The sequence below is a fragment of the Pseudoalteromonas sp. S2893 genome (assembly GCF_005887105.1).
In the GTDB taxonomy this organism is placed as follows: Bacteria; Pseudomonadota; Gammaproteobacteria; order Enterobacterales; family Alteromonadaceae; genus Pseudoalteromonas; species Pseudoalteromonas atlantica.
Genome location: NZ_PNCY01000005.1, coordinates 115343 through 172343, shown reverse-complemented (window position 1 = coordinate 172343; position 57001 = coordinate 115343). Strand labels below are relative to the sequence as shown.

Below are 57001 nucleotides of genomic sequence, written 5' to 3'. Positions count from 1 at the left end.
GCGATTACAGATCAGTCAGCTTTTGCGCTTGTGCTTTACACTGATTATAGCTCTCTACACATTTGGCAGAGCACACTTGCTGTTTTAACCCTTTGTCAATCGATTGCTGATCGCAACTATTTTCGCACTGATAGTTTTGTTGTGCGCATTGGTTTAACTCAGGGTTTTTCACTTGATTTTGGCAAGCTGCTAACAATGAAAATGAAAGGGCGAGGGCACTCGTTTTAATAAATGTTTGCATGCTTATCCTTAACGTTGAACTGCGCTTTTGTTAAATCTCAACTTGTAAGTTGTCGATTAATCTAACATTGCCTAAAAAGGCGGCAGCTAAAATAACAAGTTGTGTATCATCAAGTGTAGCAGCTTTTAATGTATCTCGTTGAGCTATCTCAAAATAATCAGGCTTTAAGCCGGCTTGCTCTAAACTAAGCTGTGCGCTTTGCTCAAGTGCTTTGTAATCGGTATTGCCTGCTTTGAGCTGCTCAGCGCAACTGTTTAGTGTTTTAAATAATGCGGTAGCCGTGGCTTTTTGCTCTGCAGATAAATAGCCATTTCGCGAGCTCATAGCTAAGCCTGAAACTTCACGCATGGTCGGTACACCAACAATTTCAACCGGAATTGATAAATCGCGTACCATGGTTTTAATCACTTGCAGCTGCTGAAAGTCTTTTTCGCCAAAGCATGCATAATCTGGTTGTACTAAATTAAATAACTTAGTCACTACCGTGGCTACGCCTCTAAAGTGTCCTGGGCGCGTGCCGCCACAATACCCCATAGATACGCCTGGTACATCTACAAAGCTTTGCTCACCAAGCCCATTTGGGTAAATGGTGTCTACGCTTGGGGTAAACACAATATCGGTGTTTAAGTCGGCTAAGCCTTGTTTGTCTTCGTTTAATGTACGCGGGTAGCTATCTAAGTCTTCGTTGGCACCAAATTGCATTGGGTTGACAAAAATACTCACAACCACCTTATCGGCCATTGTTTTTGCCTTTTCAACCAATGAAAAGTGGCCGCGGTGTAAGTTGCCCATGGTTGGCACTAAAGCCACGCTTAAACCTGCTTGGCGCCAAGCTTTAATTTGACTACGTAATGATTTAATTTCAGTAATTGACTGCATTATTTAAACTCATGTTCGGCGCTTGGAAATGCGCCACTTTTAACGTCTGTACAATATTTTTTAACTGCATCTGGCATGTTGCCAGTTTCCAGTAAAAAGTTTTTAGAAAATTTAGGAATGTATCCTGCCGAAATACCGACTAAGTCGTGCATTACCAGTATTTGGCCATCCGTTACATTACCTGCGCCAATACCTATGGTAGGAATGGTGACGGCATCGGTAATGCGTTTAGCGAGCGCACTTGGGATACACTCAAGCACTAATAATTGAGCACCTGCGGCTTCTAGGGCTTTTGCATCATCAATCATTTTTTGCGCTTTGTCGTCTTCGCGGCCTTGAATTTTAAAGCCACCAAATACGTGTACTGATTGCGGCGTTAATCCTAAATGGCCACAAACAGGAATCCCTTGCTGCGTTAAACTTTTAATGCTGTCGTAAAGCCATTCACCGCCTTCAAGTTTTACCATATTAGCGCCTGCACGCATTAACTCTGCTGCATTTTTACAGGTGTCGCTAACGTTTGAATAGCTCATAAAGGGCATATCGGCTATTACAAAAAGCTCACGGCTGCCACCGCGTACACAGCGGGTATGATAGGCTATATCTTGATTGGTTACGCCTAGGGTATCGTCGCCACCTTGCAGCACCATGCCCAAAGAGTCGCCAACTAAAATAACGTCCACACCGTTATCATGAAATAACTTAGCAAAACTGGCATCGTAAGCGGTTAATGCGGTGATTTTGTTATTTTCTGCTTTCATTTTATTTAAAGTAGAAACGGTTATTTTAGACATAATATCCTCGCAGGCATAAGCCTTGGTTAATTACAGAGGTAATTGTTGTAAGTCGTTGAGCGGTAAGTCTTGCGCAATGGTTTTTAATGCAATGCCGCTTGGTAAAATCAGTTCTGGGGCAAGCTCAAGTAAAGGGTAAACTACAAACTCACGTTCGCACAGGCCATAATGTGGCACAGTTAAGCGCTGGGTATTAATCACTTGCTGACCAAACAGTAAGGTATCTATATCGAGCGTACGCGGCCCCCAACGTTCGGCTTTTCTTACCCGTCCATGTTCAAGCTCTATGGCTTGAGTTAAATCAAGTAATTGCTCAGGTTCAAGCGCGGTTTTAATACACGCTACGGCATTTACATAGTCGGGTTGATCTTGTGGGCCCATTGGTTTGCTTGCATAGTAATGCGATACACTTATAAATTCACAATGAGGCAGCTTTTTAAGCGCACAAACGGCGTTATTAAGCTGCTCTTTGGGTGAGTTTAGGTTGGCACCTAAACCCAAATATACACACTGCATGCAATTACTCAGCTGGCTTTTTAGTGGTGCGACGGCGCGGACGTTTACGTGGTTTTGGTCCACCTTGGTGGCCTAGGTTTTTTACCATTTCTTTTTGGCCATTAATATCTAGGCTCAAGTATTGTGTCCACCACTGGGCAAGCTCACTATGTTGGTGCTCACCGGCATCCACTCGTAATAATAAAAAGTCATAAGCGGCTTTAAATCGTGGCTGCTGGGTAAGTCTGTAAGCGCGTTGGCCGGCACGTTTATCTAAACGTTGCTGTATATGCCAAATGTCGCGTGCGCCTAAGGTAAAGCGTTTAGGTACTGCTATATGCTGGGCATTTTCGCTCAGTACTTTATTCATGGCTTGAGCAAAGGCATCAAAGTAAGACAGCTGTTCTTGTTGTTTAATTTTAGTTGTGCGCTCAAGCAGCGGAAACCACATTAAAGCAGCAAATATAAACGCAGGCGTTACTTTTTTATCTGCATTAATGCGTTTATCGGTGTTTTGAAACATTTGCTGAATAAACGCAGCTTCTAAGCCGTCAGGGTTTTTATCTAAAATTTTATCAAGCACCGGAAATAACGACTTAAATAAGCCGTATTGGCGTAGCATTAAATAGTTAGCTTCGGCTTTACCGTTTAAAAACAGCTTTAGAACTTCTTCAAATAAACGCGCTGGCGGAATGTTATCAAGTAGGCTGGCAAGCGCAGTAATTGGCTTTTCGCTTTTTGGCGCTATGCTCATATCAAGCTTAGTTGCAAAGCGTACCGCACGTAGCATACGTACAGGGTCTTCGCGGTAGCGTGTTTCTGGGTCGCCAATTAACTCAATTTGTTTTGCTTGTATAGCCGCTAAGCCATTGGCGTAATCGTATATACAAAAATCGTTAATAGAGTAATACAGCGCGTTGATAGAAAAATCACGGCGCTCGGCGTCTTCTTCAATGCTACCAAACACGTTATCGCGCAGTAACTGCCCGTGCTCGCTTGATTGGCTAATTTGGTTTTTGTCTTCTTGCGCTTCGTGGTGCCCGCGCATGGTGGCTACTTCTATAATTTCGCGACCAAAAACAATATGTGCTAAGCGAAAACGACGACCAATTAGGCGGCAATTTCTAAATAGTTTTTTAACTTGCTCTGGGGTGGCATTGGTAACAACGTCAAAGTCTTTTGGTTGTTGACCTAACAATATATCGCGAATACAACCACCTACAAGGTAAGCGTCGTAACCACCGTCTTTTAAACGGTAAAGTACTTTGATTGCATTTGGGCTAAATTGTTTACGTGAAATACCATGTTCGCCGCGTGTTACAACAACCGGTTCATCACTTGTGTGAGTGCTTTGCACATCGGCATTTGGGCCGATTATTTGCCTGCAAAATTGAAAAAGCTTGGAAATAATAATCTGTCTCCTACAGAAATGATGATTGGCTGGTCATCGCAATCAAAAAGCACATAAATTAGGTATTATAGTGCGGTGCTTTGTATTTATTGTAAATAGCCTCTATTTAGGCGGCTATCATATACCAGCGCGGTATAAAAATTAAGTTGATGGACTGAAATTAAGCCGTTTTTAAGTTTTTTATTTGCTTAAATGCGTAAATTTAGTGCTGTTTGGATGCTGACCTTGCGAAATTTGAATTTCGGGTATGTTTGGCACCGCTGTTAAGCTAAATTCGTTAATAGCCCACGCCATTAATTGCTCCACAGACAAATCATTCAATTGGCTATGCACAGGTAAGTTTAAAAATTCAAACGCATCAATAAGCGCAGGTTTTGGGTTGTCTGTGCTAATAGCGGGCGCATAATTTTGTTTAGAGAGTTTAAAACCAGGCTCGGCCACCGCAAGGGGTAAATGTGCGTATTGGGGAATGGGCGCATTAAGCTGTTTAAATAAGCTGATTTGCCGTGCTGTAGGCTCGATTAAATCGGCGCCACGTACCACACGATTAATACCTTGCTCAATGTCATCAATAACCACCACTAGTTGGTAGGCAAATAATCCGTCACTGCGCTTTATTATGTAATCTTCATGGGCTAATGCACTATTTACAGTAATATCGCCTTGAATCAAATCGTTAAAATGGCATGTTGGGTGCTGTTGGCTAAGACGAAGTGCGCCTTGCTCTGTTGATAAGTTAAGCGTTTTGCAGTGACCTTGGTAAATGCCACCCATGGCTTTTATTTGTTTGCGAGAACAGCGACAACCATATACACATTGTTGGTGGATCAGCTTATTTGTTACCTCTTGATAAAGAGGTAGGCGCTGAGTTTGATAAACAACGGATTCGTCCCAGTAAAGGCCGTAGGCTTGTAAGGTATTTAGAATATGGGTGTCGGCATTTTTAACCACGCGGGTGGTGTCTATATCTTCAATGCGCACTAACCATTTACCCTGATTTACTTTAGCATCAAGGTAGCTGCCCACAGCCGCCACAAGTGAGCCAAAGTGAAGTGGCCCAGAAGGAGACGGTGCAAATCGACCGCGATAGTCACGCTTTGGCGTGGTAACGGCTGTAGGAGGCATAGTTAACTAATTTTAATTAACCGCGCCCAGCTTGTTTTTCTTTAATTTCTGCAAGGGTTTTACAGTCTACGCATAAATCTGCAGTTGGACGCGCCTCTAAACGACGAATACCAATTTCGATTCCGCATGACTCACAAAAGCCAAAATCATCTTCTTTAATTAAGATAATTGTTTTTTCAATTTTTTTGATCAGTTTACGTTCGCGGTCGCGAGTACGAAGTTCTAAAGAGAACTCTTCTTCTTGCGCAGCGCGGTCAACTGGATCAGGAAAGTTGGCAGCTTCGTCTTGCATATGCGATTTCGTGCGGTCAACTTCATTACGTAAGTCGTTACGCCACGCTTCTAAAATCGCTTTAAAATGAGCACGTTGTGCTTCATTCATATACTCTTCGCCCGGCTTTTCTTGGTATGGTTCTAAACCGGCTTGAGCCAATAAACCATGTCTTTGTTGGTCTGGCATAACTCTCTCCTAAATCCTTAATTTAATGCCTCAGCATTAGCCGGCGGTATAAATAGCAGAATCTTATACCCTAGGCAAATTTATTTTTTAATTAATCGAATTAGCTTCAACCAGTGTGTTGACTAAAAAGGCTCATATTTTAATTTTGATGCTTTATTAATCGTTATTTCGGTATTTAAACTTGCCTAGTTATATGGGCATAAAGTTTAAAAGCAAGTTAAATTTTTTATTTAAAGGCCACTTTCTCACTAAGCGTTACTTCATTTGGTGAAATAGATGCCTTATAAGCGTATACCTCCACGCCTTTTTTAATCGCGTGGTTTAATAAGTCGCTGTATTTTTTATCTATGTGGCTTGCTGCACTCACCGTATTAATACCTTGGTGCAAAACAGCGAACAGTAATACTGCGCGGTGGCCTTGTTCGATCATTTCTATTAATTCGCGAATGTGTTTTTGCCCACGCACGGTTTGCGCATCCGGAAAGTAGCCTTGCCCACTTTGTGGTGCGGTTTCGCTTAACAAGGTGACTGACTTTACCTCTACATAGCAAGCGGGTTTATTGTCACTGGTGAGTAAAAAGTCGATACGGCTGTTTTCGCTGCCGTATTTTACTTCACTTTGAAGCTGCTCGTAGCCGTTAAGCTCTGTAATAACCTGGTTGTTGATAGCCTCTTCGACCACTTTATTTGCCACGGCGGTATTAACGCATATTAATTGCGAGAGGGAGTTTTGAGTGAGCTCTAACGACTGAGGATATTTTCGTTTACTGTTATCGCTGGTTGAATAAAAAGCGCTAAAACCTGGCTCTGCGCAACCTGTCATTTTACCGGTGTTGGCGCAGTGGGCGGTAAATTCAGTTCCATCGTTAAGTTGGAGATCGGCTAAAAAGCGTTTATAGCGTTTTAATAACGAGGCGGGCTGTAAAACTGGGGTGTATTTCATTTAAATTCCAATGCTAAACGCTGCAGATGCGTTGGTTTATGTTATTTATCTCAAGCTGTTGGGAACTTGTACTCACTATAGTAAACTCGGTGACACATTTAAGTGTAAGGGTATTCTAACATGAGTGAAAAATTTGTTGTTCAACTAAGCGAGCAAGCAGCACCAAGCCATTGGGGCGAAAACGCGGCGTTGTCTTTTAACGAGCAAGGCGCAACGGTTCATTTATCTGAGCAAGAAACATTAAAAAATGTTCAAAAAGCGGCGCGAACAATTGCAAGCCAAGGAGTTAAACAGGTTGAGCTTGCGGGCGATACATGGTGCACAGAAAGCCAATGGGCTTTTTACCAAGGGTTTGTAACACCTAAATCATTACATGGTGTTGAATTTGTTGATAACGCACAATCAGATCTAAACGAGCTTGCGCATTTAAAAGCCTCAGCTACGTGGGCACGAGAAATGGTAAACGGCACAGCCGATGACATTTACCCTGAGAGCCTTGCTGAAAAAGCCGCCGAATTTATTCAATCGTTAGCGCCTGAACATGTAAGCTACCAAATTATTAAAGGCGATGCGTTATTAGAGCAACAGTGGATTGGTATTCATGCTGTAGGCCGTGGCTCTGAGCGCCCACCTGTTTTACTTGAGCTTGATTACAACCCAACAGGCGATGAAAACGCGCCGGTAAGCGCAGCACTTGTAGGTAAAGGTATTACGTTTGACTCTGGCGGTTACTCAATTAAATCTAGCGAAGGTATGCTAGGAATGAAGTGCGACATGGGGGGCGCGGCAACGGTAACAGCGGGTTTAGCACTGGCTATTAATCGCGGTATAGAAAAACGCATTAAGCTATTTTTATGCTGTGCAGAGAACTTAATTTCGGGCCACGCTTACAAACTAGGTGATATTTTAACCTACAAAAATGGCACAACCGTTGAAATTGTAAACACCGATGCTGAAGGGCGTTTAGTGCTTGCCGATGGCCTAATGGCTGCAGGCGAAACTGGCGCAGAGCTAATTATCGATGCGGCAACACTAACCGGTGCTGCACTCGTTGCTGTAGGGCAAGAGTACAACGCATTATTTGCCCTGGATAAAGAGCTGGTACGCGAAGTAGAAGACTTTGCATCGCAAGAAATGGAAGCTGCATGGCCTCTTCCGCTTGAAAAATGGCACCAGCAAAACTGCCCATCTCCATATGCTGATACGGCAAATAGCCGCGCTCAAAAAGGTGGTGGTTACGGCGGCGCATCAAATGCAGCAGGCTTTTTATCTCGCTTTGTACCAAATGGTGGTAAAGGTTGGATACACATTGATTTAGCTGCAGCATTTAATATGGGTAGCACTAGCCAATGGGCTGCAGGTGCAACTACGCAAGGTATGCGAACAGTGGCACGTACATTGTTAGAAAAAGCTTAATAGTACGTAACTAGGCGTTTAATACATAAAATAGGCACCAATTGGTGCCTATTTTGCTATTTGCAGGCAAGCAATTTATTTTTATTTACGGTAAAATCCTTCGCCAATACCTGTTTGGGTGTTTAATTATTGGCTAAAGTGCCTACACTCAAATGTTATACTCACCACTGGGGTTCTAAACTATGTCAGATAAGTGCTACATCACAGCTCAACAGCTACTTGAAGATTCATTCCGCGTAGCGGCACAAGTTTATAAAGATGGCTTTCGTCCAGACTTTATAATTGGTATTTGGCGAGGTGGTGCACCTATTGGTATTGCTGTGCAAGAATACTACGATTACAAAGGCATTGAGACTGATCACATTGCGGTGCGTACGTCGTCTTATTACGGTATTGGCAAGCAATCTAAAGAAATAAAAGTACACGGCCTACACTACATTGTAGAAAACGCTAATGCAGGTGACTCACTGCTTATTGTTGATGATGTGTTTGATTCGGGCCGCAGTATATTTGCACTAAAAGAAAAGCTTTCTGAGCTTATGCGCTTAAACTTACCACGCGATATTCGTGTGGCATGTCCGTACTATAAGCCTAAAAACTCAAAAGTAGAGATGGTGCCAGATTACTTTATTCATGAGTCAGAAGAGTGGTTAGTGTTCCCGCATGAGTTATCGGGTTTAACGCCAGATGAAATAATTGAAGGTAAATCTGATTTAGTAAATATCCAAGATATTTTATTAGATAAGTAATTGCCTAAGCGTTAAGTAGGAGTTTATTTGCGCGGGGGCATGTTTGTGTACTCGTTTTAAATAAATGATTGCTATAGCACAGTGCTAATAAATACCACAAAAACTAAAAAAGGCCATTACGGCCTTTTTTTTGTGTCTCTGATTTTTTTACAGCTGCGCAAAACTGTCTACATAATCACTTAAACTTTGCGTATCGACCGCTTTTAGCCCATGGGAGCTGCGCTGCACTAAGCCTTTTTCAACAAGTTCGGTAACTACGCGGCGATAAGCTCGCTCAGTGGTTGCAAAGCGCTCTGCTTCGGCGTTAACGGTTGGGTATGCGCGCAGTAGCGTTGGGTTATTGTTCTCGGCTCGTAGTAAGCAGTCTTTAGCTATGTTGTAGCTTAAAGGCAGCAGTAACTTATCTAAATTAATTTTTTGGTTTTCTTGAAACTTAGCCGCAATGGTTTGCGCGGTATATAAGCTCAGCTCTGGCTTTTCGAGTAGTAATGCTCGCCAGTGGCGAAGCTCTATTAAATTATAGGTTACATCGCTAAAACAGGTGACCGTATAAATACATGGGTTATTGTTTAATGCTTCTATTTCACCAATTAGGGTGTTGTTGCAATCTAATTGGCCCAATAATAGGCGGCGTCCGTTACCTACATCATAACTAAATGAAATAGTACCGCTGCGCACCAGCACAAGTTTACTAAGTGGTTGATCTTGGTGGATCAGCACTTCTTTTTTTGATTGTTGATAGCTACTCCCTGCAAAAGTGAGTAATTGTTCAACAAGGTAACTAGAAAAATGGTATTGAAACATCAATATGCTCTTCGGACAATTGTCCTATTTATTACACCTTAATGACGATATTATTAAGGCTCTAAGAATTTACGCTAACTTGCTAGTGTATTTAGCCTTGCTAAGTACGTAATACCTTCATTTCCCGTGTAATGATTTAGGAAGCTATTGGCTACAACCAATATACTTTTTAAGGTTTTTTAAGCAAGTTAGTTTTTTTATTTTATACCAATCGCCTAATTAAGTGATCAATTTTAAGGCTAGGAAAACGTGTTGATAGCTAGGCAAAAAATCGCTATTTAGTCGTTCTCGGCAATTGCTTCTGCATCCATGCAGTCGTAAATGAGCATTTTTTAACGCAGGTAGCGACACGTTTAGCCCCACAAAATGATTGAGTATTATTGCGCATTGGTATTAAACGTTGTAACACTGACAAGTGCCACACGTTAGCATTAGCGTAATGCTAACCTAAAGGGTAGGAGAGAACAATTGAGTTGGGAATATTTAGGTTATATTGCATCAGCTTTCTTGGTTGCATCGTTAACAATGACCGATGTAGTAAAACTGCGTTGGTATAATATGTTTGGTTGTATTGTATTTACTATTTACGGTGTGGCTATTGGTGCAGTGCCTGTTGCGTTTACTAATGGCTTATTAGCGCTGGTAAATATGTACCATATTATAAAGCTCTACCGACAGCCTAAAGTTAATATTGAAAAAGGGAATGCATAAGCATTCCCTTTTTTAGGCTTAATCTATTTTCTCTTCTTCGATTTCTTTTTCATAGCGTAATTCTCCAGCTACCCAAGTTTGTAAAACCTGTGTTTTATAAATCTCATCGACAGGGGCTTTAAAATAGTCTTTGTCTATTAAAATAAAGTCTGCCCATTTTCCGTTTTCTAAGCTGCCTATTTTAAACTCTTGATGCGCTGCATACGCTCCGCCGAGGGTAAACGCTCTTAGGGCTTGTTCGCGGCTTAGCACTTCGCTTGCGCGCCAGCCGTTCTCAGGCAGCATATTATGATCCATACGGGTAATGGCTGAATACAAGCCATCAAAAGGGTTTGCCAGCTCTACTGGGTAATCAGAGCCTGCTGCAATCACAGAGCCTTGCTTTAAAAATGTTTGCCATGCATATGCGCCTTGTAATTGGTTATCGGTTAAGCGCTGCTGAGCCATATGCATATCTGAGGTGGCATGCACAGGCTGCATAGATGGAATGATTTTAAGAGCTTTAAAACGTGGAATATCATCAGGGGTGACTATTTGCGCGTGTTCAATACGGTTACGCAGTAACATACCACCCGTTTGCTTAAACACGTTTTGATACGCATCAAGTACCACTTTATTTGCCTTATCACCAATTGCATGGGTGTTAGCGCTAAAGCCATTTTTAAAGCTTAAAGTAAATAATTCTTCAAGCTTAGCTTGGGTTTCTAGCATTAGGCCGTGGTGATTTTTTCTATCTGCGTAGTCATCAATTAGCGCAGCCCCGCGCGAGCCTAATGCGCCATCGGCATATACTTTTACACTGCGGATAGACATAAACGATGCTGCATCTTGATAGCGCCCTGCCTTAAGCATGTGCTTTAAATCGGGGCTAGCAGCACTTAGCATGGCGACTATTCTTAGTGGCAAATTACCTTGCTCGCTGCGCTCTTTGTAAACTTCCCAGGTGGTTTTATCAATACCAGCATCGTGAGTAGAGGTAATGCCTAAGCTTAATAAGTGCGCGCCTGCGGCATCTAACGAGTCGCTTATAGCTTGTTTAGAAGGAGCGCTCATATGCTGGGTAATTAACGACTCGGCCTTATCAACAAAAATACCGGTTGGATTCCCAAATTCATCTTTAATAATCTCACCGCCGTCAGGGGCTTGAGTGGCTGCGGTAATACCGGCCAGCTCTAAGGCTTTGCTGTTAACCCAAATTGCATGGCTGTCAACGCGCGAAAGTACCACTGGACGGTCATTGACTACTTTGTCTAAGTCTTTGGCGGTAGGAAAGCGCGTGTCGCTCCACAGCTCTTGGTTCCAGCCTCGCCCTAATATCCAGCCTTGTTTATTTTTCGCAAATTGTTCTAGCTTTGTGGTTATTTCAGCGACCGATTTAGCGCCGCGTACATCAAGTTGCGATAAGTTATCACCAAGGCCAATTACATGCCCGTGAGCGTCAATCAACCCTGGCAGTAACGTATTACCTTTGGCATCAATAAGTGTGGCATCAGGAAAAGTGTTTTTAAGCGTATCATCTCCAGTTTTAACAACTTTACCGTTTTTAATCACTAAAGTAGAAAACGTTTGTATACCACCTTGGTATAAGGGTGTGTAACCATTAGCGTTGTAAATGACCTGCGTTTGCGCAATCGCAGTGCTGCTTACAAATAAGCCGGCAAGCAGTAGTGGGTTAAATAGTTTTTTGAGTTGCATAAGTTGGTTATTTTTTATTGTTAGTAAAATAACACTAGCAAACTCACTTTTAGAATACCAATATGTTGAGGTAGATAGCTTAAAAGCGTAAGGGCTGTTAAAAATTTAGCGCTTACGCTTATAAAAAAGAGTTACTTACTGGCGTATATGCCATATTCCGAAAGGGTAAGTCTGCCGTCTTTATCTTTATCATAACTTGAAAAACGCGACCAAAGGGCGGGGTCAATGGCGGTTTCTGAACGGGTTAAAAAGCCATCGTGGTTACGGTCAAACTTTTCAAATTTATCGGCAACTTCTGTACTTTGGCCAAGGCTTACATTGCTAAAAAGGCCCAGCGCAACAAGCGCTAAATAGCTTACAGTCTTCATACTTATACTCAGTAAAGGTTATTGGTTAAATAGTCTTTAAACTCAAGAAGCGAGATTTGTTTGTCTTGGTTTTTATCCCAACGAGTAAAGGTGCTGAGTAGCTGAGGCTGTGGCTCTAATTCGTCTTCTGTTAAGAAGCCGCTTTTATTGGCATCAAGGTGATCAAAACGTTGTTTAACATCTAACGCAACAGCATTAAAGCTGATCATGGTAATAGCGATAACACTAAAAAAAACACACTTCATGGTTTTCCTTCCAACATACAGTGTTTGTAGATTAATAAAAAAAGCACTTGCCATAATTTAACTTCCCAACATTAAATCCGTTTACACATTCCCTCAGGGATTATGGCAAATGCTTTTGAAACCTACCTTACTAGGTAAAAGCTTAAGTAAAACTTAATTAACTTCAGCTGTGGATAATAAATCTATTTTAAGCAGCTCGTTTTAGCGCTAACGGCTTAAAATTTCTAGCCAGAGAAAAAGATTTAAACATCGTTACTATTGAGTTTGTAATTAAAGCGCTTAATCAAAATTAAGGTTTAAAATTTTGAAACTCTTCTTTAGAAATTTTCTTGTCTTGGTTTTCGTCTAAATCGGCAAATTGTCTCATTACTTCTTTATCTTGTTTGGCTTCTGCAAGCGATACTGCCCCATCCATATCTTTGTCTAAATGAGCAAAGCGAATGTTGACAGAAGAGGCTAAAGCCGTGGCGCTAATGGCTAAAAACATTAATGCAAATGCTGCGATAAGTTGTTTCATAATCATGTTCCCTAATTAAATGAATTTACTGAATAAACTTTTTGAATTCACTTAGCGACAACTGGCCATCTTGGTTAGTGTCTATTTGTGAAAAGTTTTCGTGTAGTACGGCATCTTCACCCGCTTCTGATTCGCTAAGTGTGCCGTTACTGTCTTTATCTAGCTCATTAAATGTAGCTTGAACGTCCATAGCTATTGCATCTGTGCCCATAAACCCAAAAGCCAGCATGGGTAAAATTACTAAAAAGCGGTTGTTCATTTAATTTCCTTATTGATTAAAGTTGCACTCACTATTACAAAAATGGTGCCAATTTAAATAAATTTTTAAAATCAATGGTTTATATTGTTTGAGGGGCGCTAGTCGGAATTTTTTACTTAAATGTGTGTTATTTTTGCAACAGGCGGAACGTGCTATTAGTCGTTGATATAGTTATCAATAGCTTAGTGTGTTGCTAAATGGCAACAGGTGGATATATTGGGTTAAATATAGAAGTTGATTCAGCGAGAGTATAAGGTAAGTAACTAAAATAGGGCGCTTAAAATAATAAAAGGAAATGATAATGCCTGTAACGTTGGCTAAAAAGTATCGTGCAATGCTTAATTGGCGGCCTAACTTAATAGGTCAGTTTATAATTAGTATGCTGCTGTCGTTACTGCCGCTTAGTTTAGTGGTTATTGTTTTTTTAAATGCGTTAAACAAGCAGCTCGCTGTTACTCAGCTTATTGTCAGTAATAATTACCAAGTTACTAAGTCGTTTAATTTTTTAAAGCAAGAGCTTAATAGCCTAGAGCGGGCAACGCGACAAAACTGGGTGTTAAAAAGCGAGTCGCTCGACACGTTAATAAACGAAAAATGGCAATCCTCCTTACAAACAATCGACACGCTCAGCCAAGCTAGTGCCACACAGCAATACACTATGCAGTGGCGCCGCTTAGCAACAACATTGCGTAGTACTCATCAAGCTTTAATTGAAAACAACCAACAAGATGCTGCATTGTTTGTGCCTATTAGCGATTTAGTAGCAGAGCTTACGGTGTGGTTGCGCGATACGAATGCAGCGCAAATTCAAAACAACCAAAGCGAATTAAGTACTTTACAAAGCTCGTTTATCAACTGGTTAGTGGCGCTTATTCCACTTACTTTACTAGTTGGTGGAGGCTTTTTATGGCGCATAAGTAAGCGCTTAAAAGGGCTTACGTCGGTAATAGATAAACTAGGGCAAGGCCACTGGCAGCAAAAAATTGCAGTGCAAGGCTCAAGTGAGCTGGTGGAATTAGGCGAAAAACTACAATGGGTGCAAGAGCAGCTACATATGCTTGAGCAACAAAAAGATACCTTTTTACGCCATGTAACCCACGAGCTTAAAACGCCGTTGGCTTCAATGGTCGAGGGTACCGATTTACTTAGCGATGAAATAGTCGGCCCCATTACAAAAGAGCAGCAAGCTGTGCTTGAGCTTATTAGCCAATCTATGGTGCGTTTGCGCACTATGATTGACAGTCTACTTAGTTATAACGCTATCAGAACCAGTAAAGACAGCGTTAGCGAAGTCGAATTTGGCAATTTAATAAATAAAATAAACAGCCATTTTGAGCACCGCTTAACGGCTAAGCAGCAACGCTTAAATTGGCACAACAGCATAACAAAACAGCCACTTGCATTACCCGCAGAGCTGATAGAAATGACCCTCATTCAGCTCATTTCTAATGCGTTAAAATTTTCAAATACAGGACAAAGTGTTGATGTAACCTTAGCACTTGAGCAAAAGCTACTAACAATACAAGTGCGCGACGAAGGCTGTGGTATTAAAGAGCAAGAAAAAACCCAGATATTCAGCGCATTTTACCAAGGCAAGCATAATAAAGATGTTACGCTGCAAGGCAGTGGCTTAGGTTTAACCATAGTGAAAGAGTCGGTTGAGCAGTTACAAGGCCAGCTTAGTGTTGAACATAACCAGCCCCAAGGCTGCTTATTTACAATAAAAATACCTTTAATTAATCAAGGAGTTTAATAGCATGCGTACGCGTTTAATAGCTATTTTATGTGTGCTCAGTAGTACGGTTGTTTTAGCTGGGTGTGAAACAAATAACACACAACCAGCAGCAGTGTCGCAGGAGGTTGATCCTGCAAAAAATGCGGTGCCAAATCCTAAAAAGCGCCCTAAAAGTGACCCCGTTTACCCCAGCGCAGAACGTGTTGTTGCATGGCATGCTAATCAATGTGGCGGTTTTAAAGTAAAGCCAAGCCTACATACTTATTTAGGTGAAAAAGAGCTAAAACGTTTTTTTAAATTCATGTGTGTTAACACCTCAAGTGCACCAGAGGAGGTGATGACACGATTACAAAAACTCGATTTAGCCTACTTCTGGCCTGAGCCAATAAAACAATATTTATGGCTTCAAAAGCAGCATGTTACTCGGCAGATAAATGCCCTAAAAGAGCAGCAGGCGTTAAATGACAAAATGCAGCAAACGTTATCGTCTTTAGCCACCATAGAGCAGCAGCTGTTACTACGCGAAGACACTAAGGAGCAGTAATTATGGCAACACACACACCACAAGGTGCAAAAGTATTACTCGTTGATGACGATGCAAGTTTACTTAAATTACTCGCGCTAAGAATCGAGTCTAAAGGGTATGACGTAACAACCTGTGAAAGCGGCATACTTGCATTGCAAATTCTTAAAAACCAAGTGTTTGATGCAGTTATAACAGACCTGCGTATGGACGAAATGGACGGTATGGCCTTACATCGCCAATTACAAAGCCGCTACCCAGCGCTGCCAGTTATAATGATGACAGCGCATGGCTCTATACCCGATGCGGTGGAGGCGACAAAACAAGGTATTTTTGCGTTTATCACAAAACCGGTAGATAAAGACGAGCTGTTTGACAGCCTAGCCAAAGCCATTGAAATACATGGCGTAAACGCAGAAGAATCGCCCCAAAAAAGCAATATAGTAACGCGCAGTGGCGCTATGTTGCACCTCCTTGAGCAAGTAAAGTTACTGGGGCCAACCCAAGTAAATGTACTTATTTCAGGCGCCAGCGGCACAGGTAAGGAGCTGCTGGCTCAGGCGATTCATCAACACAGCCATGTAAGCGAAGGACCTTTTGTGGCCATTAACTGTGGCGCAGTGCCTGGGGAGCTTTTAGAGTCAGAATTATTTGGCCATAAAAAAGGCGCATTTACAGGGGCGGTGAAAGATCACCAAGGTTTGTTTCAGCAAGCTCAAGGCGGCACCTTATTTCTAGATGAAATTGGCGATATGCCGCTTAATTTACAAGTTAAGTTACTGCGTGTACTACAAGAAAAAACCATACGCCCGGTGGGCTTTCAAGAAGAAATTCCTATTGATGTGCGCATTGTATCGGCCACTCACAAAAATTTACCCGATGCGATTAGCAATCAACAATTTAGGGAAGATTTATACTACCGCCTAAATGTTGTTAATTTAAAATTACCGCCGCTGTGTGAGCGCCGAGAAGACATAAGCCTGCTTGCTCAGCACTTTAGCGCAAGTATTGCTAAACGTATGAACCAAAAAGAAAAGCGCTTTGCAAACGATGCCATGCATGCACTAGTACGTTACGACTGGCCTGGAAATATACGCCAGTTACAAAATGTTGTAGAGCAAGTGGTCGCATTGAGCGCCAGCGAGGTAATTTCTGCGCACTTAGTGTTAAACGCACTTAACTCAAACCAAGCCAGTGCAGAGCCGCTTTCTCTAAATGATGCCAAAAAGGAGTTTGAGCGCGATTATGTAATAAACACCCTCAAAATGGCCGGCGGTAACGTAGCCGAAGGCGCAAAGCTTGCCAAACGTAATCGTTCGGATTTTTATAAGTTAATAAAAAAACACAATATTGATGTCGATAATTTAGTGTAATTTAAGAGTAAGGTTATTAAATGCAGTTATTTATGGTGTATCTAGGCGGGCGAATTCAAGGCTGCCACATAGAAATGCACGATATTCGCTTTGTCGTAGGGCAAAGCATTGAGCAAACCTACTCAAAGCTAAAAAGCCAATGGGTGGGCGATAAAAACAATGTGCATATGGACAGCTACATGGCAATTAACCATATCGACGGTTATAAAGTAGAAGTCGTTGATACCTACGTTGAGCAAAATAAGCAGCTGTATTTTGTTAATTTAGGCGCTTACAGAAGCGACTCTATGGCAGAGCAACACGACTTTGCATTGTATGTTGCCAGTAGCGCAGCAGAGGCCAAGCAGCGCGCTAAAAGCGACTTGCTTGCAGGCCTTAGCCATATTCATAAAGATGATTTACATGATGTAGATGACTGTTTTGCTATAGACCTGCTAGACAGCCAACTAAATATTAAGCTTACACCAAGTGGGCATGCTCAACCAATAAAACCAGATTGGTTTGGGTATTATATTCTTTAACAGTAAAATTAAGAGTCTTGCTCGCTTTGCTCATTGGCTTCGCTTTTAGCTGCCATTTTAAATGCCACAATAACTAGGCCAAACATCGCAAAGGGCAGCGCTGCCAACATGTATTCAACCATGTTGCTATCTTGAAAGTTAGCCTGTAGTAAAAAGTGACCCGCCACGCACATTACAATAACCACAAGTAATATAGGCAGTAGCATAAGTTCTTTTTTTGATGAATGATTTTTCATTGAGTATAAGGCTATGGCTTAAAATAAAGCGCTATTGTAATGAGCTTATTTAAGCTTGGCAAACTATGGTGATTTTAATGGTATGATCGACATCAAATAACCACCCAGTGTGATTAGGATAAACAGTGAAACACAACCTTAAGCAAGTTTACCTTGTTGGTGGCGCGGTACGCGACCAGCTACTTAATATAGCATCAAAAGATAACGACTATGTTGTTATAGGCGAAACACCCCAAACTATGGAGTCGCTTGGTTTTGTGCCTATAGGAAGTGATTTTCCGGTTTATTTACACCCAAAAACAAAAGAAGAATACGCCTTGGGTCGCACCGAGCGAAAAAGCGGTAAAGGCTATACCGGCTTTGTGGTAGATGCCAGCCCTAATGTCACCCTTGAAGAAGATTTAGCACGGCGCGATTTAACCATAAACTCAATGGCACTTGATGAAAACGGCACCGTTATTGACCCTTTTAATGGCCAAAGCGATTTACACAATAAAATACTGCGCCACACCACAGAAGCCTTTGTAGAGGACCCGGTAAGGGTATTACGCATAGCCCGTTTTTTAGCACGCTACGGAAGTGAATGGCGTATTCACCCAAGTACTTATGCATTAATGCGTGAGCTTAAAAACAAAGGTGAGCTTAATCATTTAGTGCCCGAGCGCGTATGGCTCGAAACCGAAAAAGCGCTGGGTGAAAAACACCCTGAACTGTATTTTCAAGCATTACATGGCTTAGGTATTTTCCCAGAAATAGAGAGTATGCAAGGGGTGCCGCAACCTGCAAACCACCACCCCGAAGGTGATGTATTTGTTCATACTATGTTGGTACTTAGGCGTGCTGCCGATTTAAACTTTAATTTAGAAACACGGTTTGCGGCATTAACCCATGATTTTGGTAAGGCCTTGAGCTTTAAAAAACGCGGTAATTTGCGCGGCCATGAACGCGAAGGGGTAGCCGTAGTAGAAAAGTTTTGTGAGCGTTTAAAAGTGCCTAATCGTTTTCGCGATATTGGCGTACTCACCAGCGATAATCACACCTTATGCCATACGCTTGAGCAATTAAGGCCACAAACGATTCATAAATTAATCGTCACTAATTTAAATGCTTTAGTGCACCCAGAGCGATTTATTGCGTTTACCCAAGCATGCCAATGTGATGCGCAAGGGCGCGGAGAAACACTCGTAAATAAGCCCTATCCGCAAGGGGCTAAACTGCGTGCAATTTTTAATGAATTACAAAAAATGGATAAAAAGCAGGTAGTACAAACTGCACTTAAAAATGGCAAAAAAGGCCCAGAAATAGGCGAAGAGGTAAAACTGGCAGAAATAAACTGTATTAAAGCGTTTTTACAAAACGAGCAAGCAACGCAATAGGCAATACCCTAGCTGAGGTATTCAGACACGCCTTCGTTTTTAACTTGTTCTGGCTGTCGTAAGTTTTTATATGTAGAGGTGGCAGGCTCTGAAGGTAAGCTAGGTGCTTGCTCTTGGGGCCTGTATAGATCAAAAATAAATTCGATCTCTTCACGCTCAAGTGGGTTGTTCATGATCTATTCTCCTTAATTAGCGTTCAGGGTATGGCTGTCTGACTGAATTAAAAGTGAATAGTTACATTTTAAGTTGTAGTAATTTGTAATCGATGTGCAAAAAATAAGGGCGGCTCAGCAGGGCGCCACTTTATGCACAGCCTAGCTTTGTAAAGGCAGGGTTACTTTAAACACCACGCCATTACCACGCTCATTATTCTGCGCAGTGACACTGCCTTTATGGTAGTCACACACCAGCCTTACAATATAAAGCCCTAAACCTAAGTGCGGTTGTTGCTGCATCTGCTGGCTACGTACCGACACCATAGAATCAAAAATATGCTCAGTTAGCCCTTCAGGCAGGGCGGGGCCTGTATTACTCACTGTTAATATTGCTTTATTTTCGCTCTGCTTAAGACCTACATTAATAGCCGTATTTGCTTCACTAAATTCCAGCGCATTATTAATAAGCTTATCAAGTAGCTGAGCTATAAATTCGGGGGCACCTTGCATAGGTAAAGCGCTTTGGCATACATCAAGCTCAAATAACTGCTCTGGGTAAGTAAGCTGGTAGCCTTGCATACAGCCATTAATTACTTTTTGTAAATCAAATGGCTCGCTCTCGTTGCTTTGAATGCTTTGTTCAAGGCGCGTGGCTTCGCTCATGGTGGTTATTATTTTACCTAAGCGCTCAACCCCTTCACTAGCTCGCTCTAGGTATTTTTGGCTAAGCTCATTTTGCTCCAAGCTTTGTAGGTTTTCTAAAGAAGAGCGAACCACAGCCACAGGTGTACGTAGCTCATGAGATAACCGCGATGACATATTTTCTAAATAATTAGTGTACCCGCCTAAGCGGCCAACAATATTGGCAAAACTTCGTGAAAGGTCGCCTATTTCATCGTTTGAGTCGCTGTAATTAATACTGCCGGTAATGCGCCCTTGGGCATCAATGGCTTGCTCTGCAGTGTCGCGCAGTCGCCTAATGCGGCTCGAAATACGCGAGGCAAAAAAGAACAACGTAACGGTACCAATTAGCATCACCGCTAAAATAACGTTAAAAAGCTTTTCCAGCGATTTATTACGCAAGGTGCGTACACCGTTAGTGGTTTCCTCGGCGATTACTGCGCCAATCACTTTATCTTCTATCCAAATAGGGTAAGCCGCCGATAAAATAACGGCTTTACTGTCGGGGGTTAACCGCCAAGACGACGCTGGTTGCCCCTTCAGTGCCTTAGCTAAATGCGTGCCTTGCATTGAGGCAACATCGTGCAGGGTATCTAAAAATTCGTTTTCGGGGCGAGTTAAAATTTTATAATAAAGCGGGTGCAAATACGTTTGCTCAAAGCGTTGCCAGGCATTTTTAGGCGGCTGGTTTTTAAGGCCGTCGGCCCATACGCCATCGGCATTTTGAATTGTGCCTGACTGCGCTAATACGCGATGATGATTATCAACCACCCAAATACGGCTACCACTGTGACCCATACCTTTTAAAATTCGGTTAATTTCTGGTGAGGGCACCAATACCGAGCCTAAATCGCTTGGGTTATTTAAATTAGAGGTCGACATTGTTTTAAAATCGAGCGGCGCTTTTTTTTCGTCAATATCGACCACGGCAAAGCCTAGCTTGTTACCAAGCATATTTATAGGAAAGCGCAGCTCTACGTTATATCCCGATTCAGTGCGTATAAAATAGCCCTGAATTTTTGTAAACGGTGTTTTGGTATTAGCATCAAACGCATTTACCCAGCCATCTTGGCGTGGGGCAATAATGTACGTATTAAAATCTCCGGCTGGGCTTTTTAGGCCAATTATTAAATGGTCGTTATTAGTAATGCTTAAACTATTTTTAGCACGATATACAAGGTGATCGTCAGTTACTTTAAACACGGCATATAAATAGTTATCAAACTTGCCAACCATATGATCAAACGATAAATCCTCAGCTTTATGCTCCTTGTCTGCTTTTTGTAAATAGCGTTTATCGTAATGCCAAAAGAGTGGTTGATAGCTTTGCCAGTCGCTCAGTTTGCCATCGAGTTGAATGGCATTTTTAAGATTGTACGCATATAAGTCGCGCCCTTTTACTACCTGGTCTAAAAAGTTGGTTTGCTCATCAAAAAGGGCTGGGCGCTCATGCAGGGCGGTGGCGAGCGCCCGTGTGGTGCCTACGAGGGTTTTTTCTTGGCCTTGGCGTAAAAACTTTTCCATTTCCCACACGTACTCGTAGCCAAGCCAAGGCAGTAAAAACAAAAAACACGACAGTAATATAAATTTACTGCGCAGGCCAAATCGTAACATTAGCGTTGTTCCCACCTGTAGCCCATGCCGTACACCGTATCTATGCAGTCAAAGTTGTTATCAAGGGCGATAAACTTTTTACGAATGCGTTTTACATGCGAAGTGATAGTGCTGTCGTCTACGTAAATTTTTGCATCGCTCATTAAATCGTTACGGCTTTTTACATGGCCTGGGCGCTGCGCAAGTGAATGCAACATCCAAAATTCGGTCACGGTTAAATCAACCAATTGCTGCTGCCAAAATACTTGCATGCGCTGGGTGTCGAGCGTTAACTGGCCGCGTGTAATTAATGCATTGGCATCGGCGGGTTGCTCAAGCGCTTCCATGCGTCTAAATAGCGCGCCTATTCTGGCAGCCAAGTGGGCTAAGCTAATATCTTTTGTTAGGTAGTCATCGGCGCCCATACGCAGGCCACACACAGTATCTATTTCGCTATCGCGGGCGGTTAAAAAAATAATAGGCAGAGTTTTAGAAAGCGTACGCAAGGTTTGGCAAAGTAAAAAACCGCCGTCTATTTCGTGGCCTAAACCAATATCAACAATGGCTAAATCGGGTAGGGCATCTTTAAATGCAATCTCTGCGCTGACACGGTTAGCAAAACCACTTACCTGGTAACCTTGGGCGCTAAGCATTTCAATATAGTTTTCGCGGATGGCGGTTTCATCTTCAATGATGGCTATTTTTTTCATTCTACTCACCCTTATTTATTTTAAAACGCACTATATCGAAGTTTTTCAGTTATGTACGCTTAAAAAGGCAATTGCCATTTTTTTGCCACAATTGCTCAGCGGTTTGCCATTTTTGCTCCCCTTTGTTGCCACTTGCAGCTGTTTTAATACAACCATCAAAACAAAACATCATAAATTAAAACAAGTTTAAGGATTACATTATGAAGAAGACATTAATCGCATTAACGCTAGTCGCCACAGTGTGTACACCTGCATTTGCAGCAGCCGCTAACACCCCTTCTAAAGAAGCACATAAAGAAACCGCCATTGGCTTAGGTACTGGCGCCATTATTGGTGGTGTCGTTGGTGGGCCAATTGGTGCTTTTATTGGCGCATTTGCCGGGGGCTTAATTGGTGATTCAAAAATAGCTGATGACAAAATTGCCCAGCAGCAGAGAGCAATAACAGTGATGCAGCAAAAAACCAGTGACTACCAACAGGTACTTAATCAAAACAATAGGCTAGAGCAGCAGTTAGATGTACTGACTAATCAAAATGAGCAATTAACACAATCGCAAATAAATAACTTACTTGCCATGACAGTACAATTTAAAACAGGCTCAAGTGCTATTGCCCCGCACTTTGCTACGCAGTTAGACCAGCTTGTGGTGCTGTTAAAAAATCAGCCGCAACTAGCATTAGATTTAAGTGGCTTTGCCGATCAGCGTGGTGATGAGCAAGCGAATCTTTTATTGTCTAAAAAACGTGTAAACGCAGTGCAAAGTTACCTTATAAAGCACGGTATTAGCCATACACGTTTAAGTGCGCACGCTTTTGGCGAGCAACAAACATTAGCGCGCAGCAATACCGTAGAAGATAACTTTTTTGATCGACGCGTAACACTTACTACCCGCTCAATAAACCCAGTAAATGGCCAAACGGCAAGTAACTAAAGCCACTTTTATTTGAGTAAAGTTAAGCGTTCGATGGAGTGATTTTATGTTGAGTAACCCAACCAAAATGCTTACTAAAGTAAGCATTTTTATTTTCTTAGTGGCTGTGCTTCTGGTTAGTTTTAATAGCCGTGCACAGTCGCCCAAGCTTGAACTTTTTGACAGCAGCGGCGCATCTGTCGCGCCGGCAATTATATTAAAAAGCGATGCTAACATGACCCTAACCGGGCTGATAAATCACGTGGTTGTTAAGCAAACTTATCAAAACGAAAATCCATTTGCGGTAAATGCGCGTTATGTGTTTCCGCTACCTGATGAAAGCGCCGTGCATGCGATGACGATGCGCATAGGTGAGCGAGTCATAAAAGGCCAAATAGATAAAAAAGTAGAGGCCGAAAAAAAGTATCAGGCAGCTAAAAATGCTGGCAAGCAAGCCGCACTTGTACGCCAGCAGCGCGCTAATATGTTTATTACTAACGTGGCAAATATAGGCCCTGGCGAGCAAATAGTGATAGAGCTTGAATACCAAGAGATTATTGATTACAGCAATGGCACATTTGCTATTCGCTTCCCAAGTACTATTACGCCGCGCTATCACACAATAAGCGCAAATATTGAAGCTGAGCAAACTAGCCTAACCCATGCACCTCAGGGGTGGTTAAGCCCTGTGTATAGCAAAACGCAGCACAGCGAGGCGCCAAGCAGCCAATTTAGTTTAAATATTGATATAGATGTAGGCTTAGAGCTTGTAGATATAACGTCTAAATTTCATCGTGTTGAAGTACAAAACCCGGCCTTTGGGCAATATACGGTTGCTTTAAATGAGCAAACGGGTGCTAATCGCGACTTTGTACTTGAGTTTAAACCGCTGCAAAAAGAAAGCGCACAAGCAGCATTTTTTACCCAGCAGTTTGAAAACGGCGACCGGTACGGGCTTGCTATGCTAATGCCGCCAGCAGATCACTTTACACAAACGCAGCGCCTACCTCGCGAAATGGTGTTTGTTGTAGATACCTCAGGCTCTATGCACGGGCAATCTATGGAGCAAGCTAAAAAGGCCCTGTTTTATGCGCTGTCTTTGCTTGATAGCGACGACAGCTTTAACATTATTGGCTTTGATAACGTGGTTACCCCTATGAGCGATAAACCCCTTATTGCTAGTGACTTTAACTTACGCCGCGCTGAGCGCTTTATATATAGCCTAGAGGCCGACGGTGGTACCGAAATACAAGGTGCGCTTGATGCGGTACTTGATGGCAGCAGCTTTGAAGGCTTTGTACGCCAAGTGGTGTTTTTAACGGATGGCAGTGTAAGTAATGAAGATGCCTTATTTAAAAATATTCAGCGTAAATTGGGTGATAGCCGATTATTTACTGTAGGCATTGGCAGTGCACCCAATAGCTTTTTTATGCGCCGCGCAGCTGATATAGGTAAAGGGTCATTTACGTTTATTGGCAGCACCCATGAGGTGCAGCCTAAAATGCAGCAGTTATTTGATAAGCTTGCTCATCCCGCTATCACTAATTTAGCACTGCGCGATGAAAGCACTCACAATTTAGATTTTTGGCCATCTCCCTTGCCCGATTTATATTTTGGCGAGCCAATAATGGTGGCTATAAAACTAAATGATACAAAACAAATTACGCTTAGTGGGCAAACCGCTCAAGGCCCTTTAAATATAAAGCTAAGCGCACAAAATAGCGCCAGCGCAAAAGGGATTGATAAGCTGTGGGCGCGCCAAAAAATTAAATCGTTGCTTTTGTATAATGACCGACAGTCAGTTAAAAATGAGGTGCAGGGGCTTGCGCTTACACACCAACTACTGAGCCCGTTTACTGCTTTTATAGCTATTGAACACACTCAAATTAACGAGCCTGCAAAGCAAACGGCACTGGCTAAGAACGCAGCGCCACAAGGACTGGCTATGCGTTTACCACAAACCGATGGGCAAAGCCGACTGTACATATTGCTGGGCTGCATTTTATTACTTGGCTACGGCGCGTTTAAAATAAACCGAGGGCTTAAATGAAAAAGTGGCTAAGTGCGGGCTTATTAATCGCCGGGCTGGGGCTGTTTTCTCATGGTGCTTATATGCAAGCTAAGGCATGGCTTGCCCAAGTATTAATAGAGCAGGCCTGGCAAGAGGCACTTATTACGCCACACGCTCGTGTTAAACCGTGGTTTTACGCCGACAGCTTTGTAACCGCGCAGCTTAACTGGCCCGTGCATAATAAAGTGCTTAGCGTTTTAGCTGGAGCAAGTGGTCGTAATTTAGCATTTGCACCAAGCCATTTTTTACCAGGGGCAAAGCTTGGAGATAAACATGGCGGTGCGTTAATAGCGGGTCACAACGATACCCACTTTGCATTTTTAAAACACACCAAAGTGGGTGAAACGTTTACGCTGCAGCTGCAAAGTGGCGTAATACAGCATTATAAAGTGAAGGGGATTGAGGTAATTCATCAATCCCAGCAGGCGTTTTTACAAACCCCAGGGCTTTATTTATTAACCTGTTACCCTTTTGACTCGCTGGCATCGGGTACTGATTTAAGATGGCTTGTATCGGCTGAGTTGATAGGGTCATCGCCAGCTTCATTAAGCGGTATATCTACCACCAACTCTTGATGTCGTTGGCTTATCATCACCCCTGCAAAAACAACAAATATACTCACCCATTGCCAAAAATCGAGTACTTCACCCAAAATAATGGCCGATAAAATAAGCGTAAAAATAGGAATTAAATTTGAATAAGCCGCAGCCGTTAATACCGACACTTTGCCAATTGCATAGTTATACATACCATAGCCACCTAAGGTGACAAACGAGCCTAAATACAAAATGCTCATAAGGGCGGTTAGGTCATGCTGGTTTTCGCTGGGTAAGTCGATAAAAAATAAAAAAGGTGCAAAAAAAACACTGCCGCTTATGCCCTGTAAAGCAATTAGCGTTAACGGCGAGTAGCGGTTGGCTAAGTGCTTAATGCTAATGGTGTAAAACGCCGCGCATACCATGGCCATAAGCTCTAAAAAGTTACCCAATAATGGATTAGGGGCCTGATCGGTATTTGGTGAAAGCAAAGTAAGTAAAATACTGCCGCCAATACACAGGGTAAACCCAATCACAATGGCTTTACTTATATACTCTTTAAGCATAAAAAACGCCATCAACGCCACAATAATAGGCAAACACGAAACAATAACTCCCGCCTGAGAGGCCGAGGTGTATTCCATTGCGTGGCCTTCAAATAAAAAGTACAAGCATGGCTCTGCGAGCGACATACCTAATAAGTACTTCCAATCGCCTTTTAAATACTCAAACCTAATTACGTAACGCCATAAACACAGCGATAAAACTAAGGTGGTTAGCATGCGTAAAAATATAACTAGTGCAGGGTCGTAAACGGCAATAGCATACTTAAGTGCAATAAAGGAGCTACCCCATAAAAAGGTAGCAATAATTAGGCATAAACTGGCTGGCATAAATGAATTTTTATCAAATTAAATTAACGCCGATCCTAGCATGAATAATTTTAACTTGTTCAAAAATACCGAGCTGGTATAAGTTTATTTATCTTTCATTTTAATAGTAAATAATAATGCGTAGGGAACAGGTAATTGTTGTTAAGCTTGGTACAAGTGTACTAACCGGCGGCACCGATAAGTTAGATAAAGCCCATATGGTTGAGCTGGTTCGCCAATGTAGCGAACTTAAAAAGCAAGGCCACCAAGTTATATTAGTATCAAGTGGCGCGGTTGCTGCGGGTCGCGAACAACTTATTAAACCCTGTGGCCGCGGCCTAATAGATAAACAAATGTTGGCAGCCGTTGGGCAAGGCCAGCTTATACATATTTGGCAAAGCTTATTTGCCTTGTATGGCATAAACGTAGGGCAAATGCTGCTTACCCGTGCAGACGTAGATGACCGCGAACGCTATTTAAATGCGCGCGATACCTTAAATGCGTTATTAAGCCACGATGTGGTGCCTATTATTAATGAAAACGACGCGGTAGCAACCGCCGAAATAAAAGTAGGCGATAATGATAATTTATCGGCGCTGGTGGCTATTTTAGCTAATGCCAATAAGCTATTACTGCTTACCGATCAAGAAGGTTTATTTACCAGCGATCCGCGCACAAATACCGATGCAAAACTGATTGACGAAGTCACTCATATAAACGATGAGTTACGCCAACTGGCTGGTGGTAGCGGTACAAGTTTAGGTACCGGCGGTATGGCCACAAAACTACAAGCCGCCGACGTAGCAAGGCGCGCAGGGGTAGAGGTTATTATTGCAAAAGGCGCTGGCAACAACGTTATTTTAAAATGCATGAGTGAGCAATTACCCGGCACGCGGTTTTTAAAACTTACTGCGCCAAAAGATGGTCGTAAAAAATGGCTAATGGCAGGGCCTAAAAGTACCGGCCAAATTATGATTGATAAAGGGGCTATTACGGCGCTACAAAACAAAGGGGCAAGCCTGCTGGCAAAAGGCATAACCAATGCATTTGGCCGTTTTGAGCGGGGCGACTTAATAGATTTAATAGACGCCAACAACCAAGTTATTGCACGAGGGTTAACACGTTTTAACCAGGTTGAAGTAAATAAAATTAAAGGCGCTCACTCAGAGCAAATAGGCGAACTACTCGACTTTGATAGTGGCGCTGTGGTGCTACACAGAGACGACTTAGTTTTGCTTTAGTTTTATTTTAGCTTTTTAAAATAGCGCGCATTGGCTATTAGTATTGCGGCTGGATTTAGGTATTTAAGCAAGGCAGAGTCTATGTTGTGTTTAGAATAACGGGTTGTACAAAAACATAAATACAAAGCATAAATGCAAAGCATAGGCTGTTTTAGGCTCTGCTGTATGTAAGTTATTAAATAACAGCGCAGTAGTTATTGAGCTCACTAAGTTACAAAGCTCGCGCTACGATTTAATAGCGCTTAGCTAAAACAAACTTTAATCCACATAGCTCAATGCGACCTAGTTCAAAAGTATTGGTTAATTAATTAGCAAAGTTGATGATTTTGTCTAAACTGATTGAAGTCAAAACAGTTTAGGCAAACTAATGAAGGCAAACAATTGCGGGCACGAATGGATAATCAGTCTAACTCAGCAAGAAGAAGAAAGTGATTTAGATGCATCGTTAGTGCAGATTATTGGCGACCTACTCGAAGTTGAAAATTTTGCTATTTATATTAATAAACACTTTAGTGCGCAATTACCGCCTACGCTAATAAACACCCACACCCGCCTTGAAGTATTAGAGTCTAACGAAGCCTTAGCGCTGCTTAATAAAGTAACCCAAAATAAAATAAGAGTAAGCCGTGCCTTAGGTGTAGTAACAACGTATGTGCCAGTGTATTACTTTGGTAAAGTAATTGGCATATTACTAATAGAAACCACAAAAGAGTTAGTGCAAACCACCACAATGCTCGCCGTGCATATTTTAAATATTTATGCCAACCAGCTAGGGCTATTACATAAATCGCGGTTAGACCCTTTAACCGAGCTTTTAAATAGACAAACCTTTGATAAAAAAGTGATCGAAATTGTCTCAGGCAAAGGCTTTTTATTGCCCCGTGATGATACCAACGAAAAGCGACGATGGTATTTAGCCATTGCAGATATCGATCACTTTAAACGCGTAAACGACAGCTACGGCCATGTAATAGGCGATGAAGTTATTTTACTTGTGGCGCGGTTGTTAAAAAATAACTTTAGGCTAGAAGACTATGTATTTAGGTATGGTGGCGAAGAGTTTGCGGTGTTATTTCAAACCAAAACCGAGGCACAAGCACATATAGCACTTAACCGTTTGCGCTCAAATATTGCTGAGTATCCTTTTCCGCAAGTTGGGCAGCTTACAATTAGTATTGGCTTTTTAGAGCTGGCAAGTATTGATACTGTATCTAGTATCGTAAACCAAGCCGATATGGCGCTGTATCATTCTAAAAATAGCGGCCGTAATAAAGTGACCGCTTATAGCGAGCTTGAGGTAAATGAAGAAGTGACCACCGATAATAGTATTGAGCTTTTTTGATTGTAAATTTGTGCTAAAATCTGGCTCCTTAAATTGTTGTAGGCAGGCACAAAACATGAAATTCGTTCGTTGGTTTTTAGGTTGTATAATTTTATTCTTTAATTTTGTATTTACTCCTCGCAGTAAAAAGCGTGCAAGCGATGTGCAAGCGCAGCTTGATCAGCAAACCTCACAATTTAAACTTTATCAATTTAAAGCATGCCCGTTTTGCGTAAAAGTACGCCGTGCAATTAAGCGCGAAGGCTTAAAAATAGAAACGCGTGATGCAAAAAACAATCAACAATTTCGTCAAGAGCTGTTAGAGCAAGGCGGCAAAATTAAAGTGCCATGCCTTCGTATAGAAAAAAATGGCCAAGTAGAGTGGCTATACGAATCTAACGATATTATTGCTTACTTAAACAAAGTAGCGGCTTAAACGACCCCCTTAATTTTTATCTCACTTATTAAAAGAGACATTATCATGACAATCCGTACTCGTGTTGCCCCATCTCCAACAGGTGACCCGCATCTTGGCACCGCTTATATTGCTTTATTTAACTACTGTTTTGCTAAACAACAAGGCGGCGAGTTTGTGCTTCGTATTGAAGATACAGACCAAGTTCGTAGCACGCCAGAGTCAGAACAAGCGATTATGGATAGCTTACGTTGGTTAGGTCTTGAGTGGGATCATGGCCCTGACGTAGGTGGTGAATTTGGCCCTTACCGTCAATCAGAGCGTAGCGATTTATACAAAAAATACGCACACCAATTAGTTGAGCAAGGTAAAGCATTTTACTGTTTTGCAACCAGCGAAGAGCTTGACCAAATGCGTGAAGAGCAAATGGCAGAAGGTCTGCGCCCTAAATACGACGGCCGTGGCTTAAACCTCACCGAAGATGAAATTAAAGCAAACCTAGCTGCAGGCAAGCCTTACGTTATTCGTATGAAAATACCAAGCGAAGGCACTTTTAAATTTAACGACTACCTACGCGACGAAATTGAGATCCCGTGGGAAAACGTAGACATGCAAGTGCTATTAAAAGCCGATGGTTTCCCTACGTACTTTTTAGCAAACGTAGTGGATGACCACCACATGCAAATAAGCCATATTTTCCGTGGCGAAGAGTGGATTAACTCAGCACCTAAACTATTAAAACTTTATGAAGATTTAGGTTGGGAAGCACCCGTACTAGGGCATTTACCACTACTGCGTAATCCTGATAAATCAAAGCTTTCTAAGCGTAAAAACCCAACTTCTATTAATTACTATAAAGAAATGGGTTACCTACCAGAGGCCGTGCTTAACTACTTAGGCCGTATGGGTTGGTCAATGCCAGATGAGCGTGAAAAATTCACTCTTAACGAGATGATTGAACACTTCGATATGAAGCGTGTATCACTTGGTGGCCCTGTATTTGATGTTGATAAGCTAAGCTGGTTAAACGGCATGTGGATCCGCGAAAACCTAACAGATGAAGAGCTTGTACAGCGCTTTGTTGATTGGAAGTTTAATGGCGAAATGCTAGCTAAAGTATTACCAGAAGCTAAAACGCGCATTAATACGCTTTCGGACATGGTTGATTTAGCAGGGCATTTTGTAGGCGGCATTCCAACTTACGACCCAGCACTGTTAACGGCGGGCAAAGCTGACGAAAACGTAATACGCCAAGCGCTACAGTTTTTTGTATGGCAATTAGAAGGCTTACGTAGTTTTGATAAGCCAGCTATTTTTGCCATTGCAAAAGAAGTTGCTACATTCCACGAGCTTAAAATTAAAGACTTTTTAGAGCCAATATTTGTAGCAATCACTGGTAAAACGTCTTCAACGTCAGTACTTGATGCAATGGAAATTTTAGGCTCAGACTTATCACGTGCGCGTTTACGTGTAGCGCTTGCTCATTTAGGCATTTCTAAAAAGCAGGCTAAAAATATTGAGCGTGCGTACCGCACATACCCAAGTGCATAATCTTTAGTCATACTTTATAAAAAGCCGAGCTTATTAATTAAGCTCGGCTTTTTTATTTCAGGCTGTTTGGCTATATGTCATCGCGTTTTGATATTGTTTAGCGCAAGCCGTGGCGCTTTAGCAAATGCTATAATGCTGCATGTAAATTTAAAGGAGGCAGCATGATTGCACCTGTAAAAAACAAAGCTTTATTTAGCAGTAATGCCTTTTCAATAAACCTAGTTACTTACCCTACACATCACAGTGTGATGAACCATATAGATCCAGTACAGCAAGGGCGCTACTACAAACTTAATTTTGTACTAGTAAAACCTAAAGCTGGTGGGGTTTTTAAATGCTCAAAATGCATTATTAATTGGTTTAACCGCGTGTATTTATTTAGACCCGACAAGTACGAGCATAGCGTTTCTAAAATTGAGTCGGGAAAGCGCGTACTACTTAGCTTTGCGCTTAATATATAATTTATTAATAGTCGTAGGCCTGTCCGCTGCATAAAACAGACAGGTCACAATACGATACAGAGATTTCGCTACAAGAATTTATAGTAAAGGCGTTACCGCCTCTGCGCATTGCATCTGCTTTAAGTAAATCTATAGCATTTGATTTTAAGTGATTGTAGCTTATATTATTGTCGCCTCTACCGTCGCCATTGCAGCTTTCGCCTTCTATTCGCCCTAAAAGTTTGGCGCCACTTTCGTGTGCTTCTTGGTCGCTATAAAACTGTTGTAAATCTCGTTTTTTAACGTACGTACCAATTTCCTCAGATAAAACATCGTTATCTATATCGGTATGAAAAGTCACGCTAGAACATCCAGCCAAAGTAGTGAGTACGGTTATTGCTGCAAAAACACGTAACATAATAATTAGTCCCTTATTTAGTTTGGTACCTAAATTACTAACTAGAACAGGTGTGTGCAACATTTACTCTTAAGTTAATTGTATGAATTTGTAAGTGATTCGACCTCTCTTTAAATTTTTTCTGGTAGTATGGGCAGGTTATAAGCAGTTTAAGCAGTGAACAATCTATGTTAAGTCCTTACTTTCAGCAGCATGCTGATTATGTTTCTATCTCTCGTGAGCAAGGGTGTCGTTTCGCAAAGTGCGTTGCCGATGATTACAACCCACTTCATGATAAAGATGCCAAAAAGTTTTGCGCGCCAGGAGACTTACTTTTTTCTTTAGTGTTAGACCGCTACGGTATAAGTGAGCGAATGGAATTTACCTTTGCCGGTATGGTTGACGAAAACACCAAACTTAACTTCCCAGAAGGGGATGATGAGTTTAATGTAACCAACGGCGACAAAGTAATTTTAAAAGTAAAACGCGAAGGTAAAACCAGCAAATGCCCAACACTTACAAATAGCTTAATAAAAAACTATGTTGAGTTTTCTGGTGCTGCATTTCCGCACGTAATTATTCCGCTAATGGGTAAGCAAGATGTAATGATTAACCCAGCGCGCCCTATGGTTATTTACGAGTCGATGATCATTAACCTTGATAACATTAATATTCAAGCACCAACCCTTGAGTTTGCTGAGCCAAGTTTTGAGTACACGGGTAAGCGCGGCAAAATTACCTTGCGCTTTAATTTACTAGAAAACGGCGAAAAAGTGGGTTTTGGTGAAAAGCACATGGTGGTGTCGGGTATTCGTGAATACTGCCAAGCAACGGTTGATGACTTAATCGCGTTTTATAATGAGCGAAAAGCCACCTTAAAACCGGTTTAAAACGTTATTAAATTATAATACCAATCCGCAATAATACTTAATCATTTTTAGGGGCTAAAAGTGTTGCTGTCTGCGTTAAAAAATTCTCATTTAGAACAACTAAATAGCGAATTTTTTGCCTAGCTATCAACACGTTTATCTGTCCTCAAAATAGATCACTTAATTAAGCGGATTGGTATAAAAAAGGCGCTAAATACATTGTTATTTAGCGCCTTTTTTATTGGTGTAGGAAATACAACTAAGCTCAATACTTTTCTGAGCTGGTTAATTTACGCAGTACCGTAATATGCGTACAATAGCGCTCTTTGTTATTTTAAAGCTAAGCCTATGTCTGCCACATCGTTCTCATCTCTTAAACTCGATTCGTTATTACTAACCGCAATTGAGCAAAATAATTACACCACGCCTACCGCAATTCAGGTTAAAACTATTCCGCACATATTAGCGGGCAGCGATGTAATGGGCAGCGCGCAAACAGGCACAGGTAAAACAGCCGCCTTTGTATTACCACTACTACATAAGCTTTTAAATACACCAAAAAAAGATGAGCCAGGCATAGCCCGAGTGGTTATTTTAACGCCCACGCGTGAGCTTGCTCAGCAAGTGTTCGCAAGCTTTGAAAAATACGCCCAAGGCACAAATATTCAAGGCGCTTTAGCGTATGGCGGTGCAAGTATTGGCCCGCAAATTAAAGCGCTTAAAACGGCGCAAGTGATAGTCGCAACGCCTGGGCGTTTACTTGATCATATTGTTAAAGGCAGTGTGGTGCTTTCAAGTGTTGATTCGTTAGTATTTGATGAAGCCGACCGCATGCTGGATATGGGCTTTATTGATGAAATAAAACGTATTTTGCGCCACATTCCGGGCGATCGCCAAACCTTATTGTTCTCAGCCACATTCGATGACAGCGTGTTTGAACTGAGTAAAAAACTACTTAAAAATCCTGAGCTAATTGAGGTTGATAAACGTAACTCAGCCGCCGTTGAAGTAGAGCAAGTTATTTACGCAGTAGATGAAGAGCGAAAGCGCGAGCTTGTATCACACATGATTGGCATGAAAAATTGGCGCCAAGTACTTATATTTACACGCACAAAACAAATGGCCGATAAACTTGCCAAAGAAATGTGTAAAGACGGCTTAAAAACTGAGTCTATCCATGGCGATAAATCTCAAGGTGCACGCGACCGTGCATTACAAAACTTTAAAGAAGGCACAACGCGGGTTTTAGTTGCTACCGATGTAGCTGCCCGCGGTTTAGATATTCCAGCGCTTAAATACGTAATAAACTTTGAGCTACCTTACATAGCAGAAGATTACGTACACCGAATTGGCCGTACGGGGCGCGCTGGCGAGCAAGGCCTTGCCATGTCGCTGGTAAGTATTGACGAGCAGTGGTTACTGGAAGAAATTGAAGTACTACTGGATACCCGCTTAGCACCACAATGGCTAGAAGGTTACGAGCCTGATTTAAACAAGCCCCCTAAAGATAACCGTAAAAACACCAACAAAGCGCGTAAAGATCGCGATAAAAAGCGCATTACCGGGCAAAGAGCACCAAGTAAACGCCGCAGAAAGTAGCCTTAAACATATTTATTTGGCTATACTAAGGCCACTAAATAGCTGAGGTATAGTTATGTTTGAAACAGATCAATGGGCGTTTTCTGGTGTCGATGGCCAAATATCATTACATAAATGGCAAAAAACCATTGATCTTATTACGGGGCTTTTTTCGGCCCCCTCTGGTTATATAGTTCAGGCTACTAGTAAAGGTTATCGTGTAGTTATTAGAGCTAATGAAGGTGGCTCACACTTTGAAACCAACCCTATACTCCCTCCCGAAACTCCCTTATTTTGTAAATATGTAGCCGAAAACAACAACACTTTGTATGTTAGCGATACCCGCAGCAATACGCAGTGGAATACCATGCCCGAGGTTATTGAAGATGGCGTTGAATCCTACCTTGGCTTGCCAATTCACTGGCCTGAAGGTGAAGTATTTGGCACCTTGTGTTTAAAAGATTCAAAAAAAACCAGTTACACCGATGAATATTTTGAGCTAATAGAGCAGCTTCGTGATTTAATTGAAGACGATTTAGCGCTTATTTATAGCTTTGAGCAAATGCGTGAAATAGCCATGCTTGACCCGCTTACCAATATTTATAATCGCCGTGCACTTAGCTTACTTGCCCAACACAAACTTAATTTAGCGCTGCGTTTAGGTTTTGATGTGTGTTGCTTGTTTATTGATATAAATGACTTTAAAAAACTAAACGACACTTATGGCCATGAAATAGGCGACCAAGCGTTAATCCTCTTAGCAAATACCTTAAAAATACACTTAAGAGAGGCTGATATAGTAGGGCGTTTAGGCGGCGATGAATTTGTAGCAGTGATGCAAATTAGTGATAGAAGTAAGCTTAGCCATATTATTGATAAAATAAAAATTGAGTATACAAACGCACTATTAGAAAACAACGTATGCGCGCTGACACTCAGCATAGGCGAAAGTTTTACTAATAAACAAAAGCAACCTTTTGATACGTTATTAAATTTGGCCGATCACCAAATGTATAAAAATAAACAAGCGTACAAATTGGCTAAAAAAGCATAATAAAAGCAATACACTTAAATATAGCAACAAAAAAGCAAGCCATTAGGCTTGCTATAAACAGGGAGAATTAGGCTCTAAGCGATTTGTTTTTCGGCTAGGTTTAATTCCATAATGGCTTTTAATAAACGGTATAAGTTTATTGATGCGTCAATTTCTTCTTTACGGTTTGTTAAGCTTTCAATATTTAAGCCTAGTGGCACATCAAGGTGCGCACAGCTTTTGAGTATTAGGTCGAGGTTTTCTCGGCAAATACGTACAGATTCACTTAAGGTATTGTCTGCATCAAGCATGCGCCATTTAGTGGCCTCTGGCACTGAGATACCCAACCATTGCATAAACTCTAAGGTTTTATCGCCACCGCACGGCGTAAACGTTAAAATAATCCGTTTTGGTGTAATACCTTGTGCTTTACAGGTGCGCGCGTAACTTGTTATTAGCTCTATAGTTGCTTGCGCGTCGTAAACCGCTTGCGATATAAAAAACTGACAACCTTGTGCTGTTTTTTCTATAAGGCGCTCGTGTTCATTTCGCTTACTTGAATGTCGCTCAGCAATGGTAACGCCCCCTAAAAAGAAGTCATCACTTTGCTCTGCCAATGTTTTATAGGCATCGGGCAAGCTTAGTTTTATATCACCTACCGATGAGGGGCTACCCACTAAAACGACATTTTTTAAATCGTAGTCGTTTTTAGTTTCATCCAACCAGCCTTTAAACTCCTCTACACCACGTTGTGCCACACTTTTGTAAGTAATGACATCTGGGGCAGATAAATTACGTAGTAAGTGACTGTATTCACGTGGGTCTACAGTTTGTTTAAACGGAAATGGGCGTGCTTTATCTGTACGGCTACTTTCATCTTGAATGTCGTAAATTATTACGCCGTCGTATTCAATTTCGTGTAAGCGAGCAAGTAGTTTTTCTGCAATGATTTTTAGTTGCGCTTTATCAGTACCAATTTTAGGCGGGGTAGTACCAATAAGATAAACACCTTGATTGGTGTCTTCTATTTTTTCTTGTAGTGATAAAGCCATAATCCTCATTCCAGCTTAGTTCAATGTATGTAATTTAATATAGCAGCCATTTAGACGTCTAGATAGATTTATTTAGTGAAAGTTTTTCAATCAACTTGAGCTTTTTTCATACTTAAATGTTTTTAAAATAGGGAATTGACACAGTTGTTTACATTATAAATAGCCGATGGGCTCTTATATTTAGTGGCTTTGGGGCATAATCTAAGCGAGTTAGTATTAAACCTAATAACAAATTTGCTCAATTTAAAAAGGGACAACAATGAAATTTAAATTACTAGCAACAAGCTTAGCGGTATCGCTGGCACTAACAGGCTGCGCAACACAGCAAAGCGAAAACACCCAAGCGGCACAACAACAGCAAACAACAAAAGCTGACGAACGTGTATTTTCGCAAGAGTACTTAATCGAAGAGCTTGATAACGGCTTACGTGTAATGGTTGTTAAAACTGATTACCCCGATGTAGTCTCGCTGCAAATTCCGGTATCGGTTGGCTCGCGTAATGAAGTAAAAGCAGGTAAAACCGGTTTTGCTCACTTTTTTGAGCACATGATGTTTAAAGGCTCTAAAAAATTTCCGCAAGAGGAATACACTGCCATATTTAAAAATGCAGGGGTCGATAACCGTGCTTACACCACTAACGATTACACAAACTACCATTTAAACTTTTCAAAGCAGCATCTTGATAAAGTACTTGAAATTGAAGCCGATATTTTTCAAAACTTAACCTACACCGAAGAGCAATTTAGAACCGAAGCGCTAACGGTTAAAGGGGAGTATTTAAAAAATAACGCCAGCCCAATTCGTAAGTTATTGAGCGCAGTACGCGAAGAAGCGTTTGATACGCACACTTATAAACATACCACCATGGGCTTTTTTGAAGATATAGAAGCCATGCCAGATCAAATGGCGTACGGTAAAGAATTTTTTGATAAGTTTTATAAGCCTGAATATGTATCGCTAGTGATTGTGGGCGATGTAGAGCCAGAAGAAACAATGGCTATGGTTAAAAAACATTGGGGTGGCTGGAAAAAAGGCGATTACGTTGCCGATATAAAAGCTGAGCCAAAGCAGCAAGCACCTAAATATGTACATGAGAAAAACGAAGGTTTGCCTGGTCATTGGTTGCTTGTATCTTACAAAGGGGCTGCATGGGAGCCTGCTAAAAAAGACAGAGCCGCACTTGATTTAATTTCACAGCTTTATTTTTCTAATAACTCCGATTTATACCAAGAGCTAGTTGTTGATAAACAAATAGCGAGTCAAATGTTTACCTACAATCCAGAGACAAAAGATCCTGGCTTACTGCATGTGTTTGTAAAAGTAGAAAACGAAGATGATTTAGCAAAAGCACGCGATGCTATTAACCGCACTTATGCAAAAGCACGTACCGAACTTGTTGATGAGCAAAAACTAAGTGATTTAAAGTCTAACCTTAAATACAGCTTTATTAACGGCTTAGATTCATCTCAAGCGATTGCATCAACCCTTGCAAGTTATATGCATTTTGAGCGCGACCCAGAGGTTATTAACCAGCTTTATAAATCGGCCGACAACATCACAGCACAAGATATTAAAGCTGTGGCTAATAAGTATTTTGTAGATGACGCGCGTACTACCGTAACTATGTCTGCACTTGATAAAGCGCCAGGGTTTGAGCAAGAAACAAGCTTAAACGCATTAGTCGCTAAGCGTGATAAAGCGCCAGAGGCACCCGTATTTAAAGTGCTTGATAAAACGAATAGCTCGCCGCTGATTGATGTAAACTTTTTATTCAATACAGGGGCTGCTGCAGACCCGCAAGGTAAAAAAGGGGTTGCTGCGCTCACAGCCGCTATGCTTGCTCAAGGTGGCTCGCAAAGTACTAGTTACAAAGACATACAAAAAGCGCTTTATCCGCTTGCTGGCAGCTTTGGTTATCAAATAGATAAAGAAATGCTGTCATTCCAAGGGCGTATTCATAAAGATAACGCTGATACATGGTATGCGCTTGTAAGCGATCAGTTACTTAACCCAGGTTTTAGAGATGATGACTTTAAGCGCCTTAAAAAAGAAATGATCGACGGTATTAAGTCGGGATTAAAAGCCTCTAACGATGAAGAGCTAGGTAAAGAAGTGCTTTACAGCGCACTTTACAAAGGCCACCCATACGAAAGCTACAATTACGGGGATATTTCGGATTTAGAAGCACTAACGCTTGATGATGTAAAAGCATTTTACAACACAGAGCTTACCCAATCTAAACTAACACTGGGTTTAATTGGCGCTGTGCCAAAAGCGCTTAAAACCGAAATCATGAGCGACTTAGCAACCTTACCTAAAGGCGAGCAAAGCCGTTTAAGTATTCCTGATGCGCCAGAGCTTAAAGGTCACCATGCCACGATTGTAGAAAAGTCGGCGCAATCTACTGCGGTATCGTTTGGTTTCCCAATTGATACTATTCGTAGTAGTGAAGATTGGACAGCCCTTTGGCTGGTGCGTTCGTACTTTGGTGAGCACCGTAGTTCTAACTCATACTTGTATGAGCGAATTCGTCAAACACGTGGTATGAACTACGGCGATTACGCCTACATTGAGTACTTCCCACGTGGCATGTTTCAAACTAAGCCTGATGCAAACTTAGGACGCTCTGAGCAAATATTCCAAATTTGGTTACGCCCGCTGCGCTCTAATAACGATGCACACTTTGCAACACGTACCGCTTTGTTTGAGCTGGATAAGCTTATTAAAAATGGCTTAACCGAAAAAGACTTTGAAGCAACACGTAACTTTTTAATTAACTACGTACCGCAGCTTGTCGCAAGTCAAAACCGCCAATTAGGTTATGCACTTGATAGTAAATTTTATAACACAGAGTCGTTTGTAAAATACGTGACAAGTAAACTTGAAAAGCTAACGCTTGCTGATGTTAATCGCGTGATTAAAGATAATCTGCAAACAGATAACGTACAGTACGTGTTTATTACCGGTGACGGCGAAGACATGAAAAAACGTTTAGTGTCAGAGCAAACATCGCCAATGGTTTACAACACAGAAAAGCCAGCAGCGCTTGTCGCTGAGGATAAAGTCATTGCCGATTATAAATTAGCTATTCCAGCTAACAACATTGAAGTAATGGCTGTTGAAAAAGTGTTTCAGTAATTAATCTCTTTTTCTAACATATAAAAAATGCCCCAGTGCTTATAGCTTGGGGCATTTTTATTTAATTAGTGCTATTAAAACGTAATATTAGTTAGTCGCTAAAAGCACTGAGCCTGCGCCTAGAGCAAAGCTTATTAAGGAGCTAATAACCACTCCCGCTAAAAAGCTTTTAGTTGGCGTACTTTTAACGTCATTATTTATAGGCTCATCAAGTTTAATTAGCTCGCCTTGGCGTACTTCAAGTACCGCGCAAAGCGCCATAGTGGTTTCTTTAGAAGCGGCGCCTTCTTTTTCTACCCGTTGAATGGTCCGCAAACTTACATCGCAGGCATCTGCGAGCTGTTGCTGCGTCCAATCTAACTTACTTCTAAGCGATTTAACTGTTGTAGGATTTAATTGCACGTTAAAGCTTCCCTACAAATAGCTCAACAATAGTTGCCGTTGTATAGCCAAACACCGCCCCACCTAATGTACAGCCAGCAAGAAAAAATGCTGCCTTTTTAGGATCGTCTGAAAGACTACTTTGAACTTGTTTGGCTATCACACTGCTATTTTTATAAAGAGTGCACTCCAGACGTCCTGTAAGTATATTAAGCATGTCAAATTTTACTTGGTACTGTGAGCCCTCAAAAGCAAAAGAGTGTGTGCTTGCACAGTAGATATTTCGTTTTTTACTGAATAGGTCATCGTTTACAAATACTTCTTCTTTACCAGTGAAGTAGCTTCCAAAACAGGCTATTTGATTGTCACCATCTTGAAAGTAAAATTTATAACCAAGCTTTTTTGTATTCAATATATCGTTTTTCATCATCGTTATCCTTGTTGAGTTGATGATGCTAATTTAGCGTTTGTTTTTATTTTTTACGCCGTCAGTAGTATGCCAGTAGCTAGTTTGGCATATGACAGTAACCCTGTCATGCTGCTTTAGTATCTGATTTTTAATGTAAAAGTAAAATTTTTATATTTTTTATAGACTATTTAGCTGTCATACGGAGTATTACTTCACATTAATAAATTATGCAAATAGCGTGAAGTAAAGTAACAATATTGTGTTAAAGAATTGTTATTGATTATACTGATTAACAACAAAGCTAAAATGGAAAGCTCGTGATTGACGATAAAGCGTTTTTTAAGTTGGTACTAGATACCACGCCCGACCAAGTAGTGGTTATTAATTCTAACGGCGACATAGTTTATATAAACCGAAGCTGGCAAAACTTTGGTGAGCAAAACGACTGTGCTTGCTGTGATATGTGGGAGCAGCAAAATTACTTAGCAGAGTGTGAAAAAGCTGCTAAAAAAGGAGATAGCTTTGGTTTAAAGGCATTTAACGGCATTAAATCAGTTATTACGGGGGCTAATGACGACTTCTATTTAGAATATCCATGCCATAGTGAAGATGAAAAACGTTGGTTTATGATGCGAGTAGTGTCGTTTAGCCATACAGATAAAGCGTATTACGCTATTAGCCATCAAAATATTACCGAGCGTAAACTGGCTGAAGAGCAAGTACAAAAACTTGCCGCTATTGATGGCTTAACTGATATTGCTAACCGAGGCTTTTTTGATACCTTTTTAGAGCAAGAATGGAATCGTTGTCAGCGTTTAGGTATGCCGCTTTCGTTGGCTATTATTGATATAGATGATTTTAAATTACTCAATGATACTTACGGCCACCAACAAGGCGATACATGCTTAAAAAGGGTGGCAAAAGTACTCAATGAATTTACTAAACGCCCAGGTGATTTATGTGCCCGTTTTGGTGGTGAAGAGTTTGTATTAGTGTATGGAAATACAAACTCAGATCAGGCCTTGTTAGTATTGAACGATATTTTAGAAAAATTAAAACAGTTAAACATTGAAAATAAACATTCATTACCCAGCCAAACCCTTACAGTGAGTGTAGGCCTCACTACTATTACACCCAGTAGTGACTTTACCTGTGCGTATTTAATCAAAGAAGCAGACGATTTACTTTATAAAGCAAAAGATAAAGGAAAAGATGCTTTGTGTGTGAGTGATTTAGCACTCATATAATTTTTTTACTCTTAGTTATACCTAATAACCAGAACAAATAACTAAGGCGTTAACACCTTAGGCTTTAAATCCGTTAAACTTAGGAAAAGGCTCTTTTTATATCAATTTAAGGCAGTGTAGTATTATGCGTCATGAAATTTGGCAACAGCTTCGTAGTGAAGCGAATGAAGTTGTAACTCGCGAACCCCTTTTAGCAAGTCATGTGTATTCATGCATTTTAAATCATGAGTGTTTAGGTTCGGCGTTAAGCTTTATTGTTGCTAATAAGTTGGCGGATGCTGTTGTATCGGCTTTTACAATACGTGAGTTATTCGACCAAGCGTTTGTAAAGTGCGACCGTATGCTTACCTATGTGGCCGAAGATATTAAAGCCGTTAAAGACAGAGACCCGGCAGCCGAAACCTACCTTACGGTTATTTTAAACTTAAAAGGGTTTCATGCTATTCAAGCGCATCGTTTAGCTAACTGCTTGTGGCAGCAAAACCGTAAAGAGCTTGCTCGTTTTATTCAAAGCCGAACCTCAGAAGTATTTGGGGTTGATATTCACCCTGCGTGTCAGGTTGGTAAAGGGATAATGTTTGACCACGCCACCGGTATTGTTATTGGTGAAACGGCGGTAATTGAAGATAACGTATCAATACTGCAATCGGTAACGCTTGGTGGTACGGGTAACGAGCAGGGCGACCGTCATCCTAAAATTAGAGCCGGTGTGCTTATTGGTGCAGGCGCTAAAGTGCTGGGTAATATTGAAGTAGGCGAGGGCGCACGTATTGGCGCAGGTTCAGTTGTTTTAACTGCGGTACCGCCACATACCACCGCTGTAGGCGTACCGGCTAAAATTATTGGCAGACCGGATTGCCCGTGTCCGGCGCAAAGTATGAACCAAAACTTTTTAACCACTACAGAGCCTGAAAACGAATCACACACCAGCGCCATGCTGTAATAGCAGCCTGTATAAATAAAAATAATTTTAAAAGGAATTAAAATGAACAAAAATAGCTTATTAACACTAGGGATAGGATTTATTGCGGGTGTAGGTTTAACGTGGAGCTACTTTAATTTATCTTCAAGTGACGCAAACCCCGCAAAGTTACAACATGCTGATACAAAGCAGCAGGCACCTTTTGTTCAGCCAGTTAAAAGCAGTGAAGCAACAGCAAAGCGTGTTGTACCCGCTGCCCCTGAACAAAGCGCTCGTATAGAGCAAAAAGATAATCCCCCTAAACCAGATCCACAACCGCTAGATGAGCTTCCTTTAGAAGAGCAAGTATCGCAGCTTAAACAGCAATTAGCAGCGCAAAAAGCCTTGATGAAAAACGCGGCGCAGCAGCTGCGTGACCCCTCTGATGCGCAAGCCGTTTTGCAAGCGCAATTTGATGAGCAAATACGTAATGAAGAGTGGGCTTATCAAACAGAAATAGCTTTACAAGATTTTTTACTTACCTCTGATCTAAGCTCTATCCCAGAGATTGTTAGTGCAGCGTGTAAAACCACCGTATGTAAATTTGAACTTGCTGCACCTACTGATAACGACTCGTTTGATCATACCCAATGGCGAGAGCTAAACGATAAGTTAATGAAGCAAGAGTTTTGGTTGCAATTTAAAAGAACAACCTCAACGTCAAGTGACACCGAACTTACCTTACTAATGGCCACAGAGCTTTAACTGAAAGAGCTTTACAACACCGTTGATTTTATAGCGCCATCGGCCAGCTCTGTAATTAGCACGTCACCCGCTTTAATGTGATCTACCGATTTAACCACTTTGCCTTGCGGGGTTTTGGTTATGCTGTAACCGCGCGCTAAAACATTAAGTGGGCTTACCGAGTCAAGCCTACTCGCTTGCAGCGCTAAGCTATTTTGCGCGTGTTGCAACTTGTGCTGCATTGCTTGCTCAAGCCGAGTTTGTATCTGCATAAGCTGATGGCTGGCCTGTGATAACTTTTTATCGGGCGATTGACGCATTAAACGCGGGGTTAAATTATTAAGCGTGCGCTCTTGTTGGTAAAGGCGATTGCGCATGCCTTGTTGTAAGGCAATAGTTAGCTCATCTAATCGCTGCGCTTTTTGATTAAGTTGATTGCGCGGATGACACAAGTTAAGCCGATGCTGTAACTGTGTTGCTAGTGCGCGCTTATCGGCCATATCGTGTTTAAAGGCATTATTTAACCGGTTAATGAGCTCAATAACCTTACTATGTAGCTCTTGCGTGTTAGGGCTGACAAGCTCAGCGGCTGCTGAAGGCGTTGCTGCGCGTACATCGGCTACGTAGTCACTGATGGTTGTGTCTATTTCGTGGCCTACCGCACTGACTATGGGTAATTCACTTTGATAAATAGCACGCGCAAGCTGCTCATGGTTAAAGCACCATAAATCTTCTAACGAGCCACCGCCTCGCCCTACAATAAGTACGTCGACTTCATTGCGTGCATTGGCTAACTGTATTTGGTTAATTAAGTGCACATGGGCTTCTTTGCCTTGCACCATGGCTGGGTAAATAATGACTTCTAATTGCGGTGCGCGGCGTTTAAGTACGGTTAAAATATCTTTTATAGCAGCGCCCGTTGCTGAGGTTATTACACCTACACGGTTTATATTTTGCGGCAGTGGTTTTTTATAGGCCGAACTAAACAAGCCCTCTGCGGCTAGGCGCATTTTTAATGCATCAAACTCTTGCTTAAGCTGGCCTTCACCGGCAGGTTCCATATGCTCAACAATAAGCTGATAATCACCGCGTGGTTCGTAAAGTGAAACACGGGCTCTTACTGTTACTTGTGCGCCGTTTTCGGGGCGGTAACTTTGAGAACGGTTATTGCCGCGCCACATAGCCGCTTTAATTTGTGCTTTTTCATCTTTTAACGAGAAGTACCAGTGCCCAGAAGCAGGGGTAATAAAGTTAGAAATTTCGCCTGTTAAAATTAGCGATGCAAAGCCCTGCTCAAGAACTGTACGAATCTCTCTGTTAAGGCGCGATACGGTGTAAACCGTTTGCGAAGGCTTCGAAAACATAAAAAACAACCTAAAACTATTATGAGGCAAGTTATAAGGCAAGTTTATCATAAATATTTGCGAAATATTATTTACGAATGCCCACAACGCTGTTAAAATTTGGCCGCAATTCCTTATCTTAGATCCACATGTGAGAAGTTGCCAAAATGCTTAGAATCGCTAAAGAAGCTCTTACCTTTGATGACGTACTTTTAGTACCTGGTCATTCTACTGTTTTGCCACACACGGCAAATATTTCAACTCGCTTAACGCGTGGTATCAAACTTAACTTGCCGCTTATTTCAGCATCTATGGATACTGTTACAGAAGCTCGTTTAGCTATTGCCCTCGCGCAGGAAGGTGGTCTTGGTTTTATCCATAAAAACATGACCATTGAAGAACAAGCGAGAAACGTACGTAAAGTTAAAACCTACGAAGCAGGTATTGTGTCATTCCCTGTTACTGTGTCTGCCGATTTAACCATTGCAGATGCGACGCTTCTTTCGCAAGAAAAAGGGTTCTCGGGATTCCCGGTTACTGATAGCGAAAATAACCTACTAGGTATTGTTACTGGTCGTGACATGCGTTTTGAAACGAAGCTTGAACAGCCTGTTTCTAGCGTTATGACTAAAAAAGACAAACTGGTAACGGTTCAAGAAGGCGCATCGCGCGAAGAAATTTTAGGTTTAATGCACGAACACCGCATTGAAAAAATCTTAGTGGTTGATGATGCGTTTAAACTAAAAGGCATGATCACCGTAAAAGATTACCAAAAAGCGCAAGACAAACCACATGCATGTAAAGACGAGTTAGGTCGTTTACGTGTAGGTGCTGCAGTTGGTGTTGGCGCAGGTACTGATGAGCGAATTGCTGCATTAGTAGAGGCGGGTGTTGATGTTTTACTTATCGATACTTCACACGGCCACTCACAAGGCGTTATTGACCGTGTTTCTCAAACTCGTGAAACTTACCCAGATTTACAAATTATTGCCGGTAACGTGGCTACAGCCGAAGGCGCAATTGCCCTTGCTGATGCAGGTGTGGATGCGGTTAAAGTAGGTATTGGCCCAGGTTCCATTTGTACTACGCGTATTGTTACAGGTTGTGGTGTGCCACAAATTACGGCTATTTCTGATGCGGTAGATGGCTTACAAGGGCGTGACATTCCAGTTATTGCTGATGGCGGTATTCGTTTTTCTGGCGATATTGTTAAAGCATTGGTTGCGGGTGCATCGTGTGTAATGGTGGGCTCAATGCTTGCTGGTACAGAAGAAGCGCCAGGCGAAGTTGAACTTTACCAAGGCCGTTACTACAAATCTTACCGTGGTATGGGCTCATTAGGTGCGATGGATCAAAAAGAAGGTTCGTCGGATCGTTACTTCCAAAAATCTAACCAAGCTGACAAATTAGTACCTGAAGGTATTGAAGGTCGCGTCGCTTATAAAGGCCCAATTGCAACGATTATTCATCAGCAAGTGGGTGGCCTTCGTAGCGCAATGGGATTAACGGGTTGTGCCACCATTGAAGAGCTAAATACTAAACCGCAGTTTGTACGTGTTACATCTGCAGGTATGGGTGAGTCGCACGTCCACGATGTGCAAATTACCAAAGAAGCGCCTAACTACCGCTTAGGTTAAACAACACGTTTAAATTACGGGGCTGGAATTACCAGCCCTCTTTTATAGCCACTAAGCAAATTAGTGGAATCTAGCATCTACTTTACGAGATCCTTCATGAGCAAAGATATTCACGATTCACGAATTCTAATTTTAGATTTTGGTTCGCAATACACTCAATTAATCGCGCGTCGTATCCGCGAAATTGGCGTTTACTGTGAGCTGTGGGCATGGGATGTGACCGAAGAGCAAATTCGCGAATTTAATCCACAAGGTATTATTTTATCTGGTGGCCCTGAGTCAACTACACTAGAGAACAGCCCGCGTGCACCTGAATACGTGTTTAACGCTGGCGTGCCAGTGCTGGGTATTTGTTACGGCATGCAAACCATGGCAGCTCAACTTGGCGGCAGTGTACACAGCTCAGATAAAAAAGAGTTTGGTTATGCACAAGTAGAAAAAGTGGGTAACTGTGCATTATTCGATGCAATTGAAGATCATATTACCGATGGCGGCAACGGCGTTTTAGACGTGTGGATGAGCCACGGCGACAAAGTAATGGAAGTGCCGGCAAGCTTTAGCACCACAGCTAAAACACCAACGTGTCCGCACGCTGCTATGTCTAACGAAGAAAAACGTTTTTACGGCGTACAATTTCACCCAGAAGTAACGCACACTCATCAAGGGCAACGTTTATTAGAGCGTTTTGCAATTGATATTTGTGGATGTGAAAAGCTATGGACACCTGCCAAAATTATTGATGATGCTATTGAGCGCATTAAAGAAACCGTTGGCGATGATGAAGTTATTTTAGGCTTATCAGGAGGTGTTGATTCATCTGTTGTAGCAATGCTGATCCATCGTGCAATTGGCGAAAACCTAACATGTGTATTTGTTGATAATGGCTTACTTCGCTTAAACGAAGGTCAGCAAGTTATGGACATGTTTGGCAATAAATTTGGCTTAAACATTGTCAAAGTAGACGCTGAGGAGCAATTTTTAGCTGACCTTGCGGGCAAATCAGATCCAGAAGAAAAACGTAAAGCCATTGGCCATACGTTTATTAATGTATTTGATGAGCAAGCTAAAAAGCTTAAAAATGCGAAGTGGTTAGGTCAAGGGACTATTTACCCAGACGTAATAGAATCAGCCGCTTCAGCGACAGGTAAAGCACACGTAATTAAATCTCACCACAACGTGGGCGGCTTACCAGATGACATGAAAATGGGCTTAGTTGAGCCATTACGTGAATTATTTAAAGATGAAGTACGTAAAATTGGCTTAGAGCTTGGTTTACCGTACGACATGCTTTACCGCCACCCATTCCCAGGGCCAGGTTTAGGTGTACGTGTACTTGGCGAAATTAAAAAAGAGTACTGTGATTTACTACGCCGTGCTGATGCTATCTTTATTGAAGAGCTACACAAAGCTGAGCTTTATCATAAAGTAAGCCAAGCGTTTACTGTATTCTTACCTGTTAAGTCGGTAGGGGTTATGGGCGATGCTCGTAAATATGATTGGGTTGTATCACTGCGTTGTGTTGAAACTATCGACTTTATGACGGCGCGTTGGTCACATTTACCGTATGAGTTTTTAGGTGTGGTTTCTAACCGTATCATTAACGAAATTGACGGTATCTCACGTGTTGTTTACGATATTTCTGGTAAACCACCGGCCACTATTGAGTGGGAATAACACCCGTTTTTACTAATGGTTAATGCCTTTTAGATAGCAAACATAGTTTTGTTATCTAAATAATAAAAAGTCCGCTTACACGGACTTTTTTTATGCCTATAAACCGTTAGTTCTTGCCCACTAAACTCATTAAGTGAAGTGGGCTAAGTGGGTTTATTTTGCAGGGATTGGTGTAGGTTGCTCGGTTTCTGTAAGTAGCCCTTTAACTAGGCTAATACAGCCTAAAATTAAAATAATAGTAAAGGGCAGGGCGGCAATAATAGTAATGTATTGCAATGCTTGAATTGAATCGGTGCCACCAATCCACAGCATTAACATAGCAATAATACTGGCAATAACGGCCCATACTAGCTTTTGCTTTATAGGTACTTCTAGTTTTCCGCCTGATGTAAGGCTATCTATTACAATAGAGCCGGAGTCGAGGGTGGTGACAAAAAAGATAATTATTAACGCCACAGCTAAAAGAGAAAGCAGCGTACCGAATGCATAAGCATCTAGCATATAAAACAAGCTAAGCGTTACATCTGTAATACCTTGGTTTGCGCCAAGTACCCCAACTTCATTTATAATTTGATCAATCGCAACACCACCAAAAACCGACATCCAAGCAGTAGTTACAAGAGTAGGAATGAGTAATACATACACTAAAAATTCGCGTATGGTACGCCCTTTTGAAATACGCGCTACAAACATACCAAAGCAAGGTGCGTATGCAACCCACCACGCCCAATAAAACACAGTCCAGCCATGTAGCCACTGCGTATCTTCTCGGCCTGTGCTTGAGCTTAGAGGAATGATATTTTTAACATAACCTATTACGGCTGTGTATGCAGAATCAAGTACCGTGGTAAAGTTTAAAATAAATACCAGCGCTAAAAACACAAAGGCTATGCCCATATTTATATTACTTAGGAGTTTAACGCCACCATCCATACCGCGCACAATAGAGAGGATAGCCAAGCTCATAATTAATAAAATAATGCCTTGTTGTAATAATAAAGAGCTTTTAAAGCCGAGTACGTGGCTAATACCACTGGCAGCTTGTGCCCCGCCTAAGCCTAACGACGTAGCAAGACCAAAAAGGGTTACTAATACCGCCATTACATCGATAACATCACCTAACTTGCCCCATACTCTATCTCCTAAAAGCGGATAAAATATTGAGCGCATAGAAAGCGGTAAGCCTTTGTTGTAAACAAAATAGGCTAGGCATAAAGCGGTCATACCGTAAATTGCCCACGCGTGCAGACCCCAATGGAAAACAGTAGCCCCTAAAGCCATTTCTCGGCCTTGTTCGGTAAAGGCTTCGGCATTGAGAGGCGTGCCAAACCAGTCGGTGTAAAAGGCGGTGGGCTCTGCCACGCCCCAAAAAATAAGGCCAATACCCATGCCTGCAGCAAAGAGCATAGATACCCACGATAAGGTTGAATAGTCTGTAGTTGCTTTATCGCCGCCAAGGCGAATTTTACCCAGCGGTGAAGCGGCAATACCCACTGCAAACAGCAGTAATATATTGGCGCCCCACATAAATACGTAATCAAAATTAGTTAGTGCGGCATTTTTTATTGAGTTAATCGCCTCTTTAGCTTCGTTAGGCGAGAGGGCAAGTAGAGTAATTATAAAAAGTAGAGATAGGCCAATAGAAACAGAAAATACATTAGTATGAATATCCATGCCCCATTTGCTAACGTTATCTTGTCCTACTTGGTAATCGGTTGAATCGATACTGTATTTTTTTGATTTAAACTTCATATAACACGGCGTGAACTACCAGCAACTGCTAATAGTAAAGCTCCTCCATATTTGCATTGTGAATGACCCGCGTAAGTAAGATACATGATGAAATATGCAATTAGGTGGTAAGGCGCGGATCCCCTAGACGCTAAATTGTATCATAAATGCTGCCAATGTTATTGACTTGTTTATGTATACAGCAACTCAACCAAGCTAAACCGGTATAAAAAAATAACTAGCAGCAAGTGTAAATACACCATGCTAGCTAAAGTATTTAACACTTAAGAAAGAATTTACAGCATAGCGTTTGGGCTAAGCGAAGGCAGAAACAGTACCGCGGTTATTAAGCTCGCACGTTTTTAAAGCACATACTGCAGTTTTAATTACGCTAAGCTGAGCAGCATTTATTTTTTAAAGGTAAGTGCTGTTAAAGCTAAAGTGGCTTTACAGCGCTATTTAGCTTGCTAATTCAGCGTTTTGTATAATTAAAAAGCAGTTAAACTAAAAAGTTAATTTTTTACTTTACCTTTTCTAAAAGGTCTCTATAATTCGTCGACATTGCAGGGGCGTAGTTCCAATTGGTAGAACAGCGGTCTCCAAAACCGACGGTTGGGAGTTCGAATCTCTCCGCCCCTGCCATTTCTTCTTTACATCGTTTTTATTACTTCATATATTGTTCTAGTGTTTAATCTACTGAGTTGTTATGCATCCACGTTACGCAGCTATTTTTGGTATAGAAAACCTTGAACTAAATCAGCATTATCGTCCTAAAAATACTGACCCTACTTTAGCCGTTTCACAAAGCACTCCAGCTGAGCCTTTAGTGCTGAGCAAGCAGTTATTAAGTGATATACGTTTAAGTGCACCTTCTTTAACAATTAATCATGTTTTAAAAGGGGCTGACATACAGTTAACCGGCGATAAGCTTACACTACCAACCTCACAGCTCAGTGCTTCTGATAAGCGCGCTTTATGGGCTTTAATGAGCACACACCTTGATAAACTTTAAACCTGTAAACGAAAGCGCAATAGCACAATTAATGGCTATTGAAACTGCCTGCCACTCTCATCCTTGGTCTCTTAAAACAATGAGCTCTTGCATGGGCGGCCGTTATTTTAATTTAGCGGCGTTTGATGAAAACACCCTAGTAGGTTTTTATATAGGTGAAAAGGCAGGGCCTGACTTTACCCTTATGGATATATGTGTAACGCCCAGTGAGCAAGGTAAAGGCATTGCAAGGCAGTTACTTAGCCAGTTTATTGAATATGGCGAGCTGCAAAATGCTGAAAATCTTTTTTTAGAAGTACGCGAATCAAACGCGCGTGCAATAACGCTTTACGAACATGCTGGCTTTACGCAAATGTCGGTACGTAAAAACTATTACCCAAGCGATGAGCCCTCTAAAAATGGCTATGAAGACGCCATACTAATGGGTATGGCGCTTAACTTAGGGTTTAGTTAAAGGGTTAAATTAAGCGCTAAATAAACGTTTATAGTGAAACACGCGCTTTTAGGCTGTTTCTTTACTTTTAGCTATGGTTTGCTCAATAGCATTAATTAAATTTACAATTAATGTGGGGCGCTGCGCTTGGTCATTACTAAGCAGGTTTTCTTCTAGTAGCGCTGCACTGTGGTAAATATCGTCAAAATTAAAGCAACCAGCACTGCCTTTTAAGCTATGAGCTACACTTCGAAGTGCTTCTGCATCGTTACTGGCTTTTAAGCTGTTCACCTTTTGCAAGTAACTTGGCAGGTTAGCCACATAGTTATCGTTAATTTGTTGAAACTTTTCACTTTTTAGTAAACTATCCCACTTGTTCTGATTATCTTTTTCAAGATTTAAGTAACTAACTAGTACGTTTTCAAGCGCGTCTTTATCAATGGGTTTTGCCAGTGCTTTATCGCAACCTGCCTCAATGTATGTGTCTATATCATGATTCATTACGTTGGCAGTAAGCGCGATAATGGGCCCATCGTAGGCTGCATGACGTAGCATTTTAGTTGCCTCAAGGCCGCCCATTACAGGCATTTGCATATCCATAATAATTAGCTGGTAGTCGTTTACTAACGCCATTTCTACTGCTTGTGCACCATTGTTAGCTATATCTGGCTCTAGGCCCCAGGTTTGTAAAAGCAGTTTTATAAGTAGCTGGTTATCGGGGTTATCTTCGGCAACTAATATGTTGGCATCAAAACTAGAAGTAGCAAACGACAAGAAAGGGTCTTTTTCTGGAATAAGCTGTGCTTGCTCAGTTAAAAGCTCTAGTGATTGTTTAGGCTCGTTAATATGACAATCAACGGTAATAGCAAAGCGACTGCCTATGCCAATTTCGCTTTTTAAAGTAACATCGCCACCCAATAACTGCGCTAAGTTTTTAGAAATACATAAACCTAATCCTGTGCCTCCAAAGCGGCGCGTGGTGGTGGCATCGGCTTGTTCAAAAGGTTTAAATATACGCTCTATTTGGTGCTCAGACATACCAATACCGGTGTCTTTAACCACAAATTCAAGCTGCTGCTTACTTTGCAAATAATGCACACAAATTGACACCTTGCCTTGCTCGGTAAATTTTACGGCATTGCTGGCTATGTTTATTAAAATTTGTTTTAAACGCGTCATATCACTATAAATAGTGCGCGGTAATGGCAGCTCGTAATGAATGCTAAACGCGAGTTGTTTTTCGTGTGCTAGCGGTTCAATAATTGATTCTATATCGTGAACCAGCTGCACTACATTAAGGGGGGCTTGCTCTACAGCGAGCTTTTCTGCTTCTATTTTAGATAAATCGAGTATGTTGTTTATTAGCTCTAATAAGTGTTTAGAGTTTCGTAAAATGGTATTTAAATGCTGTTTGTCGTTAACCACTTTATCATTAATTAATAACTGCTCGGTAAAGCCCATAATGGCTGTAAGTGGGGTGCGAATCTCGTGACTCATATTTGCTAAAAAACGGCTTTTAAGCTGGTTAGCTTGCTCTGCTTGAGCTATGGCAAGTTCAAGCTGGCTGTTCATCGCTTCAAGCGCTTTAGTACGGCTTTCTACTTTGTCTTCTAGGTGGTGTTTATATTCTTCTAGCTGCTCTTGGTAGTGTCTTATTTGGTTGATCATGTGGTTAAAATCGTTAAACAACACCCCAACTTCATCATTTGTATGAGCAGGTAAATTTACCGATAAATCACCATCACCTACACGGTGGCTGGCGGCCCCTAAAAGCTCAATTGGGTTTAGCAGTAAATTGCGCACAACCACAAAAATAAGGATAGGCAGGGTGATCACCGAAATTATCACAATTAAGCCTGTGATTAAGCTAATTGCCTTACCCGACTGATAAAGCACGCCTTTTGGAATGGTTGATACAAAGTAATAACCGCCACTCATTTGTACAGCAAATATCATTCTTTCTATTTTATCTATGCTCGAAAGCTCAATAGTCGAAAGGGTGCCTACATCGGCTAAATCGTGAACCTGTTCAAGTTCGTGCTCGGTAATATATTGCCCGCGTAAGCTGTAGTCTGAGCTAAATAAAATTTGCCCGTCGTTGGTTAGCAGTAAATTAAGGGTGTTGTTATAAGGCGCCTCTAAAATACTGGTGTTTAATATAGAAGGCTCAACTTGCAATACTATAAAGCCAAGTTGTTGTGGGCGTTTTAAATAGTAATCAACACTTTGTACGCGCTGTACAAAAAATAAGTTGGTGGTGCCGTCGTTGTTTTGCACCATAAATTGTTGTTGGCGCAAATTACTTTGCAGTACTTGCTTAAAAAATGGGTATGACTGCGGTGCGGTTGTTAAATTATTAGAATAATACGCGTCACTTTTACCACTGGCCGAGACTAAGTTAATACTAATTATATCTGGGTAGGCTTCGCTATAACTGGCAAAAACATCCATTAGTGCCCCTAAGCGGCGGGTATAGCTGCCATCAGCATGAATGTCGTTTGATAAAAAATCGTTTAGAACAGGCGAGGTAGACAGTAGTTTTGCTGTTGAATGAAACGAGTCTATGTAGTTGAAAACCTTTTGCTGTTGCTGCTCAACAAAGCGACTCATTATAAGATCAGCCTGTTTTTGTGTTGAGTTGGTTACGTTAGTTAATGTAAAACCACCTAAAAACAACAAGGGTAATATAACAAGGGGGGTTATATACCATAATAATCGAATACTTAACTTACTGGTTTTCATGACCAAACTACTTATCCTCCGTGCAATCTAGCAATGATATGCGTTACGACTTTATTACACAAGAAGCGTAAGCTGATTTGGGTTAATTTAGCGTAAAAAAAGTGTGTATATAATTGGTTTAAATACGGCTAGTGAGCACCTTAAGCGAGATTATCTTTAAGGCGCTATATTTAGCTTTGTTTTAAACAAGTTAGCGCCTGCGCTGCTTGGTTTTTTAATAATATAGCTAACAGTGCAGTATCAATACCTGTCATAAATTGAGCGCAAGGGGCTAACCCGTAGCGCTATTTTTATTATTTATTAGTGTTTAGCATAATGCATTAAAATATGCGTTGTTAGGGCATTGGCATTAAGGGTAATTTAGCCACGTTTAAAATTGATACGTGGCTTTAAAATGCTATTTATTTAAAGTATTACAAATTTAAAAATTAGTTCTTTTGAGTGTGTGCCGTACCGTAAGAGCGCACTAAAAAGTTTATTGCTACTTCTACCCAGCGGTCTATATCTTTTTTAAGCACTGGCTGATCGGGGTGAGTTAAGTACATTAAATGTAGCTCACTGCGCATTAAGGCAACAAATAGGTTAGTGGCTTCTTCAATGTTTAATTCTTCAAAATCCAGCTCTTTAGATTCCACTGCCGCTTTTAAATAATTAGAGACCTTGTCTTTTACCACCCGCGGGCCAGAGTTATAAAACATATGACCTAGGGCGGGTAAGCGGGGGGCTTCAGCAACAACAATTCGGTATAGAGCCATGGCCGACTCTGATAGAGCGATTTGTAAATAAGCATGCCCAAGGCGGCGTAAGTTTTCTGTTAAGTTGCCTGGCTTAAACGTTATATTATCGATTGATGCTGTAAATATTTCGCATTCACTTTTAATGACCGCTAAAAATAAAATTTCTTTATTTGCAAAGTGAGCGTAAACCGTCGATTTTGATACGCCTGCCTCACGTTGGATCATGTCGGTGGTTGCACCATTAAAACCATGAATTAAAAATATTTTTCGTGCAGCGTGTAATACCGTTCGTGCTTTTGCACCAAGCTCTAATTCACTTGGAGGCAGAGTGTTTTGGGCATTAGTAAGCGTTTTTGTCATTACATTTCACCTTGACATAATGTTAAATTACGCCTAGCATATCAAACCGAGCGGTACAGTTCAATTTGAGCTTTAAGTTAAGGGTGTTTTTAGCAGCTGTTAACTATCGGTATTACCCTGTTTAAATGTATTTAAGGTGTGACTAGGCAGCAATTAGCGTGCTTAGCTTTTTCTTGCCTACCACTCGAACCGAGCGGTACAGTACATAAATAATTGTGTTATTAATTTAGGATTTAAAAATGGCTAATCAGTGTCTTAATAAAAGACTTTTTAATTATTCGCGGCATTCAGCTATTGCGCTTACATTAGCTGCGGCTTTGTCGGGTTGTGTAGTGGGTCCTAACTTTGAAGAGCCTAATACAAATATAAACAACGATGCTATAAAGCCAACTCCCGAATTTACTCAGCTACAAAGCGGTAATGCTGAATTGGCGTGGAATTGGTGGACAATTTTAAACGATCCTATTTTAACGGAGCTAGAGCGCAAAGCACAGTTAGGTAATCTTGACTTACAGCTAGCATCAAGCCGAATTGCCCAAAGCCGCGCGGCATTGGGTATTGCATCGGCAGACCGCTTACCCAGTGTATCTGCTGGGTTTGACTACAAGCGCGAAGGGCTGAGCGAAAATGGTAAGTTTGTTGCACTCGGTGCGCCCTCAGACCCTGATAACTTTTGGCAGCTTGGTTTTGATGCCAGCTGGGAACTTGATTTATGGGGCCGTAATAAACGTCTTGAAGAAGGGGCCGTCGCTATGCTGCAGGCCTCTTTGTATGCGCGTGAAGCCGTGCGTGTTAGCTTAGCTGGCGAGGTGGCTAAAACGTATTTGTTACTGCGCAGTGCGCAAACGCAGCTCAACATAACACACGAAAACAAAACCATTGCAGAGCGTGTGTTAAAGCTTGCACAAAGCCGCGAAAAAAACGGTGTAAGTACACGTTTTGAAACAATTAGTGCAAAAGCAGAGCTGGCAACAATTAATGCTGCGCTACCAGAGCAAACGCAGCGCCGTAATGTGTTAATGAACTCGCTTGCGTTGCTAGTAGGTGAAAAACCACGTGCCTTAAATACTTTGTTAGCCGAGCGTATTGCTGCGCCTGTTATGCCAAGCGAAATCCCTTCGGCTATTCCATCAGAGTTTGTGAAACGCCGCCCAGATATTTTACAAGCGCAAGCAAACTTACACAGTGCTGTTGCCGCTATTGGCGCGGCTGAAGCGAATTTTTACCCACGCATTACTTTAACGGGCTCATTAGGAGTTGAAGGGTATGCGCAGAGTGATTTATCAACCTGGGATTCACGTGTTTTTTCAGTGGGACCAAATGTTTATTTGCCTATTTTTCAGGGTGGGCGCTTAAAATCACAGCTTAAGCTGACTAAAGAGCGCGAGAAAAACGCGGCATTAACGTATCGTCAAACTGTACTAAAGGCGTGGCACGAAGTTGATAACGCAGTAGATGGTTGGGCTGCGCAGCAAAATCACCATCACAAAGTTGAAATTGCCCACGACTTTAATAAGCAGGCTTTACAAACCGTTGAAAGAGCCTACCAGCAAGGTGCAGCCGACTACCTTAGTGTTTTAACGGCGCAACGTAATTTATTAGCAAGCCAAACTAAGTTAAATAACAGTGCAACCAATGCCTCGATTGCGGTTGTAAATTTGTATAAATCTCTCGGCGGTGGCTGGAACCCAGACGCGTTACCTGAAAGTGCGCTTGCGCCAATGTCAGCCAAGGCGGAGGGCGAGTAATGAATGCAGTCACGATTAATGTGCCTGTACAAAATGCAGCACCTGTTGCTAAGCCCGCAGGGCCATCAAAACAAGCACTGGCTGGGCTATTAGGCATTTTTATTGCCGCTATGATGGCGGGTTTAAATAACCGAGTAGGGGCACTTGGATTAGCAGATGTGAGGGGCGTAATAGGGGCAAGTTTAGATGATGCCTCTTGGCTTTCAAGCGCCTATACCGTTGGGGAGCTAATCGCTATGCCTTTTGCTTCGTGGTTTGCCATTACGTTATCGGTTAGACGCTTTCATATTTCTATGGTGACTATATGTGGTGTTATTGCGGCTATTTTGCCTTTTATTCATGATTTAAACTTATTAATTGCGCTGCGTTTTGTGCAAGGGGTAAGTAGCGGCGCGCTCATTCCTATATTAATGATGGCTGCACTTAAATTTTTGCCACCTAACATACGTTTACACGGTTTA

At 41.6% G+C, this 57001-nt stretch carries 56 protein-coding genes and 1 tRNA gene (1 of these 57 only partly in view); 30 read left to right on the top strand and 27 right to left on the bottom strand.

From position 1 onward, the window contains the following. Positions 1-4: 4 nt before the first annotated feature. The 8 genes from CWC04_RS02170 to sfsA form a co-directional block, all read right to left on the bottom strand. Positions 5-241: a hypothetical protein gene (locus CWC04_RS02170; RefSeq protein ID WP_024033192.1), complete on the bottom strand. Its 237-nt coding sequence runs from the start codon at positions 239-241 to the stop codon at positions 5-7. Positions 242-271: 30 nt separating this feature from the next. Beyond that, the gene (gene panC, locus CWC04_RS02165; protein ID WP_004586087.1) at positions 272-1120 is read right to left on the bottom strand and encodes a pantoate--beta-alanine ligase; all 849 of its coding nucleotides are present in this window, start codon (positions 1118-1120) and stop codon (positions 272-274) included. Continuing rightward, entirely contained in the window at positions 1120-1914 is a 795-nt protein-coding gene (gene panB, locus CWC04_RS02160) for a 3-methyl-2-oxobutanoate hydroxymethyltransferase (protein ID WP_055252800.1), read from the bottom strand. Before panB ends, panC begins: the two co-directional genes overlap by 1 nt. 30 nt (positions 1915-1944) lie before the next feature. Beyond that, a complete protein-coding gene (gene folK, locus CWC04_RS02155) occupies positions 1945-2430 on the bottom strand; it encodes a 2-amino-4-hydroxy-6-hydroxymethyldihydropteridine diphosphokinase (protein ID WP_138684492.1) in 486 nt (161 codons plus the stop codon). Positions 2431-2434: 4 nt separating this feature from the next. Further along, entirely contained in the window at positions 2435-3766 is a 1332-nt protein-coding gene (pcnB, locus tag CWC04_RS02150) for a polynucleotide adenylyltransferase PcnB (RefSeq protein ID WP_138684491.1), read from the bottom strand. A gap of 234 nt (positions 3767-4000) precedes the next feature. Next, positions 4001-4945, bottom strand: coding sequence for a tRNA glutamyl-Q(34) synthetase GluQRS (gene gluQRS / locus CWC04_RS02145; RefSeq protein ID WP_138684490.1), 945 nt, complete (start codon positions 4943-4945; stop codon positions 4001-4003). A gap of 16 nt (positions 4946-4961) precedes the next feature. Next, a complete protein-coding gene (gene dksA / locus CWC04_RS02140) occupies positions 4962-5405 on the bottom strand; it encodes an RNA polymerase-binding protein DksA (protein WP_004586092.1) in 444 nt (147 codons plus the stop codon). Between the two features lie 226 nt (positions 5406-5631). Then, entirely contained in the window at positions 5632-6348 is a 717-nt protein-coding gene (gene sfsA, locus CWC04_RS02135; RefSeq protein WP_138684489.1) for a DNA/RNA nuclease SfsA, read from the bottom strand. Positions 6349-6468: 120 nt separating this feature from the next. Between sfsA and pepB the strand changes: the two genes are divergently transcribed. Further along, positions 6469-7764 (top strand): aminopeptidase PepB, encoded by a 1296-nt coding sequence (pepB, locus tag CWC04_RS02130; RefSeq protein ID WP_138684488.1) that lies wholly within the window; start codon positions 6469-6471, stop codon positions 7762-7764. A 182-nt stretch (positions 7765-7946) separates the two neighbouring features. After that, the gene (locus CWC04_RS02125; protein ID WP_004586095.1) at positions 7947-8513 is read left to right on the top strand and encodes a phosphoribosyltransferase; all 567 of its coding nucleotides are present in this window, start codon (positions 7947-7949) and stop codon (positions 8511-8513) included. 147 nt (positions 8514-8660) lie between these two features. Here the strand turns inward: CWC04_RS02125 and CWC04_RS02120 are convergent, their stop codons facing one another. Then, entirely contained in the window at positions 8661-9317 is a 657-nt protein-coding gene (locus CWC04_RS02120; protein WP_004586096.1) for a Crp/Fnr family transcriptional regulator, read from the bottom strand. Positions 9318-9785: 468 nt separating this feature from the next. Here CWC04_RS02120 and CWC04_RS02115 point away from each other — a divergent pair, with 468 nt between their 5' ends. Then, entirely contained in the window at positions 9786-10028 is a 243-nt protein-coding gene (locus tag CWC04_RS02115; RefSeq protein ID WP_024033185.1) for a YgjV family protein, read from the top strand. A gap of 18 nt (positions 10029-10046) precedes the next feature. Here the strand turns inward: CWC04_RS02115 and CWC04_RS02110 are convergent, their stop codons facing one another. The 5 genes from CWC04_RS02110 to CWC04_RS02090 all read right to left on the bottom strand — a co-directional run bounded on the left by CWC04_RS02110 (position 10047) and on the right by CWC04_RS02090 (position 13112). After that, positions 10047-11723, bottom strand: a complete 1677-nt coding sequence (locus CWC04_RS02110) for an amidohydrolase (RefSeq protein WP_138684487.1) — start codon at positions 11721-11723, stop codon at positions 10047-10049. A gap of 131 nt (positions 11724-11854) precedes the next feature. Continuing rightward, positions 11855-12091 (bottom strand): EF-hand domain-containing protein, encoded by a 237-nt coding sequence (locus CWC04_RS02105; RefSeq protein WP_138684486.1) that lies wholly within the window; start codon positions 12089-12091, stop codon positions 11855-11857. Positions 12092-12099: 8 nt separating this feature from the next. Beyond that, a complete protein-coding gene (locus CWC04_RS02100; RefSeq protein WP_024033183.1) occupies positions 12100-12336 on the bottom strand; it encodes an EF-hand domain-containing protein in 237 nt (78 codons plus the stop codon). 289 nt (positions 12337-12625) lie between these two features. Beyond that, positions 12626-12853, bottom strand: coding sequence for an EF-hand domain-containing protein (locus CWC04_RS02095; RefSeq protein WP_004586102.1), 228 nt, complete (start codon positions 12851-12853; stop codon positions 12626-12628). A gap of 25 nt (positions 12854-12878) precedes the next feature. Beyond that, on the bottom strand, positions 12879-13112 hold the full coding sequence (locus CWC04_RS02090; RefSeq protein WP_004586103.1) for an EF-hand domain-containing protein: 234 nt from the start codon (positions 13110-13112) through the stop codon (positions 12879-12881). Positions 13113-13413: 301 nt separating this feature from the next. On the opposite strand from CWC04_RS02090, the gene CWC04_RS02085 reads away from it, so the two are divergent. From CWC04_RS02085 to CWC04_RS02070, 4 genes are read left to right on the top strand one after another with little or no spacing between them, the layout of a single operon-like run. Next, positions 13414-14865: a sensor histidine kinase gene (locus CWC04_RS02085; RefSeq protein WP_138684485.1), complete on the top strand. Its 1452-nt coding sequence runs from the start codon at positions 13414-13416 to the stop codon at positions 14863-14865. Positions 14866-14869: 4 nt separating this feature from the next. Beyond that, positions 14870-15391 carry a hypothetical protein gene (locus tag CWC04_RS02080; RefSeq protein WP_138684484.1) on the top strand — a complete coding sequence of 174 codons (522 nt, stop codon included), beginning with the start codon at positions 14870-14872 and terminating at the stop codon, positions 15389-15391. 2 nt (positions 15392-15393) lie between these two features. After that, complete coding sequence (locus CWC04_RS02075; protein ID WP_055252807.1) at positions 15394-16743, top strand: sigma 54-interacting transcriptional regulator; 1350 nt, start codon at positions 15394-15396, stop codon at positions 16741-16743. Between the two features lie 20 nt (positions 16744-16763). Next, positions 16764-17264 (top strand): DUF1543 domain-containing protein, encoded by a 501-nt coding sequence (locus CWC04_RS02070; RefSeq protein ID WP_024033177.1) that lies wholly within the window; start codon positions 16764-16766, stop codon positions 17262-17264. Positions 17265-17272: 8 nt separating this feature from the next. On the opposite strand, the gene CWC04_RS02065 is transcribed toward CWC04_RS02070, so the two are convergent. Next, a complete protein-coding gene (locus CWC04_RS02065) occupies positions 17273-17500 on the bottom strand; it encodes a hypothetical protein (protein WP_004586108.1) in 228 nt (75 codons plus the stop codon). 125 nt (positions 17501-17625) lie between these two features. Between CWC04_RS02065 and CWC04_RS02060 the strand changes: the two genes are divergently transcribed. Then, positions 17626-18876 carry a multifunctional CCA addition/repair protein gene (locus CWC04_RS02060; protein WP_029773901.1) on the top strand — a complete coding sequence of 417 codons (1251 nt, stop codon included), beginning with the start codon at positions 17626-17628 and terminating at the stop codon, positions 18874-18876. An 8-nt stretch (positions 18877-18884) separates the two neighbouring features. Here the strand turns inward: CWC04_RS02060 and CWC04_RS19640 are convergent, their stop codons facing one another. From CWC04_RS19640 to pdsR, 3 genes are all read right to left on the bottom strand, one after another. Continuing rightward, complete coding sequence (locus CWC04_RS19640) at positions 18885-19049, bottom strand: hypothetical protein (RefSeq protein ID WP_024033174.1); 165 nt, start codon at positions 19047-19049, stop codon at positions 18885-18887. Between the two features lie 141 nt (positions 19050-19190). Then, a complete protein-coding gene (gene pdsS, locus CWC04_RS02055; protein WP_138684483.1) occupies positions 19191-21326 on the bottom strand; it encodes a proteobacterial dedicated sortase system histidine kinase in 2136 nt (711 codons plus the stop codon). Next, entirely contained in the window at positions 21326-22015 is a 690-nt protein-coding gene (gene pdsR / locus CWC04_RS02050) for a proteobacterial dedicated sortase system response regulator (protein WP_004586111.1), read from the bottom strand. Before pdsR ends, pdsS begins: the two co-directional genes overlap by 1 nt. Positions 22016-22215: 200 nt before the next feature. Here pdsR and pdsO point away from each other — a divergent pair, with 200 nt between their 5' ends. The 3 genes from pdsO to CWC04_RS02035 are packed head-to-tail and all read left to right on the top strand — an operon-like array spanning position 22216 to position 25572. Further along, positions 22216-22947 (top strand): sortase-associated OmpA-like protein PdsO, encoded by a 732-nt coding sequence (gene pdsO / locus CWC04_RS02045; protein WP_138684482.1) that lies wholly within the window; start codon positions 22216-22218, stop codon positions 22945-22947. A gap of 46 nt (positions 22948-22993) precedes the next feature. Then, complete coding sequence (locus CWC04_RS02040) at positions 22994-24976, top strand: marine proteobacterial sortase target protein (protein ID WP_138684481.1); 1983 nt, start codon at positions 22994-22996, stop codon at positions 24974-24976. Further along, a complete protein-coding gene (locus CWC04_RS02035; protein ID WP_138684480.1) occupies positions 24973-25572 on the top strand; it encodes a class GN sortase in 600 nt (199 codons plus the stop codon). Before CWC04_RS02040 ends, CWC04_RS02035 begins: the two co-directional genes overlap by 4 nt. Here the strand turns inward: CWC04_RS02035 and CWC04_RS02030 are convergent. Beyond that, positions 25461-26426 carry a DMT family transporter gene (locus tag CWC04_RS02030; RefSeq protein ID WP_054982757.1) on the bottom strand — a complete coding sequence of 322 codons (966 nt, stop codon included), beginning with the start codon at positions 26424-26426 and terminating at the stop codon, positions 25461-25463. The genes CWC04_RS02035 and CWC04_RS02030 overlap by 112 nt on opposite strands. Before the next feature lie 116 nt (positions 26427-26542). Here CWC04_RS02030 and proB point away from each other — a divergent pair, with 116 nt between their 5' ends. The 5 genes from proB to CWC04_RS02005 all read left to right on the top strand — a co-directional run bounded on the left by proB (position 26543) and on the right by CWC04_RS02005 (position 31394). Further along, the gene (gene proB / locus CWC04_RS02025; protein WP_126008018.1) at positions 26543-27646 is read left to right on the top strand and encodes a glutamate 5-kinase; all 1104 of its coding nucleotides are present in this window, start codon (positions 26543-26545) and stop codon (positions 27644-27646) included. A 367-nt stretch (positions 27647-28013) separates the two neighbouring features. Next, a complete protein-coding gene (locus CWC04_RS02020) occupies positions 28014-28988 on the top strand; it encodes a GGDEF domain-containing protein (RefSeq protein WP_138684479.1) in 975 nt (324 codons plus the stop codon). A gap of 55 nt (positions 28989-29043) precedes the next feature. Then, positions 29044-29403 (top strand): glutathione S-transferase N-terminal domain-containing protein, encoded by a 360-nt coding sequence (locus CWC04_RS02015; RefSeq protein WP_004586118.1) that lies wholly within the window; start codon positions 29044-29046, stop codon positions 29401-29403. A 45-nt stretch (positions 29404-29448) separates the two neighbouring features. Then, positions 29449-30933 carry a glutamate--tRNA ligase gene (gltX, locus tag CWC04_RS02010; protein ID WP_024033164.1) on the top strand — a complete coding sequence of 495 codons (1485 nt, stop codon included), beginning with the start codon at positions 29449-29451 and terminating at the stop codon, positions 30931-30933. A 161-nt stretch (positions 30934-31094) separates the two neighbouring features. Next, entirely contained in the window at positions 31095-31394 is a 300-nt protein-coding gene (locus CWC04_RS02005; RefSeq protein ID WP_024033163.1) for a hypothetical protein, read from the top strand. A gap of 4 nt (positions 31395-31398) precedes the next feature. Here CWC04_RS02005 and CWC04_RS02000 read toward each other — a convergent pair whose 3' ends face one another. Beyond that, on the bottom strand, positions 31399-31791 hold the full coding sequence (locus CWC04_RS02000) for a hypothetical protein (RefSeq protein WP_138684478.1): 393 nt from the start codon (positions 31789-31791) through the stop codon (positions 31399-31401). 167 nt (positions 31792-31958) lie between these two features. Here CWC04_RS02000 and CWC04_RS01995 point away from each other — a divergent pair, with 167 nt between their 5' ends. From CWC04_RS01995 to CWC04_RS01985, 3 genes are all read left to right on the top strand, one after another. Next, positions 31959-32660, top strand: a complete 702-nt coding sequence (locus CWC04_RS01995) for a DUF3581 domain-containing protein (protein WP_126008014.1) — start codon at positions 31959-31961, stop codon at positions 32658-32660. 327 nt (positions 32661-32987) lie between these two features. Beyond that, complete coding sequence (locus CWC04_RS01990) at positions 32988-34238, top strand: DEAD/DEAH box helicase (RefSeq protein WP_004586123.1); 1251 nt, start codon at positions 32988-32990, stop codon at positions 34236-34238. Between the two features lie 55 nt (positions 34239-34293). Next, positions 34294-35271, top strand: a complete 978-nt coding sequence (locus CWC04_RS01985; RefSeq protein WP_138684477.1) for a sensor domain-containing diguanylate cyclase — start codon at positions 34294-34296, stop codon at positions 35269-35271. A 74-nt stretch (positions 35272-35345) separates the two neighbouring features. Here CWC04_RS01985 and CWC04_RS01980 read toward each other — a convergent pair whose 3' ends face one another. Further along, the gene (locus CWC04_RS01980; protein ID WP_024033159.1) at positions 35346-36302 is read right to left on the bottom strand and encodes a methylenetetrahydrofolate reductase; all 957 of its coding nucleotides are present in this window, start codon (positions 36300-36302) and stop codon (positions 35346-35348) included. Between the two features lie 259 nt (positions 36303-36561). On the opposite strand from CWC04_RS01980, the gene CWC04_RS01975 reads away from it, so the two are divergent. After that, positions 36562-39441: a M16 family metallopeptidase gene (locus tag CWC04_RS01975; RefSeq protein ID WP_138684476.1), complete on the top strand. Its 2880-nt coding sequence runs from the start codon at positions 36562-36564 to the stop codon at positions 39439-39441. A gap of 87 nt (positions 39442-39528) precedes the next feature. On the opposite strand, the gene CWC04_RS01970 is transcribed toward CWC04_RS01975, so the two are convergent. Both CWC04_RS01970 and CWC04_RS01965 read right to left on the bottom strand, forming a co-directional pair. Further along, on the bottom strand, positions 39529-39843 hold the full coding sequence (locus tag CWC04_RS01970) for a helix-turn-helix transcriptional regulator (protein WP_054982750.1): 315 nt from the start codon (positions 39841-39843) through the stop codon (positions 39529-39531). Position 39844: 1 nt separating this feature from the next. Continuing rightward, complete coding sequence (locus CWC04_RS01965) at positions 39845-40252, bottom strand: hypothetical protein (protein WP_054982749.1); 408 nt, start codon at positions 40250-40252, stop codon at positions 39845-39847. A 296-nt stretch (positions 40253-40548) separates the two neighbouring features. On the opposite strand from CWC04_RS01965, the gene CWC04_RS01960 reads away from it, so the two are divergent. The 3 genes from CWC04_RS01960 (at position 40549) to CWC04_RS01950 (ending at position 43144) form a co-directional block, all read left to right on the top strand. Then, complete coding sequence (locus tag CWC04_RS01960; protein WP_138684475.1) at positions 40549-41478, top strand: sensor domain-containing diguanylate cyclase; 930 nt, start codon at positions 40549-40551, stop codon at positions 41476-41478. 124 nt (positions 41479-41602) lie between these two features. Next, on the top strand, positions 41603-42421 hold the full coding sequence (cysE, locus tag CWC04_RS01955; RefSeq protein ID WP_138684474.1) for a serine O-acetyltransferase: 819 nt from the start codon (positions 41603-41605) through the stop codon (positions 42419-42421). Between the two features lie 42 nt (positions 42422-42463). Continuing rightward, positions 42464-43144 (top strand): hypothetical protein, encoded by a 681-nt coding sequence (locus CWC04_RS01950; RefSeq protein ID WP_126008005.1) that lies wholly within the window; start codon positions 42464-42466, stop codon positions 43142-43144. 11 nt (positions 43145-43155) lie between these two features. Here CWC04_RS01950 and xseA read toward each other — a convergent pair whose 3' ends face one another. Continuing rightward, positions 43156-44487, bottom strand: coding sequence for an exodeoxyribonuclease VII large subunit (xseA, locus tag CWC04_RS01945; protein WP_138684473.1), 1332 nt, complete (start codon positions 44485-44487; stop codon positions 43156-43158). A gap of 146 nt (positions 44488-44633) precedes the next feature. Between xseA and guaB the strand changes: the two genes are divergently transcribed. Together guaB and guaA are read left to right on the top strand one after the other, a co-directional pair. After that, a complete protein-coding gene (gene guaB, locus CWC04_RS01940) occupies positions 44634-46103 on the top strand; it encodes an IMP dehydrogenase (RefSeq protein ID WP_004586134.1) in 1470 nt (489 codons plus the stop codon). A 96-nt stretch (positions 46104-46199) separates the two neighbouring features. After that, complete coding sequence (gene guaA, locus CWC04_RS01935; protein WP_024033152.1) at positions 46200-47777, top strand: glutamine-hydrolyzing GMP synthase; 1578 nt, start codon at positions 46200-46202, stop codon at positions 47775-47777. Between the two features lie 153 nt (positions 47778-47930). On the opposite strand, the gene CWC04_RS01930 is transcribed toward guaA, so the two are convergent. After that, a complete protein-coding gene (locus CWC04_RS01930; RefSeq protein ID WP_126008003.1) occupies positions 47931-49529 on the bottom strand; it encodes a BCCT family transporter in 1599 nt (532 codons plus the stop codon). Positions 49530-50073: 544 nt separating this feature from the next. Between CWC04_RS01930 and CWC04_RS01925 the strand changes: the two genes are divergently transcribed. The 3 genes from CWC04_RS01925 (at position 50074) to rimI (ending at position 50974) form a co-directional block, all read left to right on the top strand. After that, positions 50074-50150 (top strand) — tRNA-Trp (locus CWC04_RS01925). A gap of 64 nt (positions 50151-50214) precedes the next feature. Continuing rightward, positions 50215-50520: a BRCT domain-containing protein gene (locus tag CWC04_RS01920; RefSeq protein WP_138684472.1), complete on the top strand. Its 306-nt coding sequence runs from the start codon at positions 50215-50217 to the stop codon at positions 50518-50520. Further along, positions 50507-50974 carry a ribosomal protein S18-alanine N-acetyltransferase gene (gene rimI, locus CWC04_RS01915; RefSeq protein ID WP_138684471.1) on the top strand — a complete coding sequence of 156 codons (468 nt, stop codon included), beginning with the start codon at positions 50507-50509 and terminating at the stop codon, positions 50972-50974. The genes CWC04_RS01920 and rimI overlap by 14 nt, the downstream gene beginning before the upstream one ends. A 48-nt stretch (positions 50975-51022) precedes the next feature. Here rimI and CWC04_RS01910 read toward each other — a convergent pair whose 3' ends face one another. Both CWC04_RS01910 and CWC04_RS01905 read right to left on the bottom strand, forming a co-directional pair. Continuing rightward, positions 51023-53695, bottom strand: a complete 2673-nt coding sequence (locus CWC04_RS01910) for an ATP-binding protein (protein WP_138684470.1) — start codon at positions 53693-53695, stop codon at positions 51023-51025. Between the two features lie 428 nt (positions 53696-54123). Next, complete coding sequence (locus tag CWC04_RS01905; RefSeq protein ID WP_055252831.1) at positions 54124-54792, bottom strand: TetR/AcrR family transcriptional regulator; 669 nt, start codon at positions 54790-54792, stop codon at positions 54124-54126. Positions 54793-55031: 239 nt separating this feature from the next. On the opposite strand from CWC04_RS01905, the gene CWC04_RS01900 reads away from it, so the two are divergent. Further along, the gene (locus tag CWC04_RS01900; RefSeq protein ID WP_138684469.1) at positions 55032-56540 is read left to right on the top strand and encodes an efflux transporter outer membrane subunit; all 1509 of its coding nucleotides are present in this window, start codon (positions 55032-55034) and stop codon (positions 56538-56540) included. Next, on the top strand, positions 56540-57001 hold the beginning of the coding sequence (locus CWC04_RS01895; protein WP_138684468.1) for an MFS transporter. It continues 1083 nt past the right edge of the window; the window shows 462 of its 1545 coding nt (coding positions 1-462); it begins with the start codon at positions 56540-56542; its stop codon lies beyond the right edge, outside the window. The genes CWC04_RS01900 and CWC04_RS01895 overlap by 1 nt, the downstream gene beginning before the upstream one ends.

Coding starts and splice junctions, on each gene's coding strand:
- CWC04_RS02170 (WP_024033192.1), bottom strand. CDS start 241: ATGCAAACATTTATTAAAACGAGTGCCCTCGCCCTTTCATTTTCATTG.
- panC (WP_004586087.1), bottom strand. CDS start 1,120: ATGCAGTCAATTACTGAAATTAAATCATTACGTAGTCAAATTAAAGCT.
- panB (WP_055252800.1), bottom strand. CDS start 1,914: ATGTCTAAAATAACCGTTTCTACTTTAAATAAAATGAAAGCAGAAAAT.
- folK (WP_138684492.1), bottom strand. CDS start 2,430: ATGCAGTGTGTATATTTGGGTTTAGGTGCCAACCTAAACTCACCCAAA.
- gluQRS (WP_138684490.1), bottom strand. CDS start 4,945: ATGCCTCCTACAGCCGTTACCACGCCAAAGCGTGACTATCGCGGTCGA.
- dksA (WP_004586092.1), bottom strand. CDS start 5,405: ATGCCAGACCAACAAAGACATGGTTTATTGGCTCAAGCCGGTTTAGAA.
- sfsA (WP_138684489.1), bottom strand. CDS start 6,348: ATGAAATACACCCCAGTTTTACAGCCCGCCTCGTTATTAAAACGCTAT.
- pepB (WP_138684488.1), top strand. CDS start 6,469: ATGAGTGAAAAATTTGTTGTTCAACTAAGCGAGCAAGCAGCACCAAGC.
- CWC04_RS02125 (WP_004586095.1), top strand. CDS start 7,947: ATGTCAGATAAGTGCTACATCACAGCTCAACAGCTACTTGAAGATTCA.
- CWC04_RS02120 (WP_004586096.1), bottom strand. CDS start 9,317: ATGTTTCAATACCATTTTTCTAGTTACCTTGTTGAACAATTACTCACT.
- CWC04_RS02110 (WP_138684487.1), bottom strand. CDS start 11,723: ATGCAACTCAAAAAACTATTTAACCCACTACTGCTTGCCGGCTTATTT.
- CWC04_RS02105 (WP_138684486.1), bottom strand. CDS start 12,091: ATGAAGACTGTAAGCTATTTAGCGCTTGTTGCGCTGGGCCTTTTTAGC.
- CWC04_RS02100 (WP_024033183.1), bottom strand. CDS start 12,336: ATGAAGTGTGTTTTTTTTAGTGTTATCGCTATTACCATGATCAGCTTT.
- CWC04_RS02095 (WP_004586102.1), bottom strand. CDS start 12,853: ATGAAACAACTTATCGCAGCATTTGCATTAATGTTTTTAGCCATTAGC.
- CWC04_RS02090 (WP_004586103.1), bottom strand. CDS start 13,112: ATGAACAACCGCTTTTTAGTAATTTTACCCATGCTGGCTTTTGGGTTT.
- CWC04_RS02085 (WP_138684485.1), top strand. CDS start 13,414: ATGCCTGTAACGTTGGCTAAAAAGTATCGTGCAATGCTTAATTGGCGG.
- CWC04_RS02080 (WP_138684484.1), top strand. CDS start 14,870: ATGCGTACGCGTTTAATAGCTATTTTATGTGTGCTCAGTAGTACGGTT.
- CWC04_RS02075 (WP_055252807.1), top strand. CDS start 15,394: ATGGCAACACACACACCACAAGGTGCAAAAGTATTACTCGTTGATGAC.
- CWC04_RS02070 (WP_024033177.1), top strand. CDS start 16,764: ATGCAGTTATTTATGGTGTATCTAGGCGGGCGAATTCAAGGCTGCCAC.
- CWC04_RS02065 (WP_004586108.1), bottom strand. CDS start 17,500: ATGAAAAATCATTCATCAAAAAAAGAACTTATGCTACTGCCTATATTA.
- CWC04_RS19640 (WP_024033174.1), bottom strand. CDS start 19,049: ATGAACAACCCACTTGAGCGTGAAGAGATCGAATTTATTTTTGATCTA.
- pdsS (WP_138684483.1), bottom strand. CDS start 21,326: ATGTTACGATTTGGCCTGCGCAGTAAATTTATATTACTGTCGTGTTTT.
- pdsR (WP_004586111.1), bottom strand. CDS start 22,015: ATGAAAAAAATAGCCATCATTGAAGATGAAACCGCCATCCGCGAAAAC.
- pdsO (WP_138684482.1), top strand. CDS start 22,216: ATGAAGAAGACATTAATCGCATTAACGCTAGTCGCCACAGTGTGTACA.
- CWC04_RS02040 (WP_138684481.1), top strand. CDS start 22,994: ATGTTGAGTAACCCAACCAAAATGCTTACTAAAGTAAGCATTTTTATT.
- CWC04_RS02035 (WP_138684480.1), top strand. CDS start 24,973: ATGAAAAAGTGGCTAAGTGCGGGCTTATTAATCGCCGGGCTGGGGCTG.
- CWC04_RS02030 (WP_054982757.1), bottom strand. CDS start 26,426: ATGCCAGCCAGTTTATGCCTAATTATTGCTACCTTTTTATGGGGTAGC.
- proB (WP_126008018.1), top strand. CDS start 26,543: ATGCGTAGGGAACAGGTAATTGTTGTTAAGCTTGGTACAAGTGTACTA.
- CWC04_RS02020 (WP_138684479.1), top strand. CDS start 28,014: ATGAAGGCAAACAATTGCGGGCACGAATGGATAATCAGTCTAACTCAG.
- CWC04_RS02015 (WP_004586118.1), top strand. CDS start 29,044: ATGAAATTCGTTCGTTGGTTTTTAGGTTGTATAATTTTATTCTTTAAT.
- gltX (WP_024033164.1), top strand. CDS start 29,449: ATGACAATCCGTACTCGTGTTGCCCCATCTCCAACAGGTGACCCGCAT.
- CWC04_RS02005 (WP_024033163.1), top strand. CDS start 31,095: ATGATTGCACCTGTAAAAAACAAAGCTTTATTTAGCAGTAATGCCTTT.
- CWC04_RS02000 (WP_138684478.1), bottom strand. CDS start 31,791: ATGTTACGTGTTTTTGCAGCAATAACCGTACTCACTACTTTGGCTGGA.
- CWC04_RS01995 (WP_126008014.1), top strand. CDS start 31,959: ATGTTAAGTCCTTACTTTCAGCAGCATGCTGATTATGTTTCTATCTCT.
- CWC04_RS01990 (WP_004586123.1), top strand. CDS start 32,988: ATGTCTGCCACATCGTTCTCATCTCTTAAACTCGATTCGTTATTACTA.
- CWC04_RS01985 (WP_138684477.1), top strand. CDS start 34,294: ATGTTTGAAACAGATCAATGGGCGTTTTCTGGTGTCGATGGCCAAATA.
- CWC04_RS01980 (WP_024033159.1), bottom strand. CDS start 36,302: ATGGCTTTATCACTACAAGAAAAAATAGAAGACACCAATCAAGGTGTT.
- CWC04_RS01975 (WP_138684476.1), top strand. CDS start 36,562: ATGAAATTTAAATTACTAGCAACAAGCTTAGCGGTATCGCTGGCACTA.
- CWC04_RS01965 (WP_054982749.1), bottom strand. CDS start 40,252: ATGATGAAAAACGATATATTGAATACAAAAAAGCTTGGTTATAAATTT.
- cysE (WP_138684474.1), top strand. CDS start 41,603: ATGCGTCATGAAATTTGGCAACAGCTTCGTAGTGAAGCGAATGAAGTT.
- CWC04_RS01950 (WP_126008005.1), top strand. CDS start 42,464: ATGAACAAAAATAGCTTATTAACACTAGGGATAGGATTTATTGCGGGT.
- xseA (WP_138684473.1), bottom strand. CDS start 44,487: ATGTTTTCGAAGCCTTCGCAAACGGTTTACACCGTATCGCGCCTTAAC.
- guaB (WP_004586134.1), top strand. CDS start 44,634: ATGCTTAGAATCGCTAAAGAAGCTCTTACCTTTGATGACGTACTTTTA.
- guaA (WP_024033152.1), top strand. CDS start 46,200: ATGAGCAAAGATATTCACGATTCACGAATTCTAATTTTAGATTTTGGT.
- CWC04_RS01930 (WP_126008003.1), bottom strand. CDS start 49,529: ATGAAGTTTAAATCAAAAAAATACAGTATCGATTCAACCGATTACCAA.
- CWC04_RS01920 (WP_138684472.1), top strand. CDS start 50,215: ATGCATCCACGTTACGCAGCTATTTTTGGTATAGAAAACCTTGAACTA.
- CWC04_RS01910 (WP_138684470.1), bottom strand. CDS start 53,695: ATGAAAACCAGTAAGTTAAGTATTCGATTATTATGGTATATAACCCCC.
- CWC04_RS01905 (WP_055252831.1), bottom strand. CDS start 54,792: ATGACAAAAACGCTTACTAATGCCCAAAACACTCTGCCTCCAAGTGAA.
- CWC04_RS01900 (WP_138684469.1), top strand. CDS start 55,032: ATGGCTAATCAGTGTCTTAATAAAAGACTTTTTAATTATTCGCGGCAT.